Below are 57,069 nucleotides of genomic sequence, written 5' to 3'. Positions count from 1 at the left end.
GGTGAACTGGACGATCTCGACTACCGGATCAAGTGGTCGACCTTCACCTCGGGGCCGCCCCTCCTGGAGGCCGTCAACGCGCAGGCCGTGGACCTCGGGGGCGTCGGCAACACACCGCCCGTCTTCGCGGCGGGTTCCGATTCAAGGATCGTCGTGGTGGGCGCCGCCCACGGGTCGTCCGCCGGTGAGGCCATCGTCGTACCCGAGGACTCGCCGCTGAAGTCCCCGGCCCAGCTCAGGGGCAGGTCGATCGCGGTTGCGCAGGGCAGTTCGGCCCACTACCAGCTGATCGCCTCGCTGAAGAAGGCGGGGCTCGGTATCGAGGACGTGAAGCCGAAGTACCTTCAGCCGGCGGACGCGCTGGCCGCGTACAGCCGGGGAAAGGTCGACGCCTGGGCGATCTGGGATCCGTACACCTCGCAGGTGCTGCGCAGCACGAAGTCCCGGGTGCTGACCACCGGCCAGGGGGTGGTGAACGGTCTCAGCTTCCAGGTGGCGTCCCCGGCCGCGCTGAAGGATCCCGCGAAGTCCAGGGCGATCGGCGATCTGCTGGGCCGTCTGGAGCGGGCGCAGTCCTGGGTGTTCAAGCATCCGGAGGTCTGGGCGAAGGTCTGGGCGAAGGAGACCGGACTGCCCTACGAGGTGGCCCTGGACGCGGTGCGGCTCAGCGCCGGAACCCGGGTGTCGGTGGCCCTCGATCCTGCCGCGATCGCCTCCGAGCAGGCCATCGCGGACACCTTCGCCGATCTGAAGCTCATTCCGCGCCGCTTCTCCTTCAGGGAGTACGTCGACACCCGTTTCAACCGCGATCTGCCGCCGTCCTCCACCGCTCCCCGCTCCTACGGAAAGGCCTCGTCATGAACGTCCATCTGCACTGGTTCCTGCCCACCGGCGGTGACGGGCGTACGCTCGTCGACCGGCACGCGTACACCGACGGCGGGATCAAGCGGGACCGCATCACTCCGGTGAGCGGGGTGCGCGCCCCCGACATCGAGTATCTGGCGCAGATAGCCAAGGCCGCCGAGCAGTTGGGCTTCGAAGCCGTGCTGACGCCCACCGGGACCTGGTGCGAGGACGCCTGGCTGACGACGGTGGCACTGGCCCAGCACACCGAACGGCTGAAGTTCCTGGTGGCGTTCCGGCCGGGGGTGGTCTCGCCCGTGCTCGCCGCGCAGATGGCGTCGACCTATCAGCGGATCACCCGGGGGCGGCTGCTGCTCAATGTCGTCACGGGTGGCGATTCGACGGAGCAGCGGCGGTTCGGTGATCACCTGGACCACGACCGGCGTTACGCACGGACCGCTGAGTTCCTGTCGGTGGTGCGGGGGGTGTGGGGCGGGCGTCCTTTCGACTACGACGGTGAGCACTACCAGGTGGAGGGCGGGCTGACCGCGCTGCCGCCGGACCCGCTGCCGGACATCTTCTTCGGCGGGTCGTCGGCTGCGGCCGGTCCGGTGGCCGCCGCGCATGCCGATGTCTATCTGACCTGGGGCGAGCCACCGGCCGCTGTGAAGGAGAAGATCGGCTGGATCCGCGGCCTGGCCGAGGAGCAGGGCCGTACGGTCCGCTTCGGCATCCGGCTGCACACGATCTCGCGCGACTCCTCGCGCGAGGCGTGGGCGACGGCCGACCGGCTGCTGGGCGATCTCGATCCCGGGACGATCGCCGCCGCCCAGCAGGCGCTGGGGCGGAGCGAGTCGGTCGGGCAGCAGCGGATGCTGGCGCTGCACGGCGGCTCGCGCGACAAGCTGGAGATCTCGCCGAACCTGTGGGCGGGCGTCGGTCTGGTGCGGGGCGGGGCAGGCACCGCGCTGGTCGGCAGCCACGCGGAGGTCGCCGAGCGGATCGAGGAGTACCACTCGCTGGGGGTGGAGCACTTCGTGCTGTCGGGTTACCCGCATCTGGAGGAGGCTTACTGGTTCGGTGAGGGGGTGACGCCGGAGCTGGCGGCGCGCGGCCTGCTGTCGACCGTGCCCGCGTCGCCGCTGCTCGGGGTGGCTGCCGCGAACGGCCGGCCGGCGTCCGCGCCGGGTGGTGCGCCACTACTGGTCGCCGGGGGCCGCTGACCGGCCGGAGCGCGGGAAGGCCGGGCACGGGCCGGCCCGCACGGCAGAGTCCGAGGCCGGTCGGGGAAGATCCTCGCCCCCGGCAGAGTTGGTAGAAGCGTGAACAACTTTGGGGTGGGCGCTGCACGCGAGGTCGATGTCGTCGTGATCGGCGCCGGGCAGGCAGGACTGTCCGGCGCCTATCATCTGCGCCGCACCGGCCTGGAGCCGGATCGCGACTTCGTCGTACTCGACCACGCGCCGCGTCCGGGCGGCGCCTGGCAGTTCCGCTGGCCCTCGCTGACCTATGGCAAGGTCCACGGCATGCATGCGCTGCCCGGCATGGAACTCACCGGAGCGGACGACGACAGGCCCTCGTCCGAGGTGATCGGTGAATACTTCACGGAGTACGAGCGCGCCTTCGACCTGCGGGTCCATCGGCCCGTCGAGGTGAGCGCGGTGCGCGAGGGCGACGGCGGGCGACTGCTCGTCGAGAGCTCGGAGGGTACGTACGCCACCCGTGCCCTGATCAACGCCACCGGCACCTGGGACCGGCCGTTCTGGCCGCGCTACCCGGGCCAGGAGAGCTTCCGGGGGCGGCAGCTGCACACCGCGAACTACCCGGGTCCGGCGGAGTTCGCCGGACAGCGTGTGGTGGTGGTCGGCGGCGGCGCCTCGGGTACCCAGCATCTGATGGAGATCGCCGAGGTGGCGGCCGAGACGTACTGGGTGACGCGTCGGCCCCCGGTCTTCCGGGACGGCCCCTTCGACGCGGACCGGGGGCGGGCCGCGGTGGCGATGGTGGAGGAGCGGGTACGGCGCGGGCTGCCGCCGCAGAGTGTGGTGTCCGTGACCGGGCTGCCGCTCACGGACGCGGTGCGCCGGGCCCGCGAGACGGGTGTGCTGGACCGGCTGCCGATGTTCGACCGGATCACTGCGACCGGCGTCGCCTGGAACGACGGCCGGACGGTGGAGGCGGATGTCATCCTCTGGGCCACCGGATTCCGGGCCGCCATCGACCATCTCGCGCCACTGAAGCTGCGCGAGCCGGGCGGCGGCATCCGGGTCGAGGGCACCCGGGCGGTACGGGACGCCCGTATCCATCTCGTCGGGTACGGGCCGTCCGCCAGCACGATCGGCGCCAACCGGGCGGGGCGGGCGGCGGTGCGCGAGATCGGCCGGCTGCTGGAAGGGGCGGACACGGCGACGGACGTCGATGGAGCGTTCGCGCCCGCCGTGGTGTGACGGCGGGCGCTCAGCCGCCGGTGGCGCTGCGGCGGTTGCGGTTGAACTCCGCCACGTTTCGCTGCTGTTCCGTGTAACTGCTGGTGAAGCGGGTGTCCCCCGGCGCGACGGTGACGAAGTACAGCCATGTTCCGGGAGTGGGGTTGATCGCCGCCGCCATCGCCTGCTCCCCCGGATTGCCGATGGGTGTGGGAGGCAGTCCCTTGCGCTCATAGCTGTTGTACGGGCTGTCGATCTTCGTGTCGCCCGTGGTGGTGTGCAGGGTGCTGCGGTTCAGCGCGTAGTTGAGTGTGGAGTCCATCTGGAGCGGCATGCCCCGGTCCAGCCGGTTGTGGACGACCCTGGCGACCTTGCCCATGTCGGCCGTGGTGTCCGCCTCGGCCTGCACGATGGAGGCGATCGTCACCGTCTGGTACACCGACACACCGTTGCGCCGCGCGCCCGCGGCGATGTGGTCCGCGCCGAACCGTTCGACCGCGGTGTCGACCATGTACCTGAGCAGGCTCTGCGGGGTCGTGTCGGAGGTGACGGGGTACGTCGCCGGGAAGAGGTAGCCCTCGGGGTTGCCCTTCGCGGCGGCCGGGAGCGGCAGGTCGGCCGTGGTGGCGGCCTTCTCGGTGGTCCCTGGCTCGACATCGAGGGCCTTGTCGACCGCCTCGTACACCTGGGAGGCCCGCCACCCCTCCGGGATCACCAGTGAGCGGGCCCGCTCCACCTGCGGCCCTCTCGTCAGCAGCGGTACGAGCACGGCCGCTGCGACGACCAGGACGAGGACGACACCGATGAACAGCACCAGACGGCCGCGCCGGGTCGGGCGGAACGTGCGACGGGGCGGGGTGTCCGGGGATTCGTTCACCATGCGGGCACGCTATCCCGCCGTCCGGAACCCGGGACCGGACGACACGAGCCCCGCAGTTCCCGAATGGAACACACGAACAGGGGATCGGGTGTTCGCTGGAACGCGTGATCGTTCCGGGATTCGTTGCTCAACTCCCCTGCGGCGCTGGATGATTACAGGGCGCAAGCGACGGGCTGCAGACCGCGACTGTGCTGTCCCAGATTTGCAATACGCACAAGGAGAAACACCGAATGAACGTCATCACCAACCTGCTCGCCGGCATCATCCACTTCGTGGGTTGGCTCGTCTGACCATTGCTCCGCCCGGCGCCGTCGCTCCCCGTCCCACGGGAGCGGCGGCGTCGCCGCGTGTCCGGCCCCGGCGGGAGCACACCCGATCCCGCCGATCAACTTGTCGCGGGGGCCAGTTGGGTGTCCCGCCGGACCAGCGCGGCATATCGCCCGCCCTGCTGGAGGAGTTCCTCATGGCTGCCGCGCTCGGCGGTGCGGCCGTGATCCAGGACGACGATCTGGTCGGCGTCCCGAACGGTGGAGAGCCGGTGCGCGATGGTGATGGTGGTGCGCCCCTCGGAGAGGGCGTCGATCGCTTCCTGCACGGCGAATTCCGTACGGGTGTCGAGTGCGCTCGTCGCCTCGTCGAGCACCAGGACGGGCGGGTCGCGCAGGATCGTGCGGGCGATGGCGAGCCGCTGCTTCTCGCCGCCGGAGAAGCGGTAGCCCCGCTCGCCGACGAGGGTGTCGTAGCCGTCGGGCAGTGAGGCGATGTGGTCGTGGATCTGGGCCGCACGCGCCGCCGCCTCGATTTCCGCGTCGGTCGCGTCCGGCTTGGCGAAGCGGAGGTTGTCGGCGACAGAGGCATGGAAGAGGTAGGTCTCCTGGGAGACCACACCCACGGCTCTCGCCAGGGTGTCGAAGTCCAGATCGCGTACGTCGACCCCGTCGAGCGTGACCCGGCCGGCGGTGACGTCGTAGAGCCTGGGCACCAGATAGCTGAGCGTGGACTTGCCGGACCCGGTCGGTCCGACGACCGCCAGACTGCCGCCGGCCGGGACGGTCACATCGATGCCGCTGAGGGTCGGGCCGCTCTTCTCGTCGTAGCTGAAATCGACGTCCTCGAAGCGGATCTCGCCGCGGATCTTCTCCAGCCGGACCGGACTCTCGGGCTCGGTGATGTCCACTTCGAGGTCGAGGTACTCGAAGATCCGCTGGAAGAGCGCGAGGGACGTCTGCATGTCCACGCCGGTGGAGAGCAGACTCACGGCGGGCCGGAAGAGGCCCTGCTGGAGCGAGACGAAGGCGACGAGCGTGCCGATGGAGACGGCCGGTCCGCCGGACTGCAGGGCCAGGCCCGCCGCCCAGTAGATGACAGCGGGCATGGCGGCCATGACGATACCGATCGTGGACATCCGCCACCGCCCGGCCATGCTGGAGCGCACTTCGAGGTCGACGAGCTTCTCGGACTCCTCGGCGAAGCCCTTGGTCAGGGAGTCCGCGCGGCCCATCGTCCGGCCGAGCAGGATGCCGCTGACGGAGAGCGACTCGGTGACCGTGGCCGCCATGGCGGCCATCTGCTGCTGTCGCCGGGTGGTGATCTTCTTGCGCTCACGGCCGACCCGGCGGCTGATCCAGACGAAGACCGGCAGCAGCAGGAGCGAGACCAGGGTGAGCCGCCAGTCGAGGGCCAGCATGGCGACGACCGTGGCGATGACGGCGGTGAGGTTGGAGACGAGTGATGTCGCCGTGGAGGTGACGGTCGCCTGCATGCCGCCGATGTCGTTGGCGATGCGGGACTGCACCTCGCCGGTGCGGGTCCGGGTGAAGAAGGCGAGCGGCATCCGCTGCAACTGGGCGTAGACGGCGGTGCGCAGGTCGTGCATGACCCGCTGGCCCACCGTGGTGGAGATCAGGGTCTGCAGGACACCGAGGACGCTGTTCATCACGGCGGTGAGGATCATGCCGAGGGCGAGCAGCGACAGCAGTCCCGTACGCCCCTGGGGGATGGCCGTGTCCAGGATCTCGCGCAGCAGGAACGGGGAGGCGACCGACACCAGCGACGAGGCGCCGACCAGCAGCCCGACCAGCGCGAGCCGGCCTCGGTAGGGACGGAAGAGGCTCAGGATGCGGCGCACCTCGGCGGGCGGACGACTCTCGTCCCGCGGTGGGGGTGTCCAGTTGATCGCGTCGGGTTTCATGGGCTCCTTCGTCGGGCGTACGACGGCTGCGGCCGGATCACGGACTCGATGGGCTCAAGGGGCAGGAGCGGACAATCGAGCCGGGCTGCGGTGAGCCGATTTTTGAGAGCATAGCTCATTGTTACCTATACTCACAATGAACGAGGTCCTGATATTGTTCCCTCCATGGACTCCTCCGACGCCGACGGCGTGCTCGCCGAGCAGTTGCTGCGGGTGACCCGCCGGCTCCAGCGGATTCAGAGCCGCCAGCTGGAGCCGATCGGCATCACGCCCGCGCAGTTCCGGCTGCTGCGCACCGTCGCGCATTACGACGGCCCGCCCCGGATGGCCGATCTCGCGCAGCGCCTGGATGTCGTCCCGCGCGCCGTGACCACCCTGGTGGACGGGCTGGAGGCGAGCGGGCGGGTGCGCCGCGCCCCCGATCCGGACAGCCGCCGGGTGGTCCGGATCGAGATCACCGAGGAGGGTCTCGCCACCCTACGGTCGCTGCGCGACGGGCGCCGGGCCGCCGCGGAGGAGATCCTTGCCCCACTGACCGCCGATCAGCGCGAGGTGCTCGGCGGACTGCTGTCCGCTCTGGTCAACGGAATGCCGGAGCGCCGCTGCTGAGGGGCAGCCCCTGGACACCGGGCGGCGCCCCCGCCGCCGTGGTACCGAACCGAACCGCCGAGGAGACCTCGACATGCCACTGCTGGAGCCGAAGCCGGAAGCACTGCGCCCCGACGCGGTGCGCACGGCGTCCGTGGACCGGATCCCCGACCGGCAGGCTCCGGGCACGCCCGAACCGCTGCGCGGCGAGCTGATCGCCCTGCTCGGTCCGGAGAAGGTGCTCTGGAAGGTCTCCGACCTGGTGAAGTACGCCTCCGACGCCAGTCCTTACCGCTTCCTCCCCCAGGTCGTCGTGGTCCCCCAGGACATCGACGACGTCTCGGCGATCCTGTCGTACGCCCACGGCAGGGGCCGCGAGGTCGTCTTCCGGGCCGCCGGCACCAGCCTGAACGGCCAGGCCCAGGGCGAGGACATCCTGGTCGACGTCCGCCACCACTGGGCGGGCATCGAGGTCCTGGCCGACGGCGCACAGGCCCGGATCCGCCCGGGTACGACGGTCGTGCGGGCCAACGCCGCCCTCGCCCGGCACGGCCGGCTGCTGGGCCCCGACCCGGCCAGTGCGATCGCCTGCACGATCGGCGGAGTCGTCGCCAACAACGCCTCGGGAATGACGGCGGGCACGACCCGTAATTCGTACCGCACGGTCTCCTCCCTCACCTTCGTGCTGCCGAGCGGCACCGTCGTCGACACGGGCGACCCGGCCGCGGACGAGGACCTGGCCCACGCCGAGCCGCAGCTGTGCGAGGGGCTGCTGGCCCTGAAGGCGGAGATCGAGGCCGATCCGGGGCTCACGGCCCGGATCCGCGCCAAGTACGAGATCAAGAACACCAACGGCTACCGCCTCGACGCCTTCCTGGACGGTTCGACACCGGTCCAGATCCTGCGCGGTCTGATGGTCGGCTCCGAGGGCACCTTCGGCTTCATCTCCGAGGTCGTCTTCGACACGCTGCCGCTGGACCGTCGGATCTCCACGGCTCTGCTGTTCTTCCCGTCGCTGACTGCGGCAGCGGCCGCCGTGCCACGTTTCAACGAGGCGGGGGCGATCGCCGTCGAGCTGATGGACGGCAATACGCTGCGCGCGTCGGTGAGTGTCAAGGGCGTGCCGGCGGACTGGGCCGAACTGCCCAAGGAGACCGCGGCGCTGCTGGTGGAGTTCCGCGCTCCGGACGAGTCCGGTCAGGAGGCGTACGAGCGGGCCGCGGCGGCCGTCGTCGAGGGATTGGACCTGGTCGCGCCGGTCCCCTCGGTGACCAATGCGTTCACCCGTGACCCCAAGGTCATCTCCGGCTACTGGAAGGCCCGCAAGGCATTCGTCACCGCCGTCGGCGGCTCCCGCCCCTCGGGTACGACGCTGATCACGGAGGACTTCGCGGTGCCGCCGTCCCGGCTGGCCGAGGCCTGCGAGGCGCTGCTCGGGCTCCAGGCACAGCACGGCTTCGACGCCGCCGTCGCCGGTCACGCGGCGCACGGGAACCTGCACTTCCTGCTCGCCTTCGACGCGGCGAAGCCGTCCGATGTCGACCGCTATGCCGCGTTCATGGACGACTTCTGCCGGCTGACGGTGGAGCGTTTCGACGGCTCCCTGAAGGCCGAGCACGCCACCGGCCGCAATATCGCCCCGTTCCTGGAACTGGAGTGGGGTCCGAAGGCGACCGACCTGATGTGGCGCACCAAGCAGATCATCGATCCCGACGGTGTCCTGGCGCCCCGGATCGTCCTCGACCGCGATCCGAAGGCCCATCTGCGCGGGCTGAAGACCATTCCCGAGGTCGAGGCGATCGCCGACCCCTGCATCGAGTGCGGCTTCTGCGAGCCCACCTGTCCCAGCCATGATCTGACCACGTCCCCGCGTCAGCGGATCGTGCTGCGGCGCGAGATGCTGCGGCAGCCGGACGGCTCCCCGGTGGAGACGCAGCTGCTCGACGCGTACGGATACGACGCCGTCGACACCTGTGCGGGCGACTCGACGTGCAAGCTCGCCTGTCCTGTGGGCATCGACACCGGCGCGATGATGAAGGACTTCCGTCACCGGCGGCACTCGCCGCGCGAGGAGCGCGTCGCGGCGCTCACGGCGAAGAACTTCAAGGCGGTGGAGGCGGCGGCGCGGCTCGCCGTGGCCGCGGCCGACCGGATCGGTGACCGGCTCGGTGACGGACCGCTGGAGACCATCACGGCTCTCGCCCGCAGGGCCGTGCGCCCCGATCTGGTGCCCGAGTGGCTTCCCGAGATCCCCGGCGCCGCCGCCCGCAAGCTCCCCCGGACCTCCCGCGTCGGGGCGAGCGCCGTCTACTACCCGGCTTGTGTGAACCGCATCTTCGGCGGCCCCGAGGGCCACCGCGGTCCTTCGCTGCCGCAGGCCGTCGTCGCCGTGTCCGCCCGCGCCGGAAAGCCGGTGTGGATCCCGGACGATGTCGCGGGGACCTGCTGCGCGACGATCTGGCACTCCAAGGGGTACGACGAGGGCAACGCCGTCATGGCCAACCGCATCGTGGAGGCGGCGTGGGGCTGGACGGCCGGCGGAAAGCTGCCGCTGGTCGTCGATGCCTCGTCCTGCACCCTGGGCATCGCCCACGAGGTGGTGCCGTATCTCACCGATGACAACCGGGAGTTGCACCGGGAGCTGACCATCGTCGATTCCCTGGTCTGGGCGGCCGACGAGCTGCTTCCGGAGCTGACGGTCCTTCGGAAGACCGGTTCGGCGGTCCTTCATCCGACGTGCTCCATGCAGCATCTGGACGATGTGGAGCAGCTGCGTACGGTCGCCGAGGCCTGCGCCGACGAGGTCGTTGTCCCCGACGACGCCGGGTGCTGCGCCTTCGCGGGCGACCGGGGCATGCTGCACAAGGAGTTGACGGCCTCGGCGACGGCGAAGGAGGCCGCCGAGGTGAAGTCCCGCGAGTACGACGCCTACCTCTCGGCCAACCGCATGTGCGAGATCGGCATGGACCGGGCCACGGGTCAGTCGTACTACTCGGTGCTGATGGAGCTGGAGCGGGCCACCCGGCCGGGGCCCGCCGTGCGCTGATCCCCGGGCCTTCCGGCCCCGCAACCGCCCCGGATCGCCGGGCGGGCTCGAACGCGTCGAGCCCGCCCGGCGTTTTCGTGCGCGCACAAAAGTCCATCGGGCACGAAAGTCCATGGTTTCGGCACAGGAGTCCAATCCCTCCCCTTGCGCAACAGCAGACTCAACTACCAGGGTCCTTACCGAGGTTCACGCACCAGCCGCGCACGTCAGACCCCCTTTCTGGAGGATCGATGAACGACGCAGCACAGCACAACGACGGTACGCAGGGTGGCGACGAGGGCTCCATGAGCCGCCGCTCGGTCCTCTGGACAACCGCCGGAGTGGCCGGGGCCGGACTCGGACTCGGCGCTCTCGGCAGCTCCTCGGCCGCCGCCGCCCCCGGCCGGGGCCCGGAGGCCGCCGCCGCGGACCCGGCGACCGCTCCGAAGCGCCAGGGCCGGACCATGGTGGGCGTCCCCTTCGAGGGGCGGTCCACCGTGCGGGTCGGCATCGTCGGCCTCGGCAATCGCGGTGGCAGCATGATCGACCTCTTCCTCGCCGTGAGCGGCGTACAGGTCGTAGCCGTCTGCGACCCGGTCAAGGCCAAGGCGCAGCAGGCCGCGGCGAAGGTGACCGCCGCGGGTCAGCCTGCGCCCGCCGTGTACACCAATGGTGAGGACGACTACGAGAACCTCTGCAAGCGTGGTGACATCGACTTCGTCTATGTGGCGACGCCCTGGGACTTCCACTTCCAGATGGCGAAGACCGCCATGCTGAACGGGAAGCATGTCGGTGTGGAGTGTCCGATCGCGCTCCAGCTCGACCAACTCTGGGAGCTGGTCGACCTTTCCGAGCGCACCAGGCGCCACTGCATGCAGCTGGAGAACTGCTGTTACGGACAGAACGAGATGCGGGTGCTGCGCATGGCGCACGCCGGTCTCTTCGGTGATCTGCTGCACGGCGCGGGCGCCTACAACCACGATCTGCGCGGACTGATGTTCGACCCGGACTACTACGAAGGCCCCTGGCGCAGGCTGTGGCACACCAGGCTGCGAGGTGATCTCTACCCCAACCACGGGTTCGGCCCGGTCGCCAACTACATGGACATCAACCGCGGCGACCGTGCGGTGAGCATCACCAGTGTCGGTTCCCCGTCCCTCGGGCTCGCCGAGTACCGAGAGAAGAACATGCCGGCCGGCGACCCGAGCTGGAAGGAGACCTACGTCGAGTCCGACCGCACCATCAGTCTCGTCCAGACCGCCAAGGGACGGGTCATCCGGCTGGAGCACGATGTGTCCACGCCGCATCCGTACTCGCGGATCAACAGCCTCGGCGGCACGAAGGGGGTCTTCGAGGACTACCCCGCCCGTATCTACATCGAGCCCGACCACACCAACGACAGCTGGGGCGACTTCTCCAAGTACCGGGAGTGGGACCACTGGCTGTGGAAGGAGCACGCCAACCCGCCCGGTGGCCACGGCGGCATGGACTACATGCTGGTGTTCCGGCTGATGCAGTGCATGCGGCTCGGTCTCGTCCCCGACTTCGATGTGTACGACGCGGCGACCTGGACGTCGCCCGTGCCGCTCAGCCATCTGTCCATCAAGGCGAAGGGCGCGCCGCAGCAGATACCGGACTTCACCCGCGGTGAGTGGAAGAAGGCCCGCTCCGGCATGGACTCGGAGAACCCGGAGAAGGCCTGACCGGCCGATACGCCGCCGCGGGGCCGGCCGGACCGGCCCCGCGGCGCGCACCCGGCCCGCCCGTTCGCATCGCGACGACGGCGCGACAGGTGCCGTTCGTGGAGAAAAAACCAATTGCCCCGACCGACGTCCCGGGGCGAACCTTGCACGGTTTGAGTCTTCCACCGAACGTCCGTCGCACCCGACGGGCCGTAGCACCGAACGAACCGTCACACCGAACCATGGGACGTCATGCAGATTCGCGATCTTCCCTACCAGGATCCCGGCGATCCCGATGTCCGCTCAGGCCCTCGCTTCCTGCTCTGGCTGGGCCGCAACCAGCTCAGGGGTCAGCTCGTCGCCATGTCCTGGGGCCTGCTGCACCAGTGCTCCCTAGCCGGACTGCCGCCCGCCGTCGGCCTGGCCGTCCAGGCGGTCGTCGACCGTTCCGGCAGCCGGCTCGCCTGGTCGGGCGGGCTGATCGCGCTCCTGGGCGTGCTGATGGCGGTGGGCGACACGATGCTGCACCGGACGGCCGTCACCAACTGGATCACCGCCGCCGCGAGGGTCCAGCAGCTGCTGGCCCGCAAGACCGCGGAACTCGGTTCGGCGCTGACGCGTCGGGTCGCGGCGGGCGAAGTGGTCGCTGTTTCCACGGGTGACGTGGAGAAGATCGGCTGGTTCGTCGAGGCGCTCTCACGGTTCGCCGCGGCGGTCGCGGCGCTGGTGCTGATCTGTGTGGGGCTCCTGCTGTATCTGCCGTCGCTGGGCATTCCGGTGGCGGTCTCCGTACCGCTGCTGGCCCTCGCCGTGCTGCCGCTGCTTCCCCGGGCGACCCGGCGTGCGGACCTCCAGCGCGAGAAGGCGGGCAAGGCCACGGAGCTGGCCTCGGACACCGTGGCGGGGCTGCGGGTGCTGCGCGGGATCGGTGGCGAGGAGCTGTTCCTCGGCCGCTACCGGCGTGCCTCCCAGGAGGTCCGCGAGGCCGCGGTGCGCAGCGCGCGGATGTGGTCGCTGATCTCTGCGATCCAGGTGCTGCTGCCGGGGGTGCTGCTCATCTCGCTGGTCGTGTACGGGGCGGCGCTCGCCCGGGACGGCCGGATCGGGGTCGGCCAACTGGTCACGGTCTACAGCGCGGCGACCCTGATGCTCTTCCCGCTCCGCCACTTCGAGGAGATCGCGATGGCGTACTCCTTCTCGCGGCCCTCCGCCCGGCGCGCGGTCAGGGTGCTGTCGTTGCACCGCACGGCCGAGCCGTCGGGTGTCGACGCCACGGCGGCCGTCGATGCCGCACCGACCGGTGATCTGTACGACCCGGTCACCGGTCTGATGGCCCCGGCCGGTCTGTTCACCGCGGTGGTCTGCGGGGATCCGGACGAGGCGGGCCGACTGGCCGAGCGGCTCGGCGGGCACGCCCAGGCGGACACGGACGGGCCTGCCGCGGAGACGGAAGACGTGGCGGCCGGCTCCTCGGAGCAGGGGACCGCGGCGCGAACGGCCCCGTCCGTCCTGCTCGGTGGCGTGCCGCTGGACGAACTCCCGCTGGATGCCGCCCGGACCGCGGTGCTGGTCCAGGACAAGGACCCGGTGCTGCTCTCGGGCACGCTGCGCGAGCTGCTGGACGTTCCGTCGTCCGGCCGGGTGACCGCCGAGGACGCGCTGACGGCGGCGCAGTGCGCCGATGTGCTGGACTCCTTGGCGCAGGCGTCCGTCGCCACGGACGGCGATCCGATGACGACCCGGATCACCGAACGCGGCCGGTCGCTCTCGGGCGGCCAGCGCCAGCGGCTGGCGCTGGCCCGCTCCCTGGTGGCCGACCCGGAGGCGCTGGTGCTCGACGAGCCGACCTCCGCCGTCGATTCGCACACCGAGGCCCGGGTCGCCGCCGGGATCAAGGCGTTGCGCCATGGCCGTACCACCGTGGCGTTCGCCTCCTCGCCCCTGCTGCTGGACCTCGCGGACCGGGTGGTGCTGGTGCACCGGGGCACCGTCGTCGCGGTCGGCGGGCACCGTGAGCTCCTGTGCACGGACCCCCGCTACCGGGCGGTCGTGACACGTGAGACGGACGACGAGATCGCGGCCCTGACCTCCCCGGGCGCGACCGGCACGATCGAGGAAATCGAGGAACGGGCATGATCGGCGTCGCAGTACCGGCGTACGACCCGGCCGCGCCGGAGTCGGCGACGACCCTGCCGGTCGGCACCCCCAGCACCGTACGGAGCTATGTACGGGAGCTGTTGCGGCGCCATCGCGGGCGGTTCACCGTGCTCGTCGCGTTCAACGCCATCGCGGTGATCGCGTCGATCGTCGGCCCGTATCTGCTGGGCGGGCTGGTCGAGGACCTCTCCGAGGGGGTGCGGGACCTCCATCTGGAGCGCACCGCCGGGGTGTTCGCGCTCGCGCTGATCGTGCAGACCGTGTTCACCCGGCTGATGCGTCTGCGCAGCGCGATGCTCGGTGAGCAGATGCTGGCCGATCTGCGCGAGGACTTCCTCGTGCGGTCGGTGGGGCTGCCGCCGGGGGTGCTGGAGCGGGCCGGTACCGGCGATCTGCTCTCCAGGATCACCACGGACATCGACCGGCTGGCCAACGCGATGCGCGAGGCCGTGCCGCAGCTGGCGATCGGTGTGGTGTGGGTGGGGCTGCTTCTCGGCGCGCTCACCGTGACGGCTCCGCCGCTGGCGCTCTCGGTGCTGCTCGCACTGCCCGTGCTGATCCTCGGCTGCCGCTGGTACTTCAAGCGGGCGCCGTCCGCGTACCGTTCGGAGGCCGCGGGCTACGCCGCGGTCGCTGCGATGCTCGCGGAGACCGTGGACGCCGGACGGACCGTGGAGGCGCACCGGCTGGGTGCGCGCCGGGTGGCGCTGTCGGACACCCGTATCCGGCAGTGGACCGCGTGGGAGCGGTACACGCTCTTCCTGCGTTCCGTTCTCTTTCCCGTCATCAATGTCACCTATGTGACGATTCTGGGCGCGGTGCTGATGCTCGGCGGCTGGTTCGTCATCGAGGGCTGGCTGAGCGTGGGGCAGCTGACGACGGGTGCGCTGCTGGCGCAGATGATGGTCGACCCGATCGGTCTGATCCTGCGCTGGTACGACGAGTTGCAGGTCGCTCAGGTGTCGCTGGCCCGGCTGGTCGGGGTGCGGGACATCGAGCCGGACGCGGGCGACGCGGAGGTCGTCCCGGACGGCCGCGCCGTCCGTGCCGACGAGGTGCGTTTCGGGTACCGCGCCGGGCTCGACGTGCTGCACCGGGTGTCGCTGGACGTCGCACCGGGTACGCGTCTGGCGCTGGTCGGCCCGTCCGGCGCGGGCAAGTCCACGCTGGGGCGGCTGCTGGCCGGGATCTACGCCCCGCGTGCGGGCGAAGTGACGCTCGGTGGCGCCGAGTTGTCGCGGATGAAGGCGGAGGACGTACGTACGCATGTGGCGCTGGTCAACCAGGAGCACCATGTGTTCGTCGGTTCGCTGCGCGACAATCTGCTGCTGGCCCGGACGGGTGCCGAGGACGCCGAGCTGTGGGCGTCGCTGGCGGCGGTCGACGCGGACGGCTGGGCGAGGGCCCTGGAGCAGGGGCTGGACACCGAGGTCGGCTCCGGCGGTCTGGCGCTGACCCCGGCGCAGGCCCAGCAGATCGCACTGGCCCGGCTGGTCCTGGCCGATCCGCACACGCTGGTGCTGGACGAGGCGACATCCCTGCTGGACCCGCGGGCCGCCCGCCATCTGGAGCGCTCACTGGCCCGGGTGCTGGACGGCCGTACGGTCGTGGCGATCGCGCACCGCCTGCACACCGCGCACGACGCGGATGTGATCGCGGTGGTGGAGCGCGGCCGGATCAGTGAGCTGGGCAGCCATGACGAGCTGGTGGCGGAGGACGGAGCGTATGCGGCGCTCTGGCGGTCCTGGCACGGATGAGGGGGCGGTGGGGCGGCCTCAGCCGATGTCCGCGTTCCGGCGCAGCCCCAGGCAGCTCCACCGCACACCCGGCCGGCCGTGCAGGTCTTCGCGCTCGCTGAGACGCACCGGGTCCAGGCCGTGGTGGCGGGCCAGTGCGGTGGTCTCGTCCGGCGGGACGTCGAACATCCGTCGTCCTGCCGGAACCGGGCCGTGCCTCAGGGAGAGGAACACCTGGCCTCCGGGCGCGAGGAGACCGGCGATGCTCTCCATCGCGGACTCCCGCTGCCGGCTGTCCAGGTGCATCCATACAGCCGTCAGGAGGATCAGGTCGAAACGTTCGTCCCGGCCGCGGAGCACCCGTAGCTCCGGCAGCGAGTCGTCGAGCCACTCGATGGCCCGGTCCGCGTGGATCCGACGGCCGAGCGAGCGCAGCTCCGCCGTCGGCTCGACGGCAAGGACCCGGTGTCCCAGGCCCGCCAGCGCGGCGGCGTCGCGTCCGCTGCCCGCGCCGATGTCCAGGATCGTGCTGGGCCCGGCGGGGAACAGATCGAGCATTTCGCGGTGGACCTCCGCGAAGGACACGCTCTCGTACTGCTCGACGAGCGCAGCGGCGGCTTCCGCATAGCCCGCGGTGCCGGCCGGGCTCCCCGGCCTCCTCCCGGTCAAATGAAGTTCAGAGCGGCTGCCCCGCCCACTCCCCCGAGCACCATGAACACCGGCATCAGCACCTTCAGCTCCACCCAGCTCCCGGCCCGGAACCGCATGGCCTTCGGCGGTCCGATCGGGTACCAGCGCTTGCGGCCGATCGGGATGGGCCACAGGATCGGGCAGCCGGAGACGGTCAGCGCGTCACCGATGTCGTGGACGAGGGCGCCGAGCACGATCGGCAGGCCGAGCCAGAGATACTCCTGGCCGGGGGCGGTGAACAGCCAGTCCGAACCGTTGCCCTGCTTGTCCAGGACGCCGGCCAGTATCCAGGCGCTGGTCGCGCCGAGCAGCCAGACCAGGACGTCGCTGGACATCCGGGCGGCCCGCCACAGCAGTCCTTCGACGGCGAGCACCAGGTGGACGAAGAGGATCGCCAGGACCGCCCACCGGCCGCCGGTGATCGCCGCGGCGGAGGCCCCGGCGCCGATCAGGACGGCCCAGAGCCAGGTGTGCGTCAGGGTCCGGTGGCCGCCGTTGCGGTGCGAGTCGCCGCGCATCTTGGTCGCCTTGTAGACGGCGTGCGAGAGCTTGTCCACGATCTCGCAGAGCCCCCGGGACACCGGCCCGAAGGCGCGCGAGATGGTCGCGGACTTGTGGTCCAGGTCCGGGGCGAGCGCGGCCCCGGCGGTGATCAGTGCCCCGACGACGAGGACGGGCCACGGCATCGCGTGGCCGGCGGCCGCCGCCGCCGCGCCCACCCCCAGCCAGGCCGCCGCCCCTGACAGAGAGTGTGCCGGTCCCATCATGGTTCTTCCCGCCCCCAGAGTCGTATCGCTGCCATTGCCGTTGCGGCACGGCCGAGTTGAGTGGGAAGCGTATCGCCCATGATCTTCATACCGTCGTCCGGTTCCCTCATCCGGGCGGAAGGCAGGCAAGATGGGGGCGTGACCCTTATCGATCAGCTGCCCCCGACCGACGACCCCGACGCCCTCTTCGAGGCTTTCTCGTCATGGACCGAGACGCAGGGCATCACCCTCTATCCGGCCCAGGAGGAGGCGCTGATCGAGGTGGTCTCCGGCGCGAACGTGATCCTTTCCACCCCTACCGGCTCCGGAAAGAGCCTGGTCGCGGCGGGTGCGCACTTCACGGCGCTGGCCCAGGACAAGGTCACCTTCTACACCGCGCCGATCAAGGCACTGGTCTCGGAGAAGTTCTTCGACCTGTGCAAGCTGTTCGGTACGGAGAACGTCGGCATGCTCACCGGCGACGCCTCGGTCAACGCCGACGCCCCGGTGATCTGCTGCACGGCCGAGGTGCTGGCCTCCATCGCGCTGCGTGACGGCAAGTACGCCGACATCGGCCAGGTCGTGATGGACGAGTTCCACTTCTACGCCGAGCCGGACCGCGGCTGGGCCTGGCAGATCCCGCTGCTGGAGCTGCCGCAGGCCCAGTTCATCCTGATGTCGGCCACGCTCGGCGACGTCCGGATGTTCGAGGAGGATCTGACCCGGCGCACCGGCCGCCCCACCTCCGTGGTGCGCTCGGCGACCCGGCCGGTCCCGCTCAGCTACGAGTACCGGCTGACCCCGATCACCGAGACCCTCACCGAGCTCCTGGACACCAGGCAGTCGCCCGTCTACATCGTGCACTTCACCCAGGCCGCGGCCGTCGAGCGGGCGCAGTCGCTGATGAGCATCAACATGTGCACCAAGGAGGAGAAGGAGAAGATCGCCGACCTGATCGGCAACTTCCGCTTCACCACCAAGTTCGGCCAGAACCTCTCCCGCTATGTGCGGCACGGCATCGGGGTGCACCACGCGGGCATGCTGCCGAAGTACCGGCGTCTGGTGGAGAAGCTCGCCCAGGCCGGTCTGCTGAAGGTGATCTGCGGTACGGACACCCTCGGCGTCGGCGTCAACGTCCCCATCCGCACGGTGCTGTTCACCGCGCTCACCAAGTACGACGGCACCCGGGTGCGTACCCTGCGCGCCCGGGAGTTCCACCAGATCGCCGGCCGCGCGGGCCGGGCCGGTTTCGACACCGCGGGCTTCGTCGTGGCGCAGGCGCCCGAGCACGTCATCGAGAACGAGAAGGCCGTCAAGAAGGCCGGCGACGACCCGAAGAAGAAGCGCAAGGTGGTCCGCAAGAAGGCCCCCGAGGGCTTCGTCGCCTGGTCGGAGACCACGTTCGACAAGCTGATCCAGTCCGACCCGGAGCCGCTGACCTCCCGCTTCAGGGTCACGCACACCATGCTGCTGTCCGTGATCGCGCGCCCCGGCAATGCCTTCGAGGCGATGCGGCACCTGCTGGAGGACAACCACGAGCCGCGCCGGGCGCAGCTGCGGCACATCCGCCGGGCCATCGCGATCTACCGCTCGCTGCTGGACGGCGGTGTGGTGGAGCAGCTCGACGAGCCGGACGCGGAGGGCCGGATCGTCCGGCTCACCGTCGATCTCCAGCAGGACTTCGCGCTCAACCAGCCGCTGTCGACCTTCGCGCTGGCCGCGTTCGACCTGCTGGACCCGGACTCCCCCTCGTACGCCCTGGACATGGTCTCCGTGGTCGAGTCGACGCTCGACGACCCGCGGCAGATCCTCGCCGCGCAGCAGAACAAGGCGCGCGGCGAAGCGGTCGGGCAGATGAAGGCGGACGGTGTCGAGTACGAGGAGCGGATGGAGCTGCTCCAGGAGGTCACGTACCCGAAGCCGCTGAGCGAGCTGCTGTGGCACGCCTACGACGTGTACCGCAGGAGCCACCCGTGGGTGGGCGACCACCCGGTCTCGCCGAAGTCCGTGATCCGTGACATGTACGAACGCGCCATGACGTTCACGGAGTTCACCTCCAACTACGAGCTGGCCCGTACCGAGGGCATCGTGCTGCGCTATCTCGCCAGTGCGTACAAGGCGCTGGAGCACACCATCCCGGACGACCTCAAGTCCGAGGACCTGGAGGACCTGATCGCCTGGCTGGGCGAGATGGTGCGTCAGGTGGACTCCAGTCTGCTCGACGAGTGGGAGCAGCTGGCCAACCCGGAGGTGGAGACCGCCGAGCAGGCGCAGGAGCGGGCCGACGAGGTGAAGCCGGTGACGGCCAACGCCCGCGCCTTCCGGGTGCTGGTGCGCAACGCGATGTTCCGCCGGGTCGAGCTGGCCGCGCTGGACAAGGTGGGCGAGCTCGGCGAGCTGGACGGCGACGCGGGCTGGGACGAGGACGCGTGGGGCGATGCGATGGACGCCTACTGGGACGAGTACGACGACCTGGGCACCGGTCCGGACGCCCGCGGTCCGAAGCTGCTGAAGATCGACGAGGACGCGGCGCACGGGCTGTGGCGGGTCCGGCAGACCTTCGCCGATCCGAACGGCGACCACGACTGGGGCATCAGCGCGGAGATCGATCTGGCCGCCTCCGACGAGGAGGGCCGGGCCGTCGTCCGCGTGACCTCCGTCGGTCAGCTGTGAGGGCATACGCCGCGGGGGCGGCACCGCTGCGAGAGTGGAGACGAACCGCATGACGAATCCCGCCGAGCGCCTGGTCGATCTGCTCGACCTGGAGCGGATCGAGGTCAACATTTTCCGCGGCCGCAGCCCCCAGGAGTCCCTGCAACGGGTCTTCGGCGGGCAGGTCGCCGGGCAGGCTCTGGTCGCGGCGGGCCGGACCACCGACGGGGACCGGCCGGTCCATTCCCTGCACGCGTACTTCCTGCGTCCGGGGCGGCCGGGGGTGCCGATCGTCTACGAGGTGGAGCGCGTCCGGGACGGCCGGTCGTTCACCACCCGCCGGGTCACGGCCGTCCAGCAGGGCCGGACGATCTTCAATCTGACGGCGTCCTTCCACCGGCCGGAGGAGACGGGCTTCGAGCACCAGTTGCCGCCGGCCCGCGAGGTCCCGGACCCCGAGGAGCTGCCGACGGTCGCCGAGGAGGTCCGGGAGCACCTCGGGGCGCTCCCGGAGGCGCTGGAGCGCATGGCTCGCCGGCAGCCCTTCGACATCCGGTACGTCGACCGGCTGCGCTGGACGAAGGAGGAGGTCAGGGACGCCGACCCGCGCAGCGCGGTGTGGATGCGCGCGGTCGGCCCGCTGGGCGACGACCCGCTGGTGCACACCTGCGCGCTGACGTACGCCAGCGACATGACGCTCCTGGACGCGGTCCGTATCCCGGTGGAGCCGCTGTGGGGGCCGCGCGGCTTCGACATGGCGTCGCTGGACCACGCCATGTGGTTCCACCGTCCGTTCCGTGCGGACGAGTGGTTCCTCTACGACCAGGAGTCGCCGGTCGCGACGGGCGGCCGGGGGCTGGCCCGTGGCCGGATCTACGACCGCGGCGGCAACCTGCTGGTTTCCGTGGTGCAGGAGGGGCTGTTCCGCCGTCTCGGTGAGTAGCCGCGTCCGGCTCAGACGCCGGGCAGCGGGTCCTGCTCGACCTCGTGGCGGCGGGTGCGGATGTCCGGGGGTGCCGGGTGGAGCTTGGCGTCGCAGGCGGGGCCGAGGCCGGTGCGGCGTGACTCCGTACCGGTGAGCGGGCGGCCGCACATGCGGCAGCGCACCACCCGTCGCCGGGCGGACCGGCCGCCCGGGTCGTCCTCGGGCGAGGGCTCGGCCCCGGCTCCGGCGCCGGGAAGGGGTTCGGGGAAGGGCTCGGCGGATTCCACGGATCGATCTTCTCAGGGCGCCCGTCCACTGTGCGACGTCCGAGCCGCACAGACACCCGAGCAGTACACAACGGAGGAGTTCACCGGTGAGCAGCGTGCTGACCTTGAAGCCGGCCGCGGCCTCGCCCGTCGGCCATGTCGTCGAGTTCGCCGACGCGCCGGGCGGCGAGTCCCGGGTGGTGGCCCATGTGGAACGCGAACTGCCGGAGGGCGGGATACCCGCGTACCTCGCGGCCCGCAAGTCGGGTGCGCGTTCCTTCGTCCTGTGGGCCGACGCCGAGCGCCGGTCCCGGCTGGCCACCCTGGTCACCGAGTCCGCGGCCGACGGCGTGGCCACGTACCGGGTGCTGGGCGCGCAGGGCGAGCTGATCGGCACGCTCGTCCGGGAGAAGGCCCTCTACGGCAAGGGGCTGCGGACCCGCTGGACGGTCGCCCAGGCCGGCTGCCCGGAGGCGGTCGGGTTCAAGGGCCGGATCTTCTGGTGGTACGTGTGGTGGCTGCTGTTCCCGGTCCAGGTGGCGATCGGCGTGGGCAGCCTCCTGAGCGGCGGGGGCGATGTGGCGCGGGGGCCGCGGCGGATCATCTGGCGGGCCGGCCGGGAGGTTCCGCTGGAGTTCTTCTCGGACGATGACGAGATCCATGTCCACGCGGCGTGGGTCGACTGGCGGCTCGCGGCGGCTCTCGGCGCGCTGATCCGTACCTTCGACAGCTGGATGGGCACGCCCTGGGACGACAAGCGGCAGTGAGCCGGGCCCGTGCGGCCCCGGCCGCACGGGCCGGGGCGGTCAGGAGGCGAGGATCCTGGCCTTCTGGGCCTCGAACTCGCTCTCGCTCAGCACTCCCTGGCTCTTGAGGTCTCCGAGGTCCTTGAGCTGGGCGATCTTGTTGCTCATCTCGTCCTCCGGCGCCAGGGACGTGGGTGGGGGCGCCGCGGGGGCGGGCCGGGCCTGTGCCTGCTCGGCGTCCTGCTGTGCCCAACGGCCCGCCTGGCGCCGGGATACCCGGTTGGAGACCGAGGTGGCGGTTCCGGCGATCACCGCTGTACGGGCGACGCCGCGAAGAAGGCCTGGCATGGTGCATCTCCTTTGACTGGCTGCTGCGAGGGCCGGCCGGCGCCACGAGGAACGACCGGCGCCGTGCGGACTGGACGGCTCAGGCCCTGGTGCCGGCCTCGGCCGCGTCGAGCGATGCGAGGATCTCCTGGACCGGGATCCGCCCATCGGCGACGAGCCGTGCCCCGGAGCGGCGCAGGGCGGCCGCGAACGGTCCGGCCCACACGTTCTCGTAGATGACGATCCCGGCCGCGCTGCCGGGTTCCAGGACCGCGCTCACCTCGTCGGTGTCGTCCCGGCCGAGCAGGCCGGAGGACACCCCCTCGAACACGGCCAGCTCGTCGTGGCCGTCGCCGGTCAGTTCGGAGAGTTCCACCCCCGTGACCGTTCCGTCCTGGTCCTTCCTGACGAAGACCAGGTCCAGGATCCGGATGATTCCCCGGTCGACCAGGTCGACCAGCAGGGGCAGCCCCTCGCCCGTCAAACGGCCGCCCGGGAACTCGACCACCAGATAGTCGATCGGCCCCGTCTCATCGGTCTCGCTGCTCACACCGGCTCCTCAGAATCTCGGCTGCCCCGGGTCCGGCCAGGGCCTGTGTCTCCGTCATTGGAGCAGTGGACGGGCCGGTACGCATCTCGGTCGTGGCTCTGGGCGGGCGCCGGCCCCGGTTACTCCATCGGGTGGACAGCGGGTACCTCCGACGGCCCAGTGGTGCGAGCCCTGCCCCGCCCCTCCCCCACCGCCACGGATGGTGGACGCGCGCGGACGGCCTGCGGGGGCCGGCCCGGAGTTCCGGGGGTTTCCGGGACCGCCACGCGCAGGGCGACGGGAGACGGCGATGACCCAACCGGCGGACACGGGCCGGCAGCGGATGCCGTTGCCCCTGCTGCGGGACCAGAGGGCGCCGGTGACCGGAGGCGAGCTCCGGCATCGGCCGGGCGGCCGTGGTGAAGCCGGGACGGGCCGGTGCCGTTGTCGTCGTCAACCACTCCTCCGCCCGCGAGTCGGCCGAGGACGTGGTGCGGGAGACCGAGTCCTTCGGTGTGCGGGCGTACGCCCACCGGGCGGATGTCTCCCGGGAGGAGCAGGCCGTCGGGATGTTCGCCCGCACGGCCGAGGAGTCGATCCGCGCCGATGCCGGGATGACGCTCTGCCCCGGCTCCGCCGCCGGTGGCTGACCCCGTGGGAGGTACGGACATGACGGATGGTCAAGTAATGGTGGGCGTGGGGCTCATCGTGGTGCTGGCGGTCGGCTCCCAGCTGCTGGCGAGCCGGCTGCGGATCCCGGCGCTGTTGATCCTGCTGCCGGTCGGCTTCGCCGCCGGGGCGCTGGCGGACACCGTCGATCCCGAGAAGCTGCTGGGCGAGGCCTTCTCCCCGCTGGTCTCGCTCGCGGTGGCGGTGATCCTCTACGAGGCCGGGCTCGGACTGGAGCTCAGGCGGCTGCGGGGCCACACCCGTCGCATCGTGGTCAGGCTGATCTGGCTGGGGGCGCTCATCACCTGGCTGGCGGCCGCGCTGTTCGCGATGCCGGTGCTGGACATGTCCAAGGGCGCGGCCGTGATGCTGGGCGCGATCCTCGTGGTGTCCGGTCCGACGGTCGTCGGGCCGCTGCTCAATTTCGTACGGCCCACCGAGCGGTTGCAGCGCATCCTCGTCTGGGAGGGCTCCCTGATCGACCCGGTCGGCGGCATCCTGGGAGCCCTTGTCTTCCACGCCGTGGTCGCCGGTGAACTCAAGGGATTCGGCAGCCAGTTGGAACAGTTCACGGCCAGCGCCGCAGTGGGTGCGGTGGGCGGTGCGATCGGGGTCGGCGTGCTGTGGCTGCTGCTGCGCCACGTCCGGCTGAACGAGGAGCTGGCCACGTCGGCGCAGATCGCCGCGGTGATCGGGATCGCCGCCGCCTGCGACGCGCTCCGCGAGGACACCGGGCTCATCTCGGCGGTCGTCATGGGAATGGCCATGGTGAATCTGCCGGGCCTGGACATCCCGGCTCGCCGGCCGTTCCTGGACACGCTGGTCTCGCTGATCATCGGCATGCTGTTCATCTCCATCTCGGCCACGGTCACCCCGGCCTCGCTGCGCCATGTGGTGCTGCCCTCGCTCGCGTTGGTCGCCGTCCTGGTGCTGGTGGTGCGCCCGCTCGTGGCCCTGGTGTCGACGGCGGGCACCGATGTGCGCGGCGGGGAACGGTGGTTCATCGGGTGGATGGCCCCTCGCGGCATCGTCGCCGCGGCGACCGCCTCCACGTTCTCGGCGACCTTGATGGCGCGGGGCGTCGACGGCGCCGAGCGGATCCTTCCCGCGACCTTCGTGGTGATCGTCGCCACCGTCATGCTGTACGGCCTGACGGCGTTTCCGGTCGCCCGGCGGCTCGGGGTGCTGCGCCCCGCCCGGTCCCGGCCCCTGCTGGTCGGCGGCTCGCCCTGGGCGGTCGATCTGGGATGCGCACTGCGCTCGGCGGGGCTGGATGTGCTGATGTGGGCGGGCGCCGAGCGGCAGCGGGCCCGGATCGAGGAGGCCGGGCTGCCCCTGGCGCCGGGCGAACTGCTCGCGGCGGCCTCGGGTGCCGGGGCGGAGCTGGAGGGCATCACCGGCGTGCTGCTGCTCACCGAGGAGGACGACTTCAACGCCCTCGCCGCCATGACCCTGCGGGAGAGCGTCGAGGGCCCGGTGCACCGGCTCGGCCCGGCCGCCGACAGCCAGGGGGTGGTGGCGCCGTACACCGGGGGCGAGCCTCTCTTCCGTACCGGCCTGACCGGGCCGGAGCTGGCCCGCCGTTACGAGGCCGGGGCCCGGGTCACGGCCCGGCGGGCCGACGGGGCCGTCCCGGCCGGGCACGATGTGCTGTTCCTCGTCCGCGCCGACGGGCGGCTCGTCCCGGTCACCACTGCGCACATCCCGGAGACCCGGCCGGGCGACATCACCGTCCTGTTCGGCCCGCCGTCCGGGAAGCCGCCGGTCTGAGCGACCTCAGCGGCGCTCCTCGGCGCGGGCCCGGTCCGGGGCCTCGTCGAGGATGCGGGCCGCCGTGATGAGCGAGTGGTGGGTGAACGCCTGTGGGAAATTGCCGAGTTGCTTGCCGCTGGGTCCGATCTGCTCGGCGAACAGGCCGACATGGTCGGCGTACGTGAGCATCTTCTCGAAGGTGTACCCGGCCATCCGCAGCCGGTCCGCGCGGGCCAGGGCGTCCACGTAGAGGAACATGCAGAGGCTGGACGTACCCTCGGAAGCCCCGCGGCCCGTCCGGGGAGGCCGCGGGATCGTAGCGGTGGACGAGGCCCTGGGAGACGAGGGCGATGGAAGCCATCGGTCCATGAGCGTCCGTTCCCGGGGCTCATGGGGATCCGTTGCCGGACCGGCCCCTCCGGCTTCCGCTGTCCGCCCGGCGCCCCGTGCTCGCCCGCCCGGGCCGCGACGGCCGGGCGGTACGGCGGTAGCGGCCCGGAGTCGGGGCGTGTCGGACGACGTCCAGATGATGCCGGAACCGGGCCGAGCAGCGATGATCGGACGCAGGGCGTGGGCGCGCCGACCGGTGCGGTGCCCTGCGCCGCCCTGCCGGCCTGCCCCGGCCCCGTCCGGCCCGTTCCCCGGTCCTGGGCTCCGGCGAGTGCGGCGCGTGCCCGTGGAGCAGTCAGGAGGGCCCGATGCCGCAGGACGCGAACTCGATGCTCAGGACGGCACCCGATGCGACGCCCGAGCAGCGAGCGGCTCTCGGCAAAGCGGCCCGGCGGGCGACACCCAGGTCGAGCCATGCCGAGTTCGAACCGCCGGCCGACCGGCCCGACCCGTTGGCCGTCCTCGAAGCCCAGTCCGCGACCCGGCTGCCCGAACTCGTACCGATCCGCTACGGGCGGATGACCGAGTCGCCGTTCCGCTTCTACCGGGGTGCCGCCGCGATCATGGCCGCCGACCTGGCCACCACCGGGGACTCCGGGATCCGGGCCCAACTGTGCGGGGACGCCCATCTGCTGAACTTCCGGCTGCTCGCCTCGCCCGAGCGGAATCTGCTGTTCGACATCAACGATTTCGATGAGACGTCGCCCGGCCCCTGGGAGTGGGACGTCAAACGCCTGGCGGCCAGCTTCGTCATCGCGGGACGGGCGAACGGTTTCACCGAACGGGAGCGCGCGGACATCGTGCTGACCACGGTGCGGTCGTACCGGGAGTCGATGATCCGCTTCGCCGGCATGCGCAACCTCGATGTCTGGTACTCGCGGGTCGACATCGGCCGCCTCGAAGCGCTGGCGGCCCAGCAGTTGGCGAAGCGTGGCCGCAGGAAGCTGGCCCGGTTCGCGGCGAAGGCCCGAACCCGGGACAGCCTCCATGCCTTCGACAGGCTCACCGGGACGGTGGACGGGCAGTCGCGCCTCGCGGCGGACCCGCCGCTGCTCGTACCGGCCGCCGATCTGCTCCCGGAGGGCGAGCAGGAGGCGACGCAGGAGCAGCTCCGCACACTGGTCTCGCACTACGGCCGCAGCCTGCCGTCGGACCGGCGGGCCCTGCTCTCCGACTTCCGGTTCGTGGACATGGCACGCAAGGTGGTCGGCGTCGGCAGCGTGGGCACGCGTTGCTGGGTCATCCTGATGCTCGGCAGGGACGGCGGGGATCCGCTCCTCCTCCAGGCCAAGGAGGCCGGAACCTCGGTGCTCGCGCCCCACGCCGGCGCCGGCCCGTACCGGAACCAGGGCGAGCGGGTGGTCGCGGGGCAGCGGCTGATGCAGGCGGCGAGCGACATCTTCCTCGGCTGGGAGCGGGTGGACGGGATCGACGGCAGGCGCCGCGACTTCTACGTACGCCAGTTGCGAGACTGGAAGGGCATCGTCGAGCCGGAGGACATGCTGCCGTCCGGCATGCGGGTCTTCGGCGAGGCGTGCGGCGCCACCCTGGCCCGCGCCCACGCGCGTTCCGGCGACCGGATCGCCATCGCGGCGTATCTGGGGCGCGGTCCCTCGTTCGACCGGGCGCTGGTCTGCTTCGCCGAGAAGTACGCCGACCGCAACGAGCGGGACCACCGGACGCTGGTCGACGCGGTGCGGGCGGGCCGGATCCCTGCCGCCCTGGACCGCTGAGCCGCTCCGTCGCCCCGGCCGCGCGCTGGTCCAGGGGGATGGCAGTACGGGAACCGGCGCACCCGCCCAGCGGGTACATCACGGACGAATCAGCGCGTTGTGCTATCTCCTTGTGGACGCTTGTCGACCCCAGTGGGACAGCCCGCTCCGGACGGTTCGCGACGCCGAGGAGGCAACGATCATGTCGGCCGAAACCGCCGCACCGGACCCCCTCGCGCGGATCCGCACCCGCGGCTACGCCGCGCTCCTCGTACTGGCGGCGGTCCTCGGCATCCCGGTCTCGGCGGTGGCGTTCGGTTTCCTCGCGCTCACCCACGAACTCCAGTCGCTGACCTACCACGACCTGCCCCGGGCGCTGGGCTTCGCCGGCACGCCATCCTGGTGGCCGGTGCCGCTGCTCGCCGCGGCGGGCCTGCTGGTCGGGCTGACCATCCGCCATCTGCCGGGGCACGGCGGCCACCGGCCCGCCGACGGGATGGTGGCCACGGGGGCGCCCTCGGCGGTGGAGCTGCCCGGCATCGTGCTGGCGGCGATCGCCTCCCTGGGCCTCGGGGCGGTGCTCGGCCCCGAGGCCCCGCTCATCGCGCTCGGCGGCGGACTGGCCGTGTACGCGGCACGCCTGGTCAGGCCCGACATCGGGCCCGGTCCCAGCGCCGTGATGGGAGCCGCGGGAAGCTTCGCCGCGATCAGCGCGCTGCTGGGTTCACCGCTCCTGGGGGCGTTCTTGCTGATGGAGGCCTCGGGGCTGGCCGGGATGATGCTGGGAATGGTCCTGGTGCCGGGTCTGCTGGCGGCCGGCATCGGCGCGCTCATCTTCACCGGACTCGGCTCCTGGACCGGGCTCGGTACGTACTCCCTGGCGCTCCATCACGTACCCCGGGCCGCCGAACCGGACATCGCGCAATTCGGCTGGGCCGTCGTCCTCGGTCTGGCCGCGGCCTTCGTCGGCACGGGCATTCAGCGGCTCGCCGGGCTTCTCCAGGAGCGGGTGGAGCGGCGGACCGTGGCGGCCACCGTCGTCATGGGCGTGGTCGTGGGCGTGGCCGCGCTCGTGTACGCGGAGAGCACCGGACGGGACGCGTCGGGGGTGCTGTACTCCGGGGAGAGCGCCCTCGATCCGCTGCTGGCGCAGAGCGCCGGGTACTCGGTGGGCACACTCGTACTGCTGGTGGCCTGCAAGGCGGTGGCGTACAGCGCGTCCTTGAGCGGCTTCCGGGGCGGCCCGGTCTTCCCGGCGATGTTCGTGGGGGCGGCGGGCGGCATCGCCCTGTCCCATCTGCCGGGGCTCAGCCTCACGTCGGGCTTCGCGATGGGCATCGGCGCCATGTGCGTGGCGATGCTCAAGCTGCCGATGACGTCGGTACTCCTGGCGACACTGTTGCTGGGGTCCGAGGGCCTCACCGTCATGCCGCTCGTGATCGTCTCGGTCGTGGTCTCCTATGTCGTCACGATCAGGCTCGCGCCGTCCCCGGCCGGTGCCCGGCCGGATCGAGGATGACGGACCGCCACCGTGACCTCAGACGCTCTCCTTCTCCTGGTACGGATTCGCGCACAGCGCCCAGATGACGAAGACGTCGATGGCGATGAGCACCAGCGACCAGAGCGGGTAGTGGGGCAGCCACAGGAAGTTGGCGACTGCGCTCAGGCCCGCGAGCACAATGCCCACCACACGCGCCCATGCGGCTCCGGTGAACAGCGCGCAGCCGGCGATCACTATGAGGATGCCGAGTGCGAGGTGGATCCAGCCCCAGCCGGTGAGGTTGAACCGGAACAGATAGTCGCGGGTTGCGACGAACACGGCGTCCTTGGCTATGGCGGCGATTCCTTCGAGGATCGCCATCACTCCGCCGAAGATCATCAGTACCGCCGCGAAGGCGGTCCCGCCGATCCGGAAGGGATGGTGCGCACTCGAAGGGGCGGTGGGCGCCACCGACGGCCCGCTGCTGGTACTGGCCATTGCGGCCTCCTCGGGTAGCCGAGCGACCCGGTGGACAGAGTGGACCACCGGAGCCTCCCCGACCAAGCGTGTCACGTCGGCACCCGCCCGGCAGAACAGCCGTCCCCCGCGGGCACCGCCGGCGAGCGCCCTGTCTCTGTACAGGGATATCATCTCCATGATGAGAGAAACCGAGGAGACGGAGTCCGGCTCCGTCGATGCCCGGATCGCCGCGAGGCTGGGTGAACTTCGCACCGAACGCCGCTGGTCGCTGGACGAGCTCTCGCGACGCAGCGAGGTGAGCCGGTCCACGCTGTCCCGGCTGGAACGCGGCGAGTTGAGCCCGACGGCCACCCTGCTCGGCAAGTTGTGCACGGTCTACGGGCGGACGATGTCGCGGCTGCTGCTGGAGGTGGAGGCGGAGCCCCCGCAGCTCGTCCCCGCCGCGCGGCAACCGGTCTGGCGGGACGAGGCATCGGGCTTCGTGCGGCGCTCGGTGTCGCCTCCGCACGCCGGACTGCGCGCGGAGGTCATCGAGGGCACCCTCGACGCGGGGGCCGCCATCGCCTACGGGAACGCGCCGGTGTCCGGCGTGGAGCAGCACGTCTGGGTGCTGGAGGGAACGGTCGAGATCACCGTCGACGGCACCGTGCACACCGTGCGCCGCGGCGACTGCCTCCGCTTCCGGCTGCGCGGCCCCTCGCACTTCCACTGCCCCGGACCGGGGCAGGTCCGCTATGCACTGATGATCGTTCTGCCGTGAGAGGACCCCGCACATGATCGAGATCGTCCCCGTACACGGGCATGAACTGGTCACCTACGCCGATGAGTTGGCCGCGCTCCTGGTGGACACCGTGGACGGCGGATCGTCGGTGGGCTTCCTCGCGCCGCTGGACCGCGAAGTGGCCGCCGACTGGTGGCGGGAGCGGGCCGTGGCCGTCGACGCGGGGCGCCTCCAGGTCTGGATCGCCCGCGACGCGGAACGGGTCGCCGGGACCATCGCGCTGGACCGGGCCCGGCTGCCCAACGCCCGGCACCGCGCGGAGGTGGCCAAACTGATGGTGCGTCCGTCGGCCCGCGGCCGGGGCGTGGGCCGGTCGCTGCTCGATGCCGCCGAGCGGTCGGCCGCCGGGGCGGGTGTCACACTGCTGGTGCTGGACACCGAGAGCGGAAGTCCCGCCGAGCGGCTCTACCGTTCGGCGGGCTGGACGGAGTGCGGCTCGATCCCGGACTACGCCGGGGATCCGGCCGGGGTCCTGAAGCCCACGACGCTCTACTACAAGGCGATCGGCCCCGCGCAGGCGTCGACCGGGGCGTGAGCGGCACACCGATCCCCCGGTCGGGGCACAGCAGTTCGGGGCCAGGCCGGTATCCGTACACGGGTCGCTCATCGGGGTCATGCCCCGGACGCCGCGACAGCCGGACTCCCGCAGGTCGGTGGCGTGTACGGGGTCCGGACGGCCGGAGAACCGGCTTCGTACGGAGCGGTCGCGGGCGTGACAATGGCTGCGGAAGCCACACCTCACGAGGAGACCTCATGACGCTGTACGACATCCCCCTGCGCACGCTCACCGGCGAGCCCACGTCCCTGGCCGACTACCGGGGCCGGGCCGTCCTGTTGGTGAATGTCGCGTCCAAGTGCGGGCTCACCCCGCAGTACGAGGGCCTGGAGAAGCTCCAGACCGACTACGCGGACCGCGGCTTCACCGTGCTCGGCGTGCCGTGCAACCAGTTCGCCGGCCAGGAGCCGGGGAGCCCGGAGGAGATCCAGACCTTCTGCTCGACCACGTACGGGGTCAGCTTCCCGCTGCTGGAGAAGACCGAGGTGAACGGCGAGGGGCGCCACCCGCTCTACGCCGAGCTGGCGCAGCTGGCGGACGCGGACGGCGAGGCCGGTGACGTCCAGTGGAACTTCGAGAAGTTCCTCATCTCGCCGGCGGGCGAGCCGGTCGCGCGCCTTCGCCCGCGCGTCGAGCCCCAGGCGCCGGAGCTCGTCGCGGCCATCGAGGCCCTGCTGCCGGCCTGACGGTTCGTCCCCGGGCGCCGGGCCGGCCACCGGCCCGGCGCCCGGGGAGACACAGTCAGCGGATCGGCATGCCCGAGAGGGTGCGGGCGATCACCAGGCGCTGGATCTCACTGGTGCCCTCGAAGATCGTGTAGATCGCCGCGTCCCGGTGCATCCGCTCCACCGGGTACTCACGGGTGAACCCGTTGCCGCCGAGGATCTGGACGGCCTGTGCGGTGACCTTCTTCGCGGTCTCGCTCGCGTACAGCTTGGACATCGAGCCCTCGGCCGAGGTGAACGGCTTGCCGGTGGTCGCCATCCACGAGGCGCGCCACACCAGCAGCCGGGCCGCGTCGATCTGCGTACGCATGTCGGCGAGCTGGAAGGCGATGCCCTGGTTGTCGATGATGGGCCGGCCGAACTGGGTGCGGGTCTTCGCGTAGTCCAGCGCCACCTCGTACGCCGCACGGGCGGTGCCGACCGCCATGGCGCCCACCGCGGGACGGGACGCCTCGAAGGTGGCCATCGCGGCGTTCTTCACCCGCTCACCGCCGGAGGCGGCGCGCTCGCGGGCCCGTGCCAGGCGCTGGTCGAGCTTCTCCTTGCCGCCGAGGAGGCAGTGGCCGGGGACGCGGACGTCCTCCAGGACGACCTCGGCGGTGTGCGAGGCCCGGATGCCGTGCTTCTTGAACTTCTGGCCCTGGGAGAGACCGGGGGTGTCCGGCGGCACGATGAACGAGGCGTGCCCCTTGGACCCCAGCTCCGGGTCGACCACGGCCACGACGACATGGACGTTGGCGATGCCGCCGTTGGTCGCCCAGGTCTTGGTGCCGTTCAGCACCCACTCGTCCTTGGCCTGGTCGTACACCGCGCGGGTACGCATCGAGGCGACGTCGGAACCGGCGTCCGGCTCGGACGAGCAGAAGGCCGCGACCTTGACATCGTCGGCGTCGCCGTACATCTGCGGAATCCAGGTGCCGATCTGCTCCTCGGTGCCGTTGGCGAGGACGCCCACGGCCGCCAGGCCCGTACCGACGATGGACAGGGCGATGCCCGCGTCCCCCCAGAAGAGCTCCTCCATCGCCATCGGGATGCCGAGGCCCGTCGGGTCGAAGAACTGCTGGGCGTAGAAGTCGAGGGAGTAGATGCCGACCTTGGCCGCCTCCTGGATGACGGGCCAGGGCGTTTCCTCACGCTCGTCCCACTCCGAAGCCGCCGGACGGATCACATCCGCGGCGAAGCCGTGAAGCCAGTCACGGACCTGCTTCTGGTCATCGTTGAGTTCGAGCGTGAACTCCGCCATGTTCCCCTCCACGTACTGCTGTGAAAAACCACTCGTTACTTGCGGTAACCGCAGTCTGTTACCGACAAGTAGCCTCTGTCAACCGCCCAGGTTCGGATCCGCACGGCGCTGGGCAGGGTGTTACGTTGCGCAGGCAGGACGCATTTGCACGGCCAGGGGCGGGGAGAGGCGACATGGAGAGCACACGACAGGCAGAGCGACAGCGGACAGCGGCCGAGAGCCGCCGCCGCGAGCTGCTCGAAGCCGCCGACCGCGTGGTGCTCAGGGACGGGCCCGGGGCCTCGATGAACGCCATCGCGGCGGAGGCCGGAATCACCAAGCCGATCCTCTACCGGCACTTCGGCGACAAGGGCGGCCTCTACCGCGCCCTCGCCAAGCGCCACACCGACGCCCTGCTGATCGCGCTGCGGGCCGCGCTCGACGCTCCCGCCGAGCGCCGCCGGCGCGTCGAGTCGACGCTCGACACCTATCTCGCCGCGATCGAGGCCCGCCCGCAGGTCTACCGATTCCTGATGCACCCGTCCGACGACGCGGCGCCCTCGACGGAACAGGGCTTCGACGTCGGACGGCACTCGGCGCCACTGCTGCGCAGACTCGGCGAGGAGCTCGCCCTGGTGATCGCCGAGCGGGTGGACCTGGGCCCGGACAGCGAGGCCATGGCCCGCATCTGGGGCCACGGCATCGTCGGCATGATGCACGCCGCGGGCGACTGGTGGCTGGGCGAACGCCCCTGCTCCCGGGAGCAGTTGGTGAGCAGCCTGGCCGACCTGCTGTGGGGCAGGCTGGCCGCGGCGGGCGACCGTCCGGGCGGACCGGGTTTCTAGGACCGGGTGGCAAGGACCGGATTCCCGGGCCCGGGTGCCTAGGACGCGGCCTCGCCGGTGCGCGCCCAGGGCGCGCGGCGGGCCGCTCGCATCGCCCTTCTGCGGCGCAGCCCGGTCAACCGGTCCGTGTAGACCGCGCCTTCGAGATGGTCGCACTCGTGCTGGAGGCAGCGCGCGAAGAACCCGGTGCCGGTGATCCGGACCGGTTCGCCGTCGACCGTGCTGCCCTCGACGACCGCACGGTCGAACCGCGGGGTGGCCGCTTCGAGGCCGGGCAGCGAGAGGCAGCCCTCCGGGCCGCGTACGGTGATGCCGTCGGCCTCGACGAGCCTGGGGTTGACGAGGTGCCCGAGGTGACGGATGTCGTCGTCGTCCGGGCAGTCGTAGACGAACACCCGCAGTGGAACGCCGATCTGGTTGGCCGCGAGGCCGACGCCCTCGGCCGCGTACATGGTGGCGTACATGTCCTCGACGAGCCGGGCGAGCGAGGGGCCGAAGTCGGTGACGGGTTCACAGGCCCCGTGCAACACCGGATCACCGAGCAGGCTCATGGCACGAATCAGTCCGGAACTGCCGGGGATCGGGCGGTTTCGCATGGCCGCAATCGTACGTTCCACGTGACCTCCACCTTCCCGGCGGTGCCAGGGTGCGGTCGCCGCGCCGGACATCGATAGGCTGGGCGTGGACCGATGCAAGGAGGATCTAGGACGATGGCAGGCAACACGGAGCCGCTGTCGCCGCGGGCCAAGCTGGCCGTGACGGCGGGCAAGGCCGCGGCGGCGGTGTCACGCGCCGCAGGGCGCGGCAGCGGATCGGTGATCGGCGGCCGGGTGGCGCTCAAGCTCGACCCCGACCTGCTGGGGCGGCTGGCGCAGCACCTGGACGTGATCCTCGTGTCGGCGACGAACGGCAAGACGACGACCACCCGGCTGATCGCCGAAGCACTGCGGGCCGCGGGCCCGGTGGTGTCCAACGCGCTCGGCGCCAACATGCCGGCGGGCATCACCTCGGCGCTGGCCGGCGGCTCGGACGCGCAGTACGGCGTGATCGAGGTGGACGAGAAGTACCTCGCCGGGGTCGCACGCGACACGACTCCCAAGGTGATCGCGCTGCTCAACCTCTCCCGCGACCAGCTGGACCGCGCGGCGGAGACCCGGATGCTGGCGGAGAAGTGGCGTGAGGGGCTGTCCGGCTCGAAGGCCGTGATCGTCGCGAACGCCGACGACCCGCTGATCGTCTGGGCGGCGTCCTCCTCCCCCAATGTGGTGTGGGTGGCGGCCGGACAGGCGTGGAAGGACGACGCCTGGTCCTGCCCCTCCTGCGGCGGTGTGATGCAGCGTCCCGGCGACGACTGGTTCTGCGGCGAGTGCGGATTCCGCCGGCCCGCCCCCAGCTGGGTCCTGCACGGCGACTACGTCCTGGACCCGCACGGTTCGGCGTGGCCGATCCACCTCCAGCTGCCCGGCCGCGCCAACAAGGCCAACGCCACCAGCTCCGCCGCCGTGGCCGCCGTCTTCGGTGTGCCGCCGCAGGTCGCGCTGGAACGGATGTACCAGGTGCAGGCCGTCGCGGGCCGCTACGACGTGGTGTCCTTCCTCGGCCGTGAACTGCGGCTGCTGCTGGCGAAGAACCCGGCGGGCTGGCTCGAAACGTTCTCCCTGATCGACCCGCCGCCCACGCCGGTGATCCTCTCCGTCAACGCCCGCGGCGCGGACGGCACGGACACTTCCTGGCTGTGGGACGTGGACTACACCCAGCTCGCCGGTCACCCGATCTTCGTGCTCGGCGACCGCAAGCTGGACCTGGCGGTCCGTCTCGAAGTGGCCGGTCTCGACTTCCGGGTCTGCGAGAACCTCGACGAGGCCGTGCAGCAGGCCCCGCCCGGCCGTATCGAGGTCATCGCCAACTACACCGCCTTCCAGGATCTGCGCCGTCGTGTCGGCAACTGACCCCGGCCCCGGCCACCTCCGGAGAGGACGAAGCATGAGCAACAACGGTCTGCGTCTGGTCTGGGTCTACCCCGACCTCCTCAGCACCTACGGCGACCAGGGCAACGCGCTGGTGGTGGAGCGTCGCGCCCGGCAGCGCGGTCTCGACGTCCAGCGCGTCGACGTGCGCAGCGACCAGCCGATCCCGACGTCCGGCGACATCTATCTGATCGGCGGCGGTGAGGACCGGCCGCAGCGGCTCGCCGCGGAGCGGTTGCGCCGCGACGGCGGGCTCAGCCGGGCCGCGTCGAACGGCGCGATCATCTTCTCGGTCTGCGCGGGCTACCAGATCCTCGGCCACGAGTTCATCAACGACCTCGGTGAGCGCGAGCCCGGTCTCGGGCTGCTCGACGTGGTCTCCACCCGCGGCGAGGGGGCCCGCTGCGTCGGTGACGTACTGGCCGACATCGACCCGCACCTCGGCCTGCCACCGCTGACCGGGTTCGAGAACCACCAGGGCGTCACCCATCTCGGCCCGACGGCACGGCCGTTCGCCCGGGTGCAGTTCGGCCGGGGCAACGGCACCGGCGACGGCACCGAGGGTGCGTACAACGACACCGTCTTCGGTACGTACATGCACGGCCCCGTCATGGCGCGCAATCCACTGATCGCGGACCTGCTGCTGAAGCTGGCCCTCGATGTGAACGCCCTGCCGCCGACGGACGACCGCTGGTACGAGGCGCTGCGCGCCGAGCGCATCGCGTCGGCCACGCAGCCCGCCTGATGGGGCGCTGAGCGTCCGGCTACTCTCCAGGTTGCCGGACGCTCTTGCTTTCGCACGTCCGAGCGGAGTCCAGCAGGCGGACGCCCGGTTCGGTCCCGCCACCCTGCGCCGGTAGGGTGGCGGGGATCCAACCGGACGACGTGGTCCGGTCGTCGGCCCACGTTGCAAAGGTTTCCCGGGCAATGCGAATTGGTGTGCTCACCTCCGGCGGCGACTGCCCCGGCCTCAACGCCGTCATCCGTTCCGTCGTTCATCGCGCGGTGGTCGACCACGGCGACGAGGTCATCGGCTTCCACGACGGGTGGAAGGGCCTCCTTGAGTGCGACTTCCGCAAGCTCGATCTCGACGCGGTCGGCGGCATCCTCGCCCGCGGCGGTACGATCCTCGGCTCCTCCCGGGTTCAGCCCGCCCATCTGCGCGGCGGCGTGGAGCAGGCCAGGGGCCATGTCTCCGATCTCGGTCTCGACGCGATCATCCCGATAGGCGGCGAGGGCACGCTGAAGGCCGCCAACCTGCTCTCCGAGGCGGGCCTGCCGATCGTCGGCGTTCCGAAGACCATCGACAACGACATCGCCTCGACCGATGTGACCTTCGGCTTCGACACCGCGGTCGGGGTCGCGACCGAGGCGCTCGACCGGCTCAAGACGACGGCCGAATCGCACCAGCGGGTGCTGATCGTCGAGGTCATGGGCCGCCACACCGGCTGGATCGCCCTGCACTCGGGAATGGCGGCCGGTGCGCACGCCATCGTGGTGCCGGAGCGCCCGTTCGACATCGATGAGCTGACCGAGGTGGTCGGCCGGCGTTTCTCGGCAGGCAAGAAGTTCGCGATCGTGGTCGTCGCCGAGGGCGCCAAGCCCCGCGAGGGCACGTCGATGGAGATCGAGCAGGGCACCAAGGACATCTACGGGCACGAGCGGTTCGCCGGCATGGCCACGCAGCTCTCCGGCGAGCTGGAGCGGCGCCTGGGCAAGGAGGCCCGGCCGGTGATCCTCGGCCATGTGCAGCGCGGTGGCACGCCGACCGCGTACGACCGGGTGCTTGCCACCCGCTTCGGCTGGCACGCGGTGGAGGCGGCGCACCGCGGTGAGTTCGGCATGATGACGGCACTGCGTGGCACGGACATAGTGATGGTCCCGCTGGGTGAGGCCGTGGAGACGCTGAAGACCGTCCCGGCGGAGCGCTACGCCGAGGCGGAGTGCGTGCTCTGAGCGACACCTCGTCCTACGGACTGCCCCCGGCCGCAGCTGCGGCCGGGGGCAGTTCTACTCTGGTCGGGACAACCGGCACGAAACGGGGACGCCCCCAGCAGGAGTGAACAGATGGATCACAGCGGGCACGGCATGAACATGGATCTGCCGCCGTTCACGCTGGGACGTGGGCTCCAATTCTCCGCGGACCCGTTCTTCCTCATCGGCTGCCTACTCGGCATCGGCCTGTACGCGTACGCCGTGCTGCGGCTGCGCAGACGCGGGGACAGCTGGCCGGCCGGCCGGATCGTCTTCTTCGTCCTCGGCGTGCTGAGCATCGCACTGGTGATGTGCACCAAGCTCAACGACTACGGCATGGTCATGTTCAGCGTGCACATGGTGCAGCACATGGTGATCAGCATGCTGTCACCGATCCTGCTGCTGCTGGGCGCTCCGGTGACCCTGGCGCTGCGTGCGCTGCCGGTCGCGGGCCGCGGCCGCACCGGTCCGCGCGAGCTGCTGCTCAAGCTGCTGCACAGCCGGTACATGAGGATCATCACGCATCCGGTCTTCACGATTCCGCTCTTCATCGCCAGCCTGTACGGGCTGTACTTCACCCCGCTCTTCGACTTCCTGATGGGCTCGAAGACCGGCCACATCGCGATGATGGTTCACTTCCTCGCGGTCGGTCTGGTGTTCTTCTGGCCGATCATGGGCGTCGATCCGGGGCCGCACCGGCCCGGCTATGTGATGCGGATGCTGGAGCTGTTCGCCGGGATGCCGTTCCACGCGTTCTTCGGCATCGCGCTGATGATGGCGACGACGCCGATGGTGGAGACGTACGAGAATCCGCCGGCCTCGCTGGGCATCGACGCGCTGAGCGACCAGGGCTGGGCGGGCGGTATCGCCTGGGCCTTCAGCGAGATCCCGTCGGTGCTGGTGCTGATCGCGCTGGTCTTCCAGTGGTACCGCTCCGAGCAGCGGACGGCGAAGCGCTCCGACCGGGCGGCCGACCGGGACGGTGACCAGGAGTTGCAGGCGTACAACGCCTATCTCGCCTCATTGCAGGCGCGCGGACAGTAGCGGTGGGCACGCCTCAGGGGTGACGATGGCATTCACGGCCGCGCGGCCGATGAGGAGGGTGCGGGCATGTCCGGATCCACGAAGGCCATGGGAGTGCTCACGCTGACGGCCCTGGTCGTGGTCACCGCCTACACGGTGGCGCTGGGGAGCAGCGGCTGGCTCTGGTTCGGTTGGGTGGTGCTCGGCCTGATCACCCTGGGGATGGCGGCGACGCGCGAATCCTGATCCGTGACGCACACACTCTGACCGCCACCGGCCGGGTGTCCGGTACCGGCGGCATCACGTCGGGGCAGGCGGTTGCCTTCACGACCCGGCCGACGCCGGGACGTACCCGTTCGATCGCGCCGTCCACCCGCGCATGAAGGGGTCGCCCACCGTTCGGTGAGCCCGCGCGGTGGTTCGTGGAAGAAACATGCGGCCCCGACTCCGGGCGCCCCGCTGTCACCTGCGGCCGGCCGCCGCCGCGCCGGCCCCCGCCGGCTCCCCCGCTCCGGCGGACCCGAGCGGCGTTTGCGCTTCAACTCTTGACAGGTGCGCATCATCACGTCACGGTGGGAGCGCTCCCACAGTCAAGGCTTGCACACGACGACGGCCGCCGCCCCGGCGGCGGGGAGCGTCCGTGACACCGGGCCCCGCTCGCCCCGGACCGTGCCGCAGCCCCACCGCACTACGCACCCCGCTCCCCCTTTCCCCCACGACGCACCGACGGTCGCCGCCCTCGTCGGCGGGGCCCGGTGCGGGGCAGCGCGCGCCGACGGAGCCGTTGCCCCGGCACAGCACACCCCTGAAACCCGCGGGCCGACCTCCCGCGGGCACCCGAGAGAAACATGGAGCCGCAATGAAACGGACAGGCACCACCTCGCACGGGTTACGCCGAAAGCTCGCCGCACTCTCCGCCCTCGCGATGGGCGCGGCACTGACGGTGGCCCTTCCCGCACCGGCGTCGGCCGCGGCCCGGGTCGACAACCCCTACGCGGGCGCCACCCCGTACGTGAACCCCGACTGGTCCGCCAGGGCCGCCGCCGAGCCGGGCGGCGGTGCCATCGCCGACGAACCCTCGTTCGTCTGGATGGACCGCATCGCGGCCATCGAGGGCGCGGGGGACGCGATGGGGCTGCGCGAGCACCTCGACACGGCGCTGGACCAGGGCGCCGACCTGTTCCAGATGGTCGTCTACGACCTGCCCGGCAGGGACTGTGCCGCGCTGGCCTCCAATGGTGAACTCGGCCCCACGGAGATCGACCGGTACAAGGCCGAGTACATCGACCCCATCGCCGGCATCCTCTCCGACCCGGCCTACGCGAACCTGCGTATCGTCACCCTCATCGAGCCGGACTCGCTGCCGAACCTGGTGACGAACGCCGGCGGCACCGCCGGTTCCACCGAGGCCTGCGCGACGATGAAGGCGAACGGCAATTACGAGAAGGGCGTCGGCTACGCCCTGCACACCCTGGGCGCGATCCCCAACGTCTACAACTACATAGACGCCGCCCACCACGGATGGCTGGGCTGGGACTCCAACTTCGTGCCGGCCGCACAGGAATTCAAGAAGGCCGCGACCACGGAGGGGGCGACGGTCGCCGACGTCCACGGCTTCATCGTCAACACGGCCAACTACTCGGCGCTGAAGGAGCCCCACTTCAAGGTCACCGACGCGGTGAACGGCACGACGGTGCGCCAGTCCAAATGGGTGGACTGGAACTACTACGTCGATGAACTGTCGTTCGCACAGGCGCTGCGCTCGGAACTGGTGCGCCAGGGCTTCGCCCCGGACATCGGCATGCTGATCGACACGGCCCGCAACGGGTGGGGCGGCTCGGCCCGGCCCACCGGCGCGGGCCCGCTGACCGGTGTCGACGCCTATGTCGACGGCGGCCGGGTCGACCGGCGCATCCACGCAGGCAACTGGTGCAACCAGAGCGGTGCGGGCATCGGCGAGCGGCCGACCGCCGCCCCGGAACCAGGTGTCGACGCCTACGTCTGGGCGAAGCCGCCGGGCGAGTCGGACGGCAACAGCCTGCCCATCGACAACGACGAGGGCAAGGGCTTCGACCGGATGTGCGACCCGACGTACACCGGTAACGGTCGCAACGGCTACAACCTGTCCGGTGCCCTGCCGGACGCCCCGCTCGCGGGCCACTGGTTCTCCGCGCAGTTCCAGGAACTGGTGCGCAACGCCTACCCGCCGCTGGACGGTGGAAGCGCGTGACCCCCGGCACACCTTCGTCGGGCGGTTGCGCCGCCTGACCCGGTTTCCCGCCGCCCACCCGGGCGGGCGGCGGGAAACCGGCACCGTGCGATCCGTCCCTCTGCCGCTCTCCCGGCAGGGGGACGTCCGGTGTTCCCTCAGACCTCCTGGAGCCCGGGGCGGCCGGCCTCGGTCACGTAGGAGGTCCGCGTCGAGATGGGTGCGCCGGGGGTGGTGACGTACGGGAGCACCTTGAAATCGGCGCGGCAGCTGTCCCGGGTCAGCGAGCAGTGCACATATCCGCGCTGGAAGTTGGTGAACTTGATGTGCTCGTTGGCCGCGAGGAGTTTGACGCCGGAGGGGTCCAGGTCCATCCCGTCCTTGGTGGTGGAGATGGACGAGCCGACGAATTCGACGCCGAGTGTCGGCGAGTCCGGATCGTCGAAGTTCTGCTTGAGATCGGCGGCGAGGTGGCGGTGCATATCGCCGGTGAGGACGACCGGGTTGTTCACGCTGCGGTCGGTGAGCTCCTTGAACAGCCGCCGGCGGGCGTCCACGTAACCGTCCCAGAAGTCCATCACGAATGCCTGGCCGGGGCCGGGGTCGGTGTCGACCTGGGTCACGGGGATCTGCTGGGAGATCATGTTCCACGTCGTGTCGGAGCGCCCGAGGCCGCTGAAGAGCCACTGTTCCTGCTCGGGGCCGAGGATGGTGCGGCCCGGCGTCAGCCGTTCGTCGCAGCCGCTCTTGGTGCCGTCGCCGCAGGGCTGGTCGTCACGGAAGAGCCGGGTGTCGAGGATATGGAAGGTGGCCATCCGCCCGTAGCGCAGCCGGCGGTACATCCTTGCCTCGAAGCCGTTCGGCTTGTTCGGCAGCCGCAGCGGCAGGTGCTCGTAGTACGCCTGGAAGGCGGCCGCCGCACGCTCGCGGAAGACCGCCGGGTCCTGGTCGGGTTCGGTGTCGGCCTTGGACCGGTCACGCGCCCAGTTGTCCTCGACCTCGTGGTCGTCCCAGACCAGGGCGAACGGGTGGGCCTGGTGGGCGGCGATGAGGTCGGGGTCGAAGCGGTGCAGGGCGTGGCGGTTGCGGTACTGGACGAGGTTCATCGGCTCGGGCCGCAGCTCGGCGGCGACGGGGACGTTGCGCACGCCTCCCATGGCGTCGATGGCGTTCTCGTAGATGTAGTCGCCCAGGTGCAGGACCAGATCCACGTCCTCCTCGGCGAGGTGCCGGTAGGCGGTGTAGAAGCCCTCGAACCATGCCTGGCAGGAGACGAAGGCGAAGTCCAGCTCCCTGGGGCGGCTGTGCGGCGGGGGCGCGGTGCGGGTGCGGCCGACCGGGCTGTGGACGCGGCCGGCGCGGAAGCGGTAGTAGTAGTGCCGGTCCGGCTGGAGTCCGGAGACCTCCACATGAACGGAGTGGGCCAGCTCGGGCACCGCGCGGGTCCGTCCCCGGCGTACGACGGACCGGAAGCGGTCGTCGCGGGCGACCTCCCACTGCACGTCGACGGCGTACGGCGGCATGCCGCCGCTGCCGTCGGGCGCGAGGGGCTGAGGGGCGAGGCGGGTCCACAGCACGACCCCGTCCGGCCACGGGTCGCCGGACGCGACGCCGAGGGTGAACGGGTCCTCGTGGAAGGGCGTGTCACCCCAGGCGCGGCCCGCGGACAGGCCGGACGCCGCCAGGGCCATGCCGACCGTGCCGCCGAGCATCACCCGTCTGCCGAATCCGCCGGTACCACCTGACGCACTGTCCATTTGCATGAAACTCGTCCCTTCGTCGGGCGGAATTCCGTCCGGTACGAGATGGGATCGGCACGTGATTTCACGCCCGTCCATGTGGTAATCACAGGCTGAATATCACAGAGGAAACACATGCCACAAGACCACCTACGAGTGGTCATATTGCCGTTCACAGGCGGTTAGTTGAGGAGACATCAGCCCTTCTCCGACGCGACCGAGCCCAGGTCGGCAACACCCTTGACACCCCTGAGGGCGGCTCATAGTCTCCACGCCACAGAATTAACGTTAGATTTCACATCGGGAAATTCGGTGCGACGGAAGGACGTGTTCGTGTCCGGTTCCCCGGCAGCGGGTGTCCCCGCACGCCGCCCCGCCGAAGGGCCGGTGACCGGCCGTCCGGAGGCCCGGAGGCTGCGTCCGTACGCCCTGCGGTGCGAGCACCGCACCACCCCGCTGGGGATCGACGAACCCGCGCCCCGGCTCTCCTGGCGGCTGGCCTCCGACGTGCGTGGCGACGACCCGGTGGCCTACCGGGTCCGCGTCGCCGAGCACGCCGGGGATCTGGACGGGGGCGGCCGACTCCTCTGGGACACCGGCCGGGTGGCCGATCCCGGCGCCACGGCCGTCGACTACGCGGGGCCGGTGCTCGGGGGCCGTACGCGCTTCCACTGGCGGGTCTCCGTGTGGCCGGCCGGGACGGACACGCCTGCCGAGGAAACCTCGTGGTTCGAGACCGGATTCACCCGGACCGACCAATGGCGGGCCTCGTGGATCACCCATGACCCACACCCGGTTGATGTCATGGACGCGCCCACCGAGGGCGAGTTCGCCCTCGACGACCACGGGCTCGCCCCGTGCCCGGTACTGCGCCGGACCTTCACGGCGTCGGCCGGCACCCGCGCCAGGCTGTACGTCAGCGCGCGCGGCCTGTACGAGGTCCGGCTCAACGGCGAACGGGTCGGCGACGCCGAACTCGCACCCGGCTGGACCGACTACCACCACCGCGTGCAGTACCAGACGTACGAGGTGACCGGTTCGCTGCGGGACGGCGAGAACGTCCTCTCGGCCACCGTCGCGGACGGCTGGTGGAGCGGGTTCGTCGGCTTCGAGCCGCGCCGGGCCGGGGCCCACTACGGCTCGTACCCCCAGTTCCTGGCCGAACTTCACCTGACCGGGGCGGACGGCCGAGGCTCCGTGCTGGTCACCGACGGCACCTGGCGCACCGCCACCGGGGTGATCCGCCACGCGGATCTGCTGATGGGCGAGTGCCATGACCTCCGGCGCTCCGCCGACGGCTGGGAACTGCCAGGCTTCGACGACTCCGGCTGGTCCCCCGCCCAGGTCACGGGCGCCGATCACCGCCTGCTGGTGGCCTCCGCCGACGAACCCGTGCGGGCGATGACCGAACTGCGTCCCTGCTCCGTCGGACGCGTCTCCCGCGACACACACATCGTCGACTTCGGCCAGAACCTCGCCGGACGCGTGCGGCTGAGTGTGCGCCGACTGGCGGCCGGGGCCCGGGTGGTGATCCGTCACGCCGAGGTGCTGGACGGGGCGGGGCGGCTGTACACGGCCAATCTGCGCACCGCCGCGGCGACCGATGTGCTCGTCGGGGACGGGCGCGAGCACATCGTGTTCGAGCCGCGCTTCACGTATCACGGGTTCCGGTACGCGGAGATCAGCGGCGTGCCCGAGCTGACCGAGGCCGATGCAGTCGCCGTGGCGCTGCACAGCGACACCCCGTGGGCCGGGGAGTTCGACTGCTCGGACGCCGAGCTGAGACGGCTCCACGACTGTGTGGCGTGGGGGCAGCGTTCGAACTTCGTGAGCGTGCCCACGGACTGTCCGCAGCGCGACGAGCGGCTCGGCTGGCTCGCGGACGCTCAGGTCTTCCTGCCCACGGCCGCGCTCAACGCGGACGTCGCCGCGTTCTTCACCAAGTGGCTGCGCGACGTCGACGACGCCCGCACCCCCGACGGCGGCTTCACCAATGTCGCTCCGCGCCTCGTGGGGGTCGCGGACGAGGGGGCGCCCGGCTGGGCCGACGCGGGGGTGATCATGCCGTGGCACCTCTACCGCGTCTACGACGACCCGCGGTTCCTCTCCCGGGCCCTGGAAGGCATGTGCGCCTGGGTCGATCTGATCCATCGTCACAACTCCGGTCTGGTCTGGCGCGACCGGGTGGGCCCGCACTTCTCCGACTGGCTCGCCCCGGGCACCCCCACCCCGCGCGATGTGATCGCCACCGCGTACTTCGCGCAGAGCGCCCGGCTCACCGCGCGGGCCGCCGATGTGCTCGGGCAGAAGGACATCGGCGAGCGCTACCACCAACTGGCCGACGACATCCGCCGTACGTTCACCGAGCAGTTCGTCACGTCCCGGAATGCCGCGGACGGCCTGTCCGTACGCGTCGCCGGTGACACCCAGACCGGGTATCTCGTCGCGCTCGCCTTCGATCTGCTGCCCGCCGGGCTCGCCGGGGCGGCCGCCCGCCGACTCGCCGAACTCATCGAGTCGGCCGGACCCGCCCTGCTGACGGGCTTCCTCGGGGTGGCGCTCGCCGCGCCCGTCCTCGACGACCACGGACGGGCCGACCTCGCCCACGCCCTGCTGCGCCGCGACGAGGTGCCGTCGTGGCGGTTCCCGCTGCGGCACGGCGCCACCACGATCTGGGAACGCTGGGACGGCTGGACCCCGGGGACGGGATTCCGGGCACCGTCGATGAACTCCTTCAACCACTACGCGCTCGGGTCGATCGGCGAATGGCTCTACCGAGGTGTCGCCGGCCTGGACCAGGCCCCGGATTCCACGGGGTACCGGCACCTGCGGATCCGGCCGCGCCCCGGCGGCCTGCGCCACGCGAGCGCCCACCACGAGTCCGTTCGCGGCACCGTGAGGGTGACCTGGGAGCGGCAGGGCGACCGGATCGCCCTGCGTGTCCAGGTGCCACCCGGCGCCACCGCCGATGTGTACGTGCCCACCACGGACCCCGGCTCGGTCCGCGAATCGGGCCTGGTGCCGAGCGCCGGCGACCGCCACATCACGCTGATCGCGACCGCCTCCGACCACGTGGTCCACCGCGTGTCCTCGGGCGCCTACCGCTTCACCGCGGCCCATCCCCCGGTGGACTGCCACGCGGGGCCGCCCGGGACGGAACTGACGCTGTCGCTCACCCCGAGCCGACGCACATCAGGACCGGCGACGAAACCTTCGTTCGCCCGTTCGTACGAGGAGGACACACCATGACGACGGGTTCTCGCTTCCGGCCGGGCCGAAGCACGGTCGACCGCCGGGGATTTCTCCGGATCGGCGGCGGGGTCGCGGCGCTCGCCGCCCTGCCACCCGCTCTGACCGCCTGCTCGGACTCGGGCGGCGGTTCCGGCAAGCTGCGCGTCGTCGGCGTCGCCGACCAGCAGAAGCCGATAGAGGAACTCGTCGGCCTCTACCGCAAGTCCCATCCCGACGACACGTTCGCCACCTCCTTCGCACCCACCGACCAGGTGCAGACGGTGCTGCGCACCCAGCTCGCCGGGGGCAACGCCCCGGATGTGCATGTGCTCTATCCGGGCAGTGGCAGCGCCATGTCCATGGCCGAGCTGGCCAAGGCCGGGCTGCTCGCCGACCTCAGCGACCAGGCGTGGACCAAGGAGGTTCCGGCGAACTTCCACCCCGCTTACCGGCGCGAAGGAAAAACGTATCTCTACTCGGCGGGCAGCAGCACCATCGGCGCCATCTACAACAAGAAGGCCTTCGCCGAGGCAGGGGTGGAACCGCCCCGGACGTGGAGCGAACTCCTCGATGTCTGTGCCAGGTTGAAGGCCAAGGGCGTCATCCCGATCGCACTCGGCGCACAGACTGCCTGGGTCACCCAGCTGATCACGTACGCACTGGTCCCCAACGCCGTCTATGCGAAGAACCCCGGGTTCGACGCCGAGATGGCCTCCGGCAAGGCGCACTTCCGCGGATCCGGGTGGGCCGACGCCATGGGCAAGTACCAGGAACTCCAGCGCCGGGGCTTCTTCAACGAGAACCCCAACGGAACGACGTACGAGCAGCAGACCTCGATGGTCGCCGGCGGCAAGGCCGCCATGGCCGTCCAGGTCTCCGCCGTGCTCGCCAACTTCCGCCAGGCCACCCGGACTCCGGAGGACCTCGGCATGTTCCCCTTCCCCGGTGGTGACGACCCCGCGAAGCTGTGGATCCCGGCGGGCATCGTCGTCGGGCTCGGCGTCTCCGCGCGGTCCAGGAAGTCGGCCGGGGCGAAGGCGTTCATCGAGTTCCTCGGGAAGCAGGAGAACGTCGACCGCTGGGCACAGTCCGTGGCCGCGATCCCGTTCAAGCGCAATGCCTCGACGAAGATCGACCCGGTCCTGTCCGGCTTCCTGCCCATCATCGACGACAACCGGGCGGTCCCCTTCATGGACCAGAGCTGGCCCAACGCCGAGGTGCAGCCGGCGCACTTCGCCGCCGTGCAGAATCTGCTCGCCGGGAAGACGGATGTCGACGGCGCCCTGGGACAGATGGACGAGGCCTACGGGAAGAAATCGTGACGAGCACCCCCCAGAAGACCGTCCCCGGCGTGGTCACAGAGGCCGGGGACGTTCCACGAACGGGTCGCGGCCGACCGGCCCGGCGCCGCGACCACACTCTCCCGCCCTGGCTCTTCGTCGTCCCGGCCCTCGTCGTCTACGCCGTCGTGGTGCTCTACCCGAGCCTCGCCGGGGTGATGTACGCCTTCACCGACTGGTCCGGCATCGGCGGGTTCTCCTTCATCGGAACGGACAACTTCCGCGCCCTGCTCGACGACAGCCGGGCCCTGGAGTCCGTCACCAACACCCTGCTCCTGACCGTCGCCGTGGTCGTCGTCCAGAACGGCATCGGCCTGCTGCTGGCGCTCGGTGTGCACACCAACATCAAGTCCCGTGCGGTGCTGCGGCTGATCTTCTTCGCACCGGCCGTGGTCAGCCCCGTCATGGTCGCGATCCTGTGGAAGTACGTCTACAACCCGGAGAACGGCGCCGGGCTCAACGGACTGCTCGGCGCCGTAGGACTCGGCGGGCTGCGACAGGACTGGCTCGGCGATCCCTCTCTCGCCCTGTGGTCCGTCGCGGCGATGGTCGTGTGGCAGTACGCGGGCTACTCGATGGTCGTCTTCCTGGCCGGGCTCCAGGGCGTGCCCGCCGAACTCCACGAGGCCGCGAGGATCGACGGGGCGGGCTCCTGGCAGCGCTTCCGCTATGTCACCTGGCCGCTCCTGGCCCCGGCGCTGACGATCAACCTGATGCTGTCGACCATCGGCGGTCTCAAACTCTTCGACCAGGTCTACGCCGCCACGAACGGCGGACCCGGCACCTCCAGCGAGACCCTGTCGACCGTCCTGTACAAGGAGGCGTTCGTCTACGGGAAGTTCGGCTACAGCACCGCCGTGGCCCTGGTCCTCGCGCTGTTCGTCGCCGCGGTGTCCCTGGTCCAGCTCCGCTATCTGCGTGCGAGGGAGGTCACCGCATGAGCGTCACAACGGCCCGCGGGCCGGCGAACCGGAAGGCCCGCCGCGGGGGCCGCAGACCTCGGTACGGGCAGTACGCCCTCGAACTCGTCATGATCGCCGTCGCCGTCGTCTTCCTGTTCCCGGTGTACGCCCTGATCACCCTGGCGATGAAGGACCCCCGGCAGATCTCCGAGTCGCCGCTCTCGCTGCCCTCCCCGCCCACCCTCGGCAACTTCGGCGACGCCTGGTCCTCCGCGTCGCTGGGGCCCGCACTGCTCAACAGCACGGTCATCACCGTCATCAGTCTGCTGCTCCTCATCGTCCTCGGCTCCACCGGGGCCTACTACCTCGCGCGGCGCGCCCGGGGTCTCGGCTACGGGCTGTACATCCTGTTCCTGCTGGGCATCGTGCTGCCGTTCCAGCTCGGCATGATCCCGCTGTACAAGCTCGTCGACGACCTCGGCTGGCTCGGCACGTACCAGGGCATGGTGCTCTTCTACACCGGCATCCAACTGCCGTTCACCGTCTTCCTGTACACCGGATTCATCCGTGCGCTGCCGCAGGACTACGCCCAGGCCGCGCTGATCGACGGCTGCGACCACCGGCAGGCGTTCACCCGGATCGTCTTCCCGCTGCTGCGCCCCATCACCGGCACCGTGATCATCCTGAACGCGGTTTTCATCTGGAACGACTTCTTCACACCGTTGCTCTACCTGGGCGGCTCCGACAAGGAGACCGTGCCGGTGGGCATCTTCGCGTTCGTCGGCCAGTACGTTTCGGACTACGGGCTCGTCTTCGCCGGACTGGTGCTCGCCGCACTGCCGATCCTGATCGTCTTCGTGGTCCTCCAGCGCTATGTGATCAAGGGCTTCGCGGGCGGCCTCAAGGGCTGAGGACCTCTCATGACACAACCGGGTGATCCGCTCCTGCCACCGAGCGTCGCGGCGGTTCTCGCCGCACCCCCGCGCGCCTTCTCGCCCGTCGCGATCTGGTGGTGGAGCGGGGAGCGGCTCGACCGGGCGCGGCTGCGGGCTCAGCTGCAACGGTTCGCTCAGGGCGGGGTGCACAATCTGGTGCTCCTCAACCTGGCGCCGTCGGGCCCGCTGTTCGGCTCCGACGCCGACGACCCGCCGTTTCTGTCCGACGCGTGGTGGGCGCTGCTCGACGGGGTGTGCGAGGACGCCAGGGAGCTGGGGGTCGGGCTCTGGTTCTACGACCAGCTCGGTTTTTCCGGCGCGGATCTCCAGGCACGCCTCGTCGACGAGCGGCCCGGTCACGCCGGCCGTCGGCTCGGCCGGGTGCGGGCCGTGGTCGAGTCCTCGGCGGCCAGGGCCGGTGAGCTGCGGTGCCCGCCGGACGGCCGGCCGCTCGCGGGCCGCGCCGAACCGCTCGACGACGAGGGCCGCACCATCGGCCCGGCGGTCGCGGTGCCGGTGGCCGACGGGATCGTACGGGCGCCCGGCACCGGCCGCTGGCGCCTGACGCTCCATCATCACGAGGCGCTCGGCTTCGACTATCTCGGGACCGAGGCGTGCGCGGCACTGCTGGACCGGGTGCACGGAGAGTTCGAGCGGCGGCTCGGTGACCGCCTCGGAACCGTCGTCGTCGGCTCGTTCCAGGACGAACTGCCGTCCCTGCCCACCTGGTCGACCGGCTTCGCCGACGCCTTTCTGCGCCTTCGCGGGTACGACATCGCCGAGCGGCTGGACGCCCTGTACGACGACTGCACGGATCCGGACGTGCACCGGATCCGCCGCGACTACCACCTGACCCGTGCCGAACTGGCCGAGGACGCGTTCTTCCGGCCGCTGGCCGCCTGGCACGAACGGCACGGGCTGCTCATCGGCTGCGACCAGCAGGATCCCGCCCGCGCCGGACACCCGGTCGCGGGCGTGGAGCTGTACGCCGACTACGCGCGGACCCACCGCTGGTTCTCGGCGCCCGGCTCCGACCATCACGGGGACGCCCGCATCCACTCCTCGCTCGCCCACCTCTACGGCCGTGCCCGCACCTGGGTCGAGGCATTCCACTCGACCGGCTGGGGCGGCACCCTGGAGGAGACCCTCGACTGGCTGCTCCCCTGGCTGCGTGCCGGAGCCACGCTCTACAACCCGCATGCCGTCTACTACACGACCAAGGGCGGCTGGTGGGAGTGGGCGCCGCCCGGGACCGACTGGCGTCAGCCGTACTGGCGCCACCACCGTGTCTTCGCCGATGCCGTGACCCGGCTGTGCGCGGTGCTGAGCCTCGGTCACCATCTGTGCGATGTCGCGGTCCTGCTGCCCACCACCACCGCTCAGGCGGGCACCGCCCTGGACGGTGTCGACGGGGCGGCGGCCCGTGCCCAGTCGGCCTATCTGGAACTCGTCGGGGACATGACCTGGTTCCGCACCCGCCCGGGGGTGCTGGACCGGGTGGGTCTCGATGCCGATGTCATCGACGACGCCTCGCTGGCCCGCGCCCGTGTCTCCCGGCTCGACGACGGCGTACGGCTGCGGGTGGCGGACGAGGCGTACTCGGCGATCGTGCTGCCCGCGTGCACCGTCCTCGAACGCGAGACGGTCGAGCGGCTGGTGGAATTCGCTTCCGCCGGCGGAAAGCTGATCGCCTGGGGCGAGCTGCCCGAGCGGGTCGTGGGATCCGGTGCGGCCACGGCCGCGGACGGGCTGCGAGCGTGTTTCGCGGACGGCCGGGCCGTGCACGTTCCCCTGACCGACGACCCGGCCGGGGCGCTCGCCGCCGCGCTCGGCGATGTGCGGCCGGCCGTCCGCGCGCCGGTCCCCGCGCTCGCGCGGCGGGTGGACGGCGCCACGGTGGTGTTCCTGACCGCGGCGGCACCTCGGGCGACCCGTGCGGATGTCGCGGCCCCCGACGAGCGGGGCGCCGCCCTCGGCTGGCTGGACGCCCGCTACGACTTCGACCCCGGCCGCTACGCGCGGCGCGTCCGGGTGCGGGTGCGGGACGTGCCGGGTCCGGCCGTTCTGGTGGACCCGTTCGGCGGCGCTCCCCGCAGGCTGCCGGTGCTGCTCGTCGACGACGATGCCCGAGCCGTCGAGGTCGACGTGCCCTTCGATACGGGCCCGGCGGCAGTGCTGGTCTTCCCGGCCGAGGACCTGGCGCCGTCCCTACCCGTGGATTCCGGAGCCCAGCCGCCGCGCGTCACCACCGTCGAGACCGTCGAGATCCCCCCGGACGCGGAGTGGGACATGGTGCTCGTCCCGACGCTCGACAACACCTGGGGCGACTTCGCCCGCCCCGCGACCGGTCCGCCCACCGGCACGGCCGTCACCGAGTGCCGGACCTTCCGGCACCGGGTGGAGGCGGCCGGCGAGGACGGCGTCCGGGACGGCTGGGCCGCGGCGCCCTTCGGCCCCGGCCATCCGGCGCGGGCCACGGTCCACGCGACGTTCGGTCCCCGTGCGCTGGTCCTGGGCCAGGGGCCCGGCCGGGACGGCCCGTCGGTGCTCGAATGGTCCGAGAGTCTGGGCGTGCACAAGGACCCGGTGCATCGCGCGGTTCTGGGGCCGAAGGGGCATGTGCCGGAGGAATTCGTGCACATCGGCCCTGCGGTCGCCGGCGAGGTGGTGCGGCTGCGTACGGAGATCTGCCTGGACGAGGACTTCGACGGGCATCTCGCGATCGGGGCCGGGGCGGCGAAGCGGGTCCAGCTCGACGGCGTGCCCGTGGCGCTCGGCGACGGTGGCCATCTCGCGCTGGGCCCGGTACGGGCGAGCGCCGGGATCCGTCTGCTCGAACTGGAACTGACACCTGATCAGGACTGTGATCTGCGGGCGCATCTGGCGCTCGTGCGCGATCCCGGGCGCTACCGGCGCCCGGAGTGGATCCACGCGGCCGGGACGATGGGCACCACGCTGAAACTGACCGCGCTCCCCGTCCACGCCGTCGTGCAGGTGGCCGCCCGGGTGCCCTGCGCGCTGCGCGTCAACGGCCGGCTCATCGGCGGGCAGGGCGGATTCGACCCGTACGCCGAGCACGCGGTGCCACGCGTACGACGGCACGATGTGACGGCCGCCCTGCGCATCGGTGACAACGACATCACGGTCGAGACGTCCGGGGGCGGCGAGCGCGCGGTCCTGGTGGACGCGGTCCTCGACGACCAGGAAGGCGAACCCGTCGCGACGCTGCACAGTGACGCCCGTTGGTGGGCTCAGGGGCCGCAGGGTCGCGGGCCGGTCGGGGTGCGGCGCGAACCGATGGGCGATCCTGCCGCGCTGTGTCTGCGCCGCCGCCCGCATCCGCTGCCGGGTGCCGCGTGGCTGGACCCGGAGGCCGACGACGGCACGGTGGTGCCGGTCCGGTTCGCGGTTCCGGGGAGCCGGGGCGGTGTGGAGTGGTTCTGGTGCGAACTCCCGCCCGGCACCACCCGGTTGACGGTGCAGGTGCACGGCGGGATCACGGTGTACGTCGACGGATCCGAATGCCCCGCCGCCATGGATGTCTCCGGCGTCCGGGGGGTGCGCACCGTGACGGTCGAGCTGCCGTCCGGCGACCGCGGTGGGCCGGTGACCGCGGCGCTGCGGGTGCGGACCCGCCCCGGGTACGAGGGCGGCGCCGCGCTGGCCGGTCCGGTGCGCTGCGCGGTCGGCCCCGGGCGGATCCGGCTCGGCGACTGGGAGGACCGGGGCCTCGCCGAGTACAGCGGCGGGGTGCGGTACGGCCGCGTGGTGAACGTGCCGGCCGACGCCGTCGCGGGTCGGGTGTCGCTCGACCTCGGGCGGGTCCGGGGGACGGCGGAGGTCCGGGTCGGCGGCGTCGCCGCAGGGGTGCGGGTGTGCTCCCCGTACGTGTTCGATCTGACGGGGCTGGTCGTGCCGGGGGACAACGTCGTGGAGATCACCGTGTTCGGGACGCTGGCGCCCCGCCTGGACGCGACGAGCCCGACCCATTTCGTCTTTCCCGGGCAGCGTGTCAGCGGCCTGTTCGGTCCCGTACTGCTGCGGACCGAACGGGGGTGACGGGGCAACGCCGGGGCCGTTGTGTCCGCTCCCCGGCGTGCCCCGTGGTTCAGCGCTGTCCGGCCGGACCCGACAGGGTCAGGGACCGTCGCATCGCCGGGAGGTCCCGGTCGTCCGCGTACTCCTCCGGTGTTCACGGGATCCAGCCTTCGCCGATCGGCGGACGCGGCTTCTCCTGCCGCAGCCGGTCCGGGCCACCGGCCAGGATGTCGGCCGGGCTCGTGTGCCGTCCGACTCGGCCGGCGCCGTCGTCGGCGTGGAGCACGTACCGGCCCCCCAGGCCGACGAGGATCCCTCGGGTGTTCCCGCAGTCGTCCAGGTGAAAGGCTCCACCGGCGAACCGGTGGCCGGTACGAGGGCCGTCCCCCGCGCGCTCCGAGGGCCGTAGCCGACCGCCCTCGCCTACTCGTCGCGCGTCAGCATCGGCAGCAACAGCGCCGCGGACCAGCTGAAGTTGGGTGAGTTGAGCGGTGCCCCGGTGGTCGGGTCGTAGTTCTCCATGATCGGCCCGTCGCCCGTGAGGCCCGAGGCACGGGTGAGGAGCCGGTCCGTCAGGGCGTCCGCGTCCCTGGCGTAGCCGTAGCGGCGCAGGCCGCCGAGGGCGAAGTATGCCTGGTCGAACCAGACGGGGCCGCGCCAGTACGCGGTCGGCGAGAAGTAGGGCGAGCTCTTCGCCACGGTCGGGAAGGGGACGGTCGTGGCGAACTCCGCCGGGTCCGTCAGTCTGTCGCGCACGGCGCGGGCCTGTGCTGCTGACGCGGTGCCGGTCCACAGCGGGACGGCGCCCTCGATACCGCGGCCGCGGGCCGTGAGTGGTGCGCCGGTGCCGAGCGCGATGTCGTGGAACCAGCCGTCGGCGGGGTCGTACATCGTGTCGCGCACCGCGTCGGAGGTGGTGGTGGAGCGCTGCTTCCACTGCCTGGCGTCGGCGCCCCGGCCGATCGCCCCCGCTATCCGCGCCAAGTAGCCCTGGTCCGCGGCGAGATAGGAGTTCAGGTCGACGGATTCCTGGTCGATGGAGTAGCCGAGGAGCGTTCCGTCGGCGGCCCTGTTGGCGACGGTTCCGGTGCCGAGGGTGGCGTCGAAGCGGGGTGCGTTGTCCATGCCGCTCTCCCAGGCGGCGGCGAGGCGTCGCTCCTCGGGGGAGTCGTTGGCCGGGTCGACGGTGGCTCCGTACTCGGCGAGACCGTTGTGGTCGTGGTCCCGGTTGCGGTACCACCAGTCCTGGTACGCGACGAGCTTCGGGTACATCTCGCGCAGGAACGCCCGGTCCCCGCTCTTCGCGTACACCTCCCACACGGCCCAGGCCGCCAGCGGGGGCTTGGAGTTGCGCTCGTTCCAGTTGCCGCCGCCGCGTTCGGGGTCGTTGTAGAAGATGACATCGGGGATCATTCCGGCGTCCTGCGGGCGGGTCCTGGAGTCCGGGCTCACCTGCCAGTCGAACATGGCGCGGATCTGCGACTGGGCCAGGCCGGGCGCGAAGCGTGCCGTGCCCACCGCCTGCTTCCAGGTGTCCCAGGCCCAGATGCCGCCGGTGAACCACTTGTAGGAGATCGACGGTGTGATGCCGTCGTGCTTGATCTGTCCCGCCGCGCTGCGCCAGTTGGTGACGAGGGTCTGGAGGGACTTCACGGCCGTGCGCCGCCGGTCCGCCGGGACGCCCCGGGTCACCCCGGCGACATAACCGCGCCAGCGCGCGTCCGACGCGGACACCACGGAGGCGGGGCGGGCCAGTACGTCACGGACCCTCGCCTTCTCCTCGGTGCGCTCGGCGGCGGTGAAGGTGTAGGACTCGGTCCAGTCGAAGCTGTGCGAGCGGCCGGGCGCCAGGGTCACCGGCTTCACGGCCTCGGTGCGGTACGTGTCGCCGTCCACTGTCGTGCGGACGCGGTCCTTGTGGGTGACCTCGAAGCGTTCCGTGCCGTCGGTGAGGTAGTCCCAGGTCTCGCGGAGCTTCGCGAAGTCGACCCCGACGCCGGAGCCGGTGGCGGTCAGCGACGGCGCGTCGCGCATCGGCTTGTCGGCCGGCCGCAGCAGGCTGCCCGCCCAGTCGGCGCCGAGTATGCGGGTGGCCGGGCCGGTGTTGTGGACCTCGGCCCTGACCAGGGCGCTGCGGTCGGTGGCAAAACGGAGTTCGAGGGTGAGGCGCAGACCGCGGCCGAGATCGTAGGTCTGGAGGAGCCGGCCCGGGAGCGAGGTGGAGCGGGGTGCGCCGCCGCCGGCCAGGTCCAGGGCGCGGCCGTGCTCGGTGAGGCGGATGCGGCTGAAGGACTTGCTGAGCCACCAGGGGTATTCCTGGGCGATGTAGAGAGGCCCGGAGAAGCCGCCGTACGCGTCCTTGTCACCGGCTTCCGGCAGGGCGTAGGCGTGCCAGGCACCCCGGTCGGCGAAGACGGTGACGGGGTTGTTGTCCTCGTCGTCGCCGGGCTGGGCGGTGGTGGGGGTGCCGTGCAGGTCGAGGACGTCGGCGTAGGCGGGCGGGGGTTTCGGGTGTCCGTGGGCGGCGGCCGTCTGCGGTACGGCGAGGGCGCCGCCGGCCAGCAGGAGCGCGGTCAGGGCGCTCAGGGGTCGGTGGGCGGTGATGTGTCGGTCTCTCCGGCGGGTCATTTCGCGGTCCCTTCAGGGGAGTCGGTGGCGATGCGCAGGACGGCGGCGCCGAGCGGGCCGAGGTCGAGATGGTCGCGGACGGCGGCGCCGGTGAGCAGATCGGTGCCGCCGGCCCCGTAGCGGCCGGTCAGTGGCGTCCGGGCGTCGTGGTCGCCGTGGTTGAGGACGAAGAGGTACGTGCCCTGTGCGCCGGAGCGCACGGTCGCCTCGACGCCCTCGGGTACATCGAGCACGGGGCGTACGCCCGCCGCCCGCAGCGCTTCGTCGAGCACGGCGGCGATGCCGTCGCCGAGGTGGGCGCCGGCGTACCACGCGGTGCCGGTGCCGTAGTGGTGGCGGGTGACTGCGGGGCGGCCGGTCAGCTCGCCGGCCGCGTACGTGTCGACGATCTCCGTGTCCGGGCCCTCGGGCTCGATCCACTCGCTCCACAGGGTGGCTCGTACGCCGGAGGCCAGGGGCACCTCGGCGCCGTCGGGGACCGGCCAGAACTCGTCGACGGACACGCCGAGCACGTCCCGCAGCGGTCCCGGTGCGCCGCCGTCGTGGATGTGGTCGTGGCCGTCGACGACGCCGCTGAAAGGGCCGCAGACGAAGTGGCCGCCGCCGTGCACGTAGGCGGCGATGCGTGCGGCGTGCTCGGGTCGCAGCAGGTGGAGGTTGGGGGCGAGGACGGCCCGGTAGCCGTCGAGGCCGGCGTGCGGGGGCACGAAGTCGACGGAGACGGCACGGGTGTGCAGCGCCGCGTACCAGGGGCGCAGCAGGTCGCGCCAGCGCATCCGGGTGGAGGGGTGGTCCTCGGCCTCCAGGGCCCACCAGGAGTCCCAGTCCAGGACGATCGCCACGTCCGCCGGGGTGGTGGTGCCTGCGACCTCACCGAGCCGGGCGAGTTCGGCGCCGAAGCGAACGGTTTCGCGCCAGCCCCGGGAGGCGGTGCCGCGGTGCGGGAGCAGTGCGCTGTGGTATTTCTCGGCGCCGGCGCGCGAGGCGCGCCACTGGAAGTACATGATGCCGTCGGCGCCGCGGGCCAGTGCCTGGAGCGACCAGAGGCGTTGCAGTCCGGGCTTCTTGGGGACGTTGACCGGCCTCCAGCTGACTGCGGACGGTGCCTGTTCGAGGAGCAGCCAGGGCCGGCCGCCCTTGAGGGAGCGCATGAGGTCGTAGTTGAGGGCGGCGTTGGCGTGGGCGTGCGGGTCGGCGGGGTCCGGGTAGGCGTCGTCGGAGACGACGTCCTCGTGCTCCGCCCACTTCCAGTAGTCGAGTGCCTTGAACATCGACATGAAGTTGGTGGTGGCCGGGATGTCCGGGCTGATGTCGCGCAGTGCCTCGCGTTCGGCGCGGTGGCATTCGAGAAGGGCGTCGGAGCTGAAGCGCCGCCAGTCCAGGAGCTGTGTCGGGTTGACGGGTCCGGGTGCGGTGCGCGGCGGCTCGATCTCGTCGTAACTGCCGTAGCGCTGGGACCAGAAGGCCGTTCCCCAGGCGTGGTTCAGGGCTTCGACGGTGCCGTAACGGTCGGTCAGCCAGGTGCGGAAGTGGTCGGCCGAGCGGGCGCAGAAGCATTCGGTGATGTGGTCGCCGTACTCGTTGTGGATGTGCCACAGGGCGAGCGCCGGGTGTCGTGCGTAGCGTTCGGCGAGGGTGCGGGTGAGGCGGAGTGCGGCGGCGCGGTACTCGGGCGAGGAGGGGCAGTAGTGCTGGCGGGAGCCGAATTCGAGGCGCACGCCGTCGGCCGTGACCGGCAGGATCTCCGGGTGGGCGCGTACCAGCCAGGCGGGCGGTGACGCGGTCGCGGTGGCCAGGTCGACGGCGATGCCGTGGGCGTGCAGCAGGTCGAGGAGCCGGTCGAACCAGGCGAAGTCCCAGGTGTCCGGGGAGGGTTGGAGCCGGGCCCAGGAGAAGACGCCGACGGTCACCATCGTGACCCCGGCCTCACGCATCAGGGCGGCGTCCTCGGCCCAGACTTCCTCGGGCCACTGCTCGGGGTTGTAGTCACCGCCGTAGAGGATGCCAGGGACGCGGGTCGCGCGGGTCATCCCTTCACCGCCCCGCCGAGCAGTCCGGCCAC

44 protein-coding genes and 1 pseudogene (2 of these 45 running past the window's edge) are annotated in these 57,069 nt (G+C 71.2%); 30 read left to right on the top strand and 15 right to left on the bottom strand.

The genetic code is table 11. The annotated features are described in order from the left end of the window. The 3 genes from ACFVH0_RS10370 to ACFVH0_RS10360 all read left to right on the top strand — a co-directional run. On the top strand, positions 1–861 hold the 3' portion of the coding sequence (locus tag ACFVH0_RS10370; protein WP_385819161.1) for an ABC transporter substrate-binding protein. It extends 168 nt beyond the left edge of the window; the window shows 861 of its 1,029 coding nt (coding positions 169–1,029); its start codon lies beyond the left edge, outside the window; the stop codon is at positions 859–861. Continuing rightward, positions 858–2,066, top strand: coding sequence for an LLM class flavin-dependent oxidoreductase (locus ACFVH0_RS10365; RefSeq protein WP_385819160.1), 1,209 nt, complete (start codon positions 858–860; stop codon positions 2,064–2,066). The genes ACFVH0_RS10370 and ACFVH0_RS10365 overlap by 4 nt, the downstream gene beginning before the upstream one ends. A 114-nt stretch (positions 2,067–2,180) precedes the next feature. Next, on the top strand, positions 2,181–3,290 hold the full coding sequence (locus ACFVH0_RS10360; RefSeq protein ID WP_385819159.1) for an NAD(P)-binding domain-containing protein: 1,110 nt from the start codon (positions 2,181–2,183) through the stop codon (positions 3,288–3,290). Between the two features lie 10 nt (positions 3,291–3,300). On the opposite strand, the gene mltG is transcribed toward ACFVH0_RS10360, so the two are convergent. Both mltG and ACFVH0_RS10350 read right to left on the bottom strand, forming a co-directional pair. Next, a complete protein-coding gene (gene mltG / locus ACFVH0_RS10355) occupies positions 3,301–4,149 on the bottom strand; it encodes an endolytic transglycosylase MltG (protein ID WP_385819158.1) in 849 nt (282 codons plus the stop codon). Positions 4,150–4,534: 385 nt separating this feature from the next. Beyond that, positions 4,535–6,340, bottom strand: a complete 1,806-nt coding sequence (locus ACFVH0_RS10350; protein ID WP_385819157.1) for an ABC transporter ATP-binding protein — start codon at positions 6,338–6,340, stop codon at positions 4,535–4,537. A gap of 165 nt (positions 6,341–6,505) precedes the next feature. Between ACFVH0_RS10350 and ACFVH0_RS10345 the strand changes: the two genes are divergently transcribed. The 5 genes from ACFVH0_RS10345 (at position 6,506) to ACFVH0_RS10325 (ending at position 15,549) form a co-directional block, all read left to right on the top strand. Beyond that, positions 6,506–6,949, top strand: coding sequence for a MarR family winged helix-turn-helix transcriptional regulator (locus ACFVH0_RS10345; protein ID WP_385819156.1), 444 nt, complete (start codon positions 6,506–6,508; stop codon positions 6,947–6,949). Positions 6,950–7,022: 73 nt separating this feature from the next. Then, positions 7,023–9,974, top strand: coding sequence for an FAD-binding and (Fe-S)-binding domain-containing protein (locus ACFVH0_RS10340; RefSeq protein ID WP_385819155.1), 2,952 nt, complete (start codon positions 7,023–7,025; stop codon positions 9,972–9,974). 230 nt (positions 9,975–10,204) lie between these two features. Continuing rightward, positions 10,205–11,656, top strand: coding sequence for a Gfo/Idh/MocA family protein (locus tag ACFVH0_RS10335; RefSeq protein ID WP_385819154.1), 1,452 nt, complete (start codon positions 10,205–10,207; stop codon positions 11,654–11,656). Between the two features lie 231 nt (positions 11,657–11,887). Continuing rightward, entirely contained in the window at positions 11,888–13,771 is a 1,884-nt protein-coding gene (locus ACFVH0_RS10330; protein ID WP_385819153.1) for an ABC transporter transmembrane domain-containing protein, read from the top strand. Next, positions 13,768–15,549, top strand: a complete 1,782-nt coding sequence (locus ACFVH0_RS10325; protein WP_385819152.1) for an ABC transporter ATP-binding protein — start codon at positions 13,768–13,770, stop codon at positions 15,547–15,549. Before ACFVH0_RS10330 ends, ACFVH0_RS10325 begins: the two co-directional genes overlap by 4 nt. Before the next feature lie 18 nt (positions 15,550–15,567). On the opposite strand, the gene ACFVH0_RS10320 is transcribed toward ACFVH0_RS10325, so the two are convergent. Both ACFVH0_RS10320 and ACFVH0_RS10315 read right to left on the bottom strand, forming a co-directional pair. Further along, entirely contained in the window at positions 15,568–16,197 is a 630-nt protein-coding gene (locus ACFVH0_RS10320; RefSeq protein ID WP_385819151.1) for a class I SAM-dependent methyltransferase, read from the bottom strand. Next, entirely contained in the window at positions 16,194–16,985 is a 792-nt protein-coding gene (locus tag ACFVH0_RS10315; protein WP_385819150.1) for a metal-dependent hydrolase, read from the bottom strand. The genes ACFVH0_RS10320 and ACFVH0_RS10315 overlap by 4 nt, the downstream gene beginning before the upstream one ends. Before the next feature lie 78 nt (positions 16,986–17,063). Here ACFVH0_RS10315 and ACFVH0_RS10310 point away from each other — a divergent pair, with 78 nt between their 5' ends. Further along, positions 17,064–19,637 (top strand): DEAD/DEAH box helicase, encoded by a 2,574-nt coding sequence (locus tag ACFVH0_RS10310; RefSeq protein ID WP_385819149.1) that lies wholly within the window; start codon positions 17,064–17,066, stop codon positions 19,635–19,637. A 49-nt stretch (positions 19,638–19,686) separates the two neighbouring features. Beyond that, the gene (locus ACFVH0_RS10305) at positions 19,687–20,559 is read left to right on the top strand and encodes an acyl-CoA thioesterase (protein WP_385819148.1); all 873 of its coding nucleotides are present in this window, start codon (positions 19,687–19,689) and stop codon (positions 20,557–20,559) included. 11 nt (positions 20,560–20,570) lie between these two features. On the opposite strand, the gene ACFVH0_RS10300 is transcribed toward ACFVH0_RS10305, so the two are convergent. Continuing rightward, the gene (locus ACFVH0_RS10300; protein ID WP_385819147.1) at positions 20,571–20,828 is read right to left on the bottom strand and encodes a DUF6011 domain-containing protein; all 258 of its coding nucleotides are present in this window, start codon (positions 20,826–20,828) and stop codon (positions 20,571–20,573) included. 86 nt (positions 20,829–20,914) lie between these two features. Between ACFVH0_RS10300 and ACFVH0_RS10295 the strand changes: the two genes are divergently transcribed. Next, positions 20,915–21,574 carry a hypothetical protein gene (locus ACFVH0_RS10295; protein WP_385819146.1) on the top strand — a complete coding sequence of 220 codons (660 nt, stop codon included), beginning with the start codon at positions 20,915–20,917 and terminating at the stop codon, positions 21,572–21,574. Between the two features lie 39 nt (positions 21,575–21,613). On the opposite strand, the gene ACFVH0_RS10290 is transcribed toward ACFVH0_RS10295, so the two are convergent. Next, positions 21,614–21,901, bottom strand: coding sequence for an SHOCT domain-containing protein (locus ACFVH0_RS10290; protein WP_385819145.1), 288 nt, complete (start codon positions 21,899–21,901; stop codon positions 21,614–21,616). 79 nt (positions 21,902–21,980) lie between these two features. Continuing rightward, on the bottom strand, positions 21,981–22,430 hold the full coding sequence (locus tag ACFVH0_RS10285; protein WP_385819144.1) for a DUF6325 family protein: 450 nt from the start codon (positions 22,428–22,430) through the stop codon (positions 21,981–21,983). Positions 22,431–22,825: 395 nt separating this feature from the next. Here ACFVH0_RS10285 and ACFVH0_RS10280 point away from each other — a divergent pair, with 395 nt between their 5' ends. Next, positions 22,826–23,059 (top strand): hypothetical protein, encoded by a 234-nt coding sequence (locus ACFVH0_RS10280; RefSeq protein ID WP_385819143.1) that lies wholly within the window; start codon positions 22,826–22,828, stop codon positions 23,057–23,059. 19 nt (positions 23,060–23,078) lie between these two features. Then, the gene (locus ACFVH0_RS10275; RefSeq protein WP_385819142.1) at positions 23,079–24,848 is read left to right on the top strand and encodes a cation:proton antiporter; all 1,770 of its coding nucleotides are present in this window, start codon (positions 23,079–23,081) and stop codon (positions 24,846–24,848) included. A gap of 6 nt (positions 24,849–24,854) precedes the next feature. Here ACFVH0_RS10275 and ACFVH0_RS10270 read toward each other — a convergent pair. Then, positions 24,855–25,176, bottom strand: a pseudogene (locus tag ACFVH0_RS10270) (glycoside hydrolase family 15 protein); the annotation flags it as partial. Between the two features lie 352 nt (positions 25,177–25,528). Between ACFVH0_RS10270 and ACFVH0_RS10265 the strand changes: the two are divergent. Both ACFVH0_RS10265 and ACFVH0_RS10260 read left to right on the top strand, forming a co-directional pair. After that, the gene (locus ACFVH0_RS10265; protein ID WP_385819141.1) at positions 25,529–26,953 is read left to right on the top strand and encodes a DUF2252 domain-containing protein; all 1,425 of its coding nucleotides are present in this window, start codon (positions 25,529–25,531) and stop codon (positions 26,951–26,953) included. 181 nt (positions 26,954–27,134) lie between these two features. Beyond that, on the top strand, positions 27,135–28,451 hold the full coding sequence (locus ACFVH0_RS10260; RefSeq protein ID WP_385819140.1) for a chloride channel protein: 1,317 nt from the start codon (positions 27,135–27,137) through the stop codon (positions 28,449–28,451). Between the two features lie 18 nt (positions 28,452–28,469). Here ACFVH0_RS10260 and ACFVH0_RS10255 read toward each other — a convergent pair whose 3' ends face one another. Next, complete coding sequence (locus ACFVH0_RS10255; protein WP_385819139.1) at positions 28,470–28,910, bottom strand: hypothetical protein; 441 nt, start codon at positions 28,908–28,910, stop codon at positions 28,470–28,472. A gap of 160 nt (positions 28,911–29,070) precedes the next feature. On the opposite strand from ACFVH0_RS10255, the gene ACFVH0_RS10250 reads away from it, so the two are divergent. From ACFVH0_RS10250 to ACFVH0_RS10240, 3 genes are all read left to right on the top strand, one after another. Continuing rightward, complete coding sequence (locus ACFVH0_RS10250; protein WP_385819138.1) at positions 29,071–29,652, top strand: helix-turn-helix domain-containing protein; 582 nt, start codon at positions 29,071–29,073, stop codon at positions 29,650–29,652. A gap of 13 nt (positions 29,653–29,665) precedes the next feature. Beyond that, complete coding sequence (locus ACFVH0_RS10245; protein ID WP_385819137.1) at positions 29,666–30,208, top strand: GNAT family N-acetyltransferase; 543 nt, start codon at positions 29,666–29,668, stop codon at positions 30,206–30,208. 218 nt (positions 30,209–30,426) lie between these two features. Continuing rightward, positions 30,427–30,915 (top strand): glutathione peroxidase, encoded by a 489-nt coding sequence (locus tag ACFVH0_RS10240; RefSeq protein ID WP_385819136.1) that lies wholly within the window; start codon positions 30,427–30,429, stop codon positions 30,913–30,915. Between the two features lie 55 nt (positions 30,916–30,970). On the opposite strand, the gene ACFVH0_RS10235 is transcribed toward ACFVH0_RS10240, so the two are convergent. Further along, positions 30,971–32,197: an acyl-CoA dehydrogenase family protein gene (locus ACFVH0_RS10235; protein ID WP_385819135.1), complete on the bottom strand. Its 1,227-nt coding sequence runs from the start codon at positions 32,195–32,197 to the stop codon at positions 30,971–30,973. Between the two features lie 173 nt (positions 32,198–32,370). Between ACFVH0_RS10235 and ACFVH0_RS10230 the strand changes: the two genes are divergently transcribed. Further along, on the top strand, positions 32,371–33,021 hold the full coding sequence (locus tag ACFVH0_RS10230; protein ID WP_259930293.1) for a TetR/AcrR family transcriptional regulator: 651 nt from the start codon (positions 32,371–32,373) through the stop codon (positions 33,019–33,021). 38 nt (positions 33,022–33,059) lie between these two features. On the opposite strand, the gene def is transcribed toward ACFVH0_RS10230, so the two are convergent. Further along, a complete protein-coding gene (gene def / locus ACFVH0_RS10225; protein ID WP_385819134.1) occupies positions 33,060–33,617 on the bottom strand; it encodes a peptide deformylase in 558 nt (185 codons plus the stop codon). 114 nt (positions 33,618–33,731) lie between these two features. Here def and ACFVH0_RS10220 point away from each other — a divergent pair, with 114 nt between their 5' ends. The 6 genes from ACFVH0_RS10220 (at position 33,732) to ACFVH0_RS10195 (ending at position 40,215) form a co-directional block, all read left to right on the top strand. Next, positions 33,732–34,970 (top strand): MurT ligase domain-containing protein, encoded by a 1,239-nt coding sequence (locus ACFVH0_RS10220; RefSeq protein ID WP_189544649.1) that lies wholly within the window; start codon positions 33,732–33,734, stop codon positions 34,968–34,970. 34 nt (positions 34,971–35,004) lie between these two features. Continuing rightward, a complete protein-coding gene (locus ACFVH0_RS10215) occupies positions 35,005–35,733 on the top strand; it encodes a type 1 glutamine amidotransferase (RefSeq protein ID WP_124719155.1) in 729 nt (242 codons plus the stop codon). A 182-nt stretch (positions 35,734–35,915) separates the two neighbouring features. Further along, positions 35,916–36,944, top strand: a complete 1,029-nt coding sequence (locus tag ACFVH0_RS10210) for a 6-phosphofructokinase (RefSeq protein ID WP_385819133.1) — start codon at positions 35,916–35,918, stop codon at positions 36,942–36,944. A 111-nt stretch (positions 36,945–37,055) separates the two neighbouring features. Continuing rightward, complete coding sequence (locus tag ACFVH0_RS10205; protein ID WP_385819132.1) at positions 37,056–38,006, top strand: cytochrome c oxidase assembly protein; 951 nt, start codon at positions 37,056–37,058, stop codon at positions 38,004–38,006. Between the two features lie 66 nt (positions 38,007–38,072). Then, positions 38,073–38,231 (top strand): hypothetical protein, encoded by a 159-nt coding sequence (locus ACFVH0_RS10200; protein ID WP_107408259.1) that lies wholly within the window; start codon positions 38,073–38,075, stop codon positions 38,229–38,231. 679 nt (positions 38,232–38,910) lie between these two features. Continuing rightward, complete coding sequence (locus ACFVH0_RS10195) at positions 38,911–40,215, top strand: glycoside hydrolase family 6 protein (RefSeq protein ID WP_385819202.1); 1,305 nt, start codon at positions 38,911–38,913, stop codon at positions 40,213–40,215. A 137-nt stretch (positions 40,216–40,352) separates the two neighbouring features. On the opposite strand, the gene ACFVH0_RS10190 is transcribed toward ACFVH0_RS10195, so the two are convergent. Continuing rightward, entirely contained in the window at positions 40,353–41,951 is a 1,599-nt protein-coding gene (locus ACFVH0_RS10190) for an alkaline phosphatase D family protein (RefSeq protein ID WP_385819131.1), read from the bottom strand. 315 nt (positions 41,952–42,266) lie between these two features. On the opposite strand from ACFVH0_RS10190, the gene ACFVH0_RS10185 reads away from it, so the two are divergent. The 5 genes from ACFVH0_RS10185 to ACFVH0_RS10165 are packed head-to-tail and all read left to right on the top strand — an operon-like array spanning position 42,267 to position 52,400. Next, positions 42,267–45,182 (top strand): family 78 glycoside hydrolase catalytic domain, encoded by a 2,916-nt coding sequence (locus ACFVH0_RS10185; protein ID WP_385819130.1) that lies wholly within the window; start codon positions 42,267–42,269, stop codon positions 45,180–45,182. After that, complete coding sequence (locus tag ACFVH0_RS10180; RefSeq protein WP_385819129.1) at positions 45,179–46,486, top strand: extracellular solute-binding protein; 1,308 nt, start codon at positions 45,179–45,181, stop codon at positions 46,484–46,486. Before ACFVH0_RS10185 ends, ACFVH0_RS10180 begins: the two co-directional genes overlap by 4 nt. Further along, the gene (locus ACFVH0_RS10175; RefSeq protein ID WP_385819128.1) at positions 46,483–47,445 is read left to right on the top strand and encodes a carbohydrate ABC transporter permease; all 963 of its coding nucleotides are present in this window, start codon (positions 46,483–46,485) and stop codon (positions 47,443–47,445) included. The genes ACFVH0_RS10180 and ACFVH0_RS10175 overlap by 4 nt, the downstream gene beginning before the upstream one ends. Further along, positions 47,442–48,317 (top strand): carbohydrate ABC transporter permease, encoded by an 876-nt coding sequence (locus ACFVH0_RS10170; protein ID WP_385819127.1) that lies wholly within the window; start codon positions 47,442–47,444, stop codon positions 48,315–48,317. Before ACFVH0_RS10175 ends, ACFVH0_RS10170 begins: the two co-directional genes overlap by 4 nt. A 9-nt stretch (positions 48,318–48,326) precedes the next feature. Then, complete coding sequence (locus ACFVH0_RS10165; protein WP_385819126.1) at positions 48,327–52,400, top strand: hypothetical protein; 4,074 nt, start codon at positions 48,327–48,329, stop codon at positions 52,398–52,400. Positions 52,401–52,802: 402 nt separating this feature from the next. On the opposite strand, the gene ACFVH0_RS10160 is transcribed toward ACFVH0_RS10165, so the two are convergent. The 3 genes in view from ACFVH0_RS10160 to ACFVH0_RS10150 are tightly spaced (each overlapping or abutting the next) and all read right to left on the bottom strand, a layout consistent with a single transcriptional unit that may run on beyond the window. Beyond that, complete coding sequence (locus ACFVH0_RS10160; protein WP_385819125.1) at positions 52,803–55,007, bottom strand: trehalase family glycosidase; 2,205 nt, start codon at positions 55,005–55,007, stop codon at positions 52,803–52,805. Continuing rightward, complete coding sequence (locus tag ACFVH0_RS10155) at positions 55,004–57,037, bottom strand: beta-galactosidase (protein WP_385819124.1); 2,034 nt, start codon at positions 57,035–57,037, stop codon at positions 55,004–55,006. The genes ACFVH0_RS10160 and ACFVH0_RS10155 overlap by 4 nt, the downstream gene beginning before the upstream one ends. Further along, on the bottom strand, positions 57,034–57,069 hold the final stretch of the coding sequence (locus ACFVH0_RS10150) for a carbohydrate ABC transporter permease (protein ID WP_385819123.1). Its footprint extends 822 nt past the window's final position; the window shows 36 of its 858 coding nt (coding positions 823–858); its start codon lies off the right edge, out of view; the stop codon is at positions 57,034–57,036. The genes ACFVH0_RS10155 and ACFVH0_RS10150 overlap by 4 nt, the downstream gene beginning before the upstream one ends.

This window comes from Streptomyces sp. NPDC127117, assembly GCF_042677325.1.
GTDB lineage: Bacteria > Actinomycetota > Actinomycetes > Streptomycetales > Streptomycetaceae > Streptomyces.
Note: the sequence above shows the minus strand (reverse complement) of the source record. Positions and strands in the feature narration are given on the sequence as shown.

What these genes read in the sequence shown, in the direction of transcription:
- ACFVH0_RS10315 (WP_385819150.1), bottom strand. Translation starts at nt 16,985, where the DNA reads ATGATGGGACCGGCACACTCTCTGTCAGGGGCGGCGGCCTGGCTGGGG.
- ACFVH0_RS10345 (WP_385819156.1), top strand. Translation starts at nt 6,506, where the DNA reads ATGGACTCCTCCGACGCCGACGGCGTGCTCGCCGAGCAGTTGCTGCGG.
- ACFVH0_RS10245 (WP_385819137.1), top strand. Translation starts at nt 29,666, where the DNA reads ATGATCGAGATCGTCCCCGTACACGGGCATGAACTGGTCACCTACGCC.
- ACFVH0_RS10335 (WP_385819154.1), top strand. Translation starts at nt 10,205, where the DNA reads ATGAACGACGCAGCACAGCACAACGACGGTACGCAGGGTGGCGACGAG.
- ACFVH0_RS10260 (WP_385819140.1), top strand. Translation starts at nt 27,135, where the DNA reads ATGTCGGCCGAAACCGCCGCACCGGACCCCCTCGCGCGGATCCGCACC.
- ACFVH0_RS10235 (WP_385819135.1), bottom strand. Translation starts at nt 32,197, where the DNA reads ATGGCGGAGTTCACGCTCGAACTCAACGATGACCAGAAGCAGGTCCGT.
- def (WP_385819134.1), bottom strand. Translation starts at nt 33,617, where the DNA reads ATGCGAAACCGCCCGATCCCCGGCAGTTCCGGACTGATTCGTGCCATG.
- ACFVH0_RS10290 (WP_385819145.1), bottom strand. Translation starts at nt 21,901, where the DNA reads ATGCCAGGCCTTCTTCGCGGCGTCGCCCGTACAGCGGTGATCGCCGGA.
- ACFVH0_RS10180 (WP_385819129.1), top strand. Translation starts at nt 45,179, where the DNA reads ATGACGACGGGTTCTCGCTTCCGGCCGGGCCGAAGCACGGTCGACCGC.
- ACFVH0_RS10220 (WP_189544649.1), top strand. Translation starts at nt 33,732, where the DNA reads ATGGCAGGCAACACGGAGCCGCTGTCGCCGCGGGCCAAGCTGGCCGTG.
- ACFVH0_RS10195 (WP_385819202.1), top strand. Translation starts at nt 38,911, where the DNA reads ATGGGCGCGGCACTGACGGTGGCCCTTCCCGCACCGGCGTCGGCCGCG.
- ACFVH0_RS10275 (WP_385819142.1), top strand. Translation starts at nt 23,079, where the DNA reads ATGACGGATGGTCAAGTAATGGTGGGCGTGGGGCTCATCGTGGTGCTG.
- ACFVH0_RS10165 (WP_385819126.1), top strand. Translation starts at nt 48,327, where the DNA reads ATGACACAACCGGGTGATCCGCTCCTGCCACCGAGCGTCGCGGCGGTT.
- ACFVH0_RS10190 (WP_385819131.1), bottom strand. Translation starts at nt 41,951, where the DNA reads ATGGACAGTGCGTCAGGTGGTACCGGCGGATTCGGCAGACGGGTGATG.
- ACFVH0_RS10210 (WP_385819133.1), top strand. Translation starts at nt 35,916, where the DNA reads ATGCGAATTGGTGTGCTCACCTCCGGCGGCGACTGCCCCGGCCTCAAC.
- ACFVH0_RS10160 (WP_385819125.1), bottom strand. Translation starts at nt 55,007, where the DNA reads ATGACCCGCCGGAGAGACCGACACATCACCGCCCACCGACCCCTGAGC.
- ACFVH0_RS10250 (WP_385819138.1), top strand. Translation starts at nt 29,071, where the DNA reads ATGAGAGAAACCGAGGAGACGGAGTCCGGCTCCGTCGATGCCCGGATC.
- ACFVH0_RS10155 (WP_385819124.1), bottom strand. Translation starts at nt 57,037, where the DNA reads ATGACCCGCGCGACCCGCGTCCCTGGCATCCTCTACGGCGGTGACTAC.
- ACFVH0_RS10170 (WP_385819127.1), top strand. Translation starts at nt 47,442, where the DNA reads ATGAGCGTCACAACGGCCCGCGGGCCGGCGAACCGGAAGGCCCGCCGC.
- ACFVH0_RS10255 (WP_385819139.1), bottom strand. Translation starts at nt 28,910, where the DNA reads ATGGCCAGTACCAGCAGCGGGCCGTCGGTGGCGCCCACCGCCCCTTCG.
- ACFVH0_RS10325 (WP_385819152.1), top strand. Translation starts at nt 13,768, where the DNA reads ATGATCGGCGTCGCAGTACCGGCGTACGACCCGGCCGCGCCGGAGTCG.
- ACFVH0_RS10365 (WP_385819160.1), top strand. Translation starts at nt 858, where the DNA reads ATGAACGTCCATCTGCACTGGTTCCTGCCCACCGGCGGTGACGGGCGT.
- ACFVH0_RS10350 (WP_385819157.1), bottom strand. Translation starts at nt 6,340, where the DNA reads ATGAAACCCGACGCGATCAACTGGACACCCCCACCGCGGGACGAGAGT.
- ACFVH0_RS10230 (WP_259930293.1), top strand. Translation starts at nt 32,371, where the DNA reads ATGGAGAGCACACGACAGGCAGAGCGACAGCGGACAGCGGCCGAGAGC.
- ACFVH0_RS10200 (WP_107408259.1), top strand. Translation starts at nt 38,073, where the DNA reads ATGTCCGGATCCACGAAGGCCATGGGAGTGCTCACGCTGACGGCCCTG.
- ACFVH0_RS10305 (WP_385819148.1), top strand. Translation starts at nt 19,687, where the DNA reads ATGACGAATCCCGCCGAGCGCCTGGTCGATCTGCTCGACCTGGAGCGG.
- ACFVH0_RS10240 (WP_385819136.1), top strand. Translation starts at nt 30,427, where the DNA reads ATGACGCTGTACGACATCCCCCTGCGCACGCTCACCGGCGAGCCCACG.
- mltG (WP_385819158.1), bottom strand. Translation starts at nt 4,149, where the DNA reads ATGGTGAACGAATCCCCGGACACCCCGCCCCGTCGCACGTTCCGCCCG.
- ACFVH0_RS10330 (WP_385819153.1), top strand. Translation starts at nt 11,888, where the DNA reads ATGCAGATTCGCGATCTTCCCTACCAGGATCCCGGCGATCCCGATGTC.
- ACFVH0_RS10265 (WP_385819141.1), top strand. Translation starts at nt 25,529, where the DNA reads ATGCCGCAGGACGCGAACTCGATGCTCAGGACGGCACCCGATGCGACG.
- ACFVH0_RS10215 (WP_124719155.1), top strand. Translation starts at nt 35,005, where the DNA reads ATGAGCAACAACGGTCTGCGTCTGGTCTGGGTCTACCCCGACCTCCTC.
- ACFVH0_RS10205 (WP_385819132.1), top strand. Translation starts at nt 37,056, where the DNA reads ATGGATCACAGCGGGCACGGCATGAACATGGATCTGCCGCCGTTCACG.
- ACFVH0_RS10340 (WP_385819155.1), top strand. Translation starts at nt 7,023, where the DNA reads ATGCCACTGCTGGAGCCGAAGCCGGAAGCACTGCGCCCCGACGCGGTG.
- ACFVH0_RS10310 (WP_385819149.1), top strand. Translation starts at nt 17,064, where the DNA reads ATGATCTTCATACCGTCGTCCGGTTCCCTCATCCGGGCGGAAGGCAGG.